Here is a 51,763-nt window from a genome sequence, read left to right as displayed (position 1 = left end):
GCGTGTGCTGCACCAGGATCGATCAGTTCTGCTGAAATTATGTCTATACGTCAAAATGAAAAGATGTTCTAGAATGAACTCTCCTGAACAAGCATCGAAGGGGACGCAATGAAGAAACATCTGCTCGCGATTGCCATTACGGCACTGGCCGCCACCTCGACCATGGCGCAGACTGGTGACACCCTTGCGAAGATCAAATCTTCGGGCAGCATCACGCTGGGCGTGCGTGAATCCTCCGGCCTGGCCTATACCCTGGGCGGCGGCAAGTATGTCGGCTTCCACACCGAAATGGCGGAGAACATCGTTCAGGATCTCCAGAAGGAACTGGGCCTGTCGAAGCTGAATGTCAAATATCAGCCCGTCACTTCGCAGAACCGCATTCCGCTGGTGGTCAATGGCACGGTAGATCTCGAATGCGGCTCCACCACCAATGACCTGAACCGCCAGAAGGAAGTCGATTTCGCCAACACCACGTATGTGGAGCAGGTGCGCATCGCGGTGAAGGCGGATTCCGACATCAACGACGTCAAGGATCTGGACGGCAAGACGGTGGCGACCACCACCGGTACCACCTCGGTGCAGCTGCTGCGCCAGAACAAGCGCGCGTCGGGCATCAAGTTCAAGGACATCAATGGCAAGGACCACGCCGACAGCTTCCTGCTGCTGGAAACCGGCCGCGCGGATGCCTTCGTGATGGACGCCTCGATTCTGGCTGCCAACATCTCCAAGTCCAAGAACCCGAAGGACTTCAAGATCGTCGGCGAGCCGCTGTCGACCGAACCCATCGCCTGCATGCTGCGCAAGAACGATCCGGCTTTCCTGAAGGCGGTGAATGATTCGATCGCCCGCCAGGTCCAGGACGGTACGCTCGAGAAGCTGTGGGACAAATGGTTCCTGCAGCCGATTCCGCCGACCAACACCGCGGTGGGCCTGCCGCTGTCCGACGCTACCCGCGAGGCCTGGAACAATCCCAACAACAAGCCCAAGGAAGCCTACAACGAGTAAGCTCCGATCCTGAAAACACCCTTTCCCGCCCGGATGGCCGGCGGGAAAGGGTTTTTCAATGGGTGGCCCCTGCTGCAAGCCGCCGTTTCTGTACCTGGAAGGAAATCCTATGGCCTGGGATTGGCAGATGTTTTGCGAGGATACCCTGGACCGTACGGTCCGTGAGGGCTGTTTCGGTACCGGCGGGGACATCACCTACCTCGACTGGATGCTGTCCGCATGGGGCTGGACCGTCTCCGTATCGCTGCTGGCGCTGCTGCTGGCGCTGGTCACGGGGGTGGTGATCGGCACCTTGCGCACCTTGCCCGACAGCAAGTGGATCGTGCGCTTCGGCAACGGCTGGGTGGAGATCTTCCGCAACATTCCGCTGCTGGTACAGATCTTCCTGTGGTATCACGTGGTGCCGGCCGTCTTCCCGGCGATGAAATCGATGTCGGGCTTCACGCTGGTGGTGCTGGCGCTCGGCTTCTTCACTTCGGCGCGCATCGCCGAGCAGGTGCGCTCGGGTATCCAGGCCCTGCCGCGCGGCCAGCGCTATGCCGGCATGGCGGTGGGCTTCACGACCTGGCAGACCTACCGCTACGTGCTGCTGCCCAATGCCTTCCGCATCATCATTCCGCCGCTGACCAGCGAGACGATGAACATCTTCAAGAACTCGTCCGTGGCCTTTGCGGTGTCGGTGACCGAATTGACGATGTTCGCGATGCAGGCACAGGAAGAAACCGGCCGCGGCATCGAGGTCTATATGGCGGTGACGGGCCTGTACATCGTCTCCGCGTTCACCATCAACCGCATCATGACCTTCATCGAGAAGCGTGTGCGGGTGCCCGGGCTGGTGGCGCCGGGTGCAGCGGGAGGGCACTGAACATGAACCTCTCGTTCGATTTTTCCTTCTACAACTGGGATCTCATCTCCAACTTCATTCTGAAGGGCTTGTATTTCAGCGTGATGTTGACCGTGGTCGCCACCCTGGGCGGCATCTTCTTCGGCACGCTGCTGGCGATGATGCGGCTGTCGGGCCGCAAGTGGCTGGTGGTGCCGGCCACCATCTATGTGGACGGCATGCGCAGCATTCCGCTGGTGATGGTGATCCTGTGGTTCTTCCTGCTGGTACCGATGATCATCGGCCAGCCCATCGGCGCCGAGATGTCGGCGGTCATCACTTTCATTGCCTTCGAGGCGACCTACTTCTCCGAGATCATGCGCGCCGGCATCCAGTCCGTGCCGCGCGGGCAGATGTCCGCAGGCCAGGCGCTGGGCATGACCTACGGCCAGAACATGCGCCTGATCGTGCTGCCGCAGGCTTTCCGAAACATGCTGCCGGTATTGCTGACGCAGACCATCATCCTGTTCCAGGACACCTCGCTGGTCTATGCCATCGGCGCCTACGACATGCTCAAGGGCTTCGAGGTGGCGGGCAAGAACTATGGCCGGCCGATCGAAGCCTTCGTCGCCGCTGCAGTCGTGTATTTCGTGATCTGCTATACGCTGTCGCATCTGGTGAAGCGGCTGCACAAGAGGATCGCGATCATCCATTGAGCGGACCGTGCAACAAAAGGCTGTCGCGTCGATTGCGAAGCTGCATGAGGATTTATTCATGATCGAACTCAAGAACGTCTCCAAGTGGTATGGCAGCTTCCAGGTGCTCGACGATTGCTCGACCCATATCGAAAAGGGCGAAGTCGTTGTCGTCTGCGGGCCTTCGGGTTCGGGCAAATCCACGCTGATCAAGACCATCAATGCACTGGAGCCCATCCAGAAAGGCGAGATCTGGGTCAATGGCACGCCGGTGCATGACCCCAAGACCAACCTGCCCAAGCTGCGCAGCAAGGTCGGCATGGTGTTCCAGCATTTCGAGCTGTTCCCTCATCTGACGGTGACGCAGAACCTGACCATCGCCCAGGTCAAGGTGCTCGGGCGCAGCCAGGACGAGGCCAGGAAGCGTGGCCTGAAGATGCTCGACCGCGTCGGCCTGATGGCGCACAAGGACAAGTTCCCGGGCCAGTTGTCGGGCGGCCAGCAGCAGCGGGTGGCGATCGCTCGCGCATTGTCGATGGACCCGATCGTGATGCTGTTCGACGAACCCACTTCGGCGCTCGACCCCGAGATGGTCGGCGAGGTGCTGGACGTGATGGTCAGCCTCGCCAACGAGGGCATGACCATGATGTGCGTGACCCACGAGATGGGTTTTGCCCGCAAGGTGGCGAGCCGCGTCATCTTCATGGATGTCGGCGGCAAGATCCTGGAGGACTGCACGAAGGACGACTTCTTCGGCAATCCCGACGCCCGCCAGTCGCGTACCAAGGATTTCCTGGGCAAGATCCTGCAGCACTGAGCTTGCCGCAGCCGCACAACGAAACGTGGCCTCACGCTCCCCTGCTGCGTGAAGTCGCTGCCCCCCAGGAAGGCGGCCCGGCGATGAAAAACCCGGCTCGCGAAGCCGGGTTTTTCGTTTGTTGTAGCGGGAGGGTCAGACGACCGCGACCGGGATCTTGCCGATCTTCGCCTGCCATTCCTTCGGGCCGGTGTTATGCACGCTGGTGCCGTTGGCGTCCACCGCGACCGTCACCGGCATGTCCTGCACGGTGAACTCGTAGATCGCTTCCATGCCGAGATCGGCGAAGCCGACGACCTTCGCCTCCTTGATCGCCTTCGACACCAGGTAGGCCGAGCCGCCGACCGCCATCAGGTAGGCGGACTTGTTGTCCTTGATCGCCTCGATCGCGACCGGGCCGCGCTCGGACTTGCCGATCATCGAGATGAGGCCGGTCTTTTCCAGCATCATGCGGGTGAACTTGTCCATGCGGGTGGCGGTGGTGGGGCCGGCGGGGCCGACGACTTCGTCGCGCACCGGGTCGACCGGGCCGACGTAGTAGATCACGCGGTTGGTGAAATCGACCGGCAGCTTCTCGCCCTTTTCGAGCATGTCGGCGATGCGCTTGTGCGCGGCGTCGCGGCCGGTGAGCATCTTGCCGTTGAGCAGCAGGATCTGGCCAGGTTTCCAGGAGGCGACTTCTTCCTTGGTCAGGGTGTCGAGATTGACGCGGGTGGCGACGTTGGTGTCGGCGGTCCAGGTGACCTGCGGCCAGTCTTCCAGCTTCGGCGTCTCCAGCTTTGCCGGGCCGGAGCCGTCGAGGTGGAAGTGGACGTGGCGGGTCGCCGCACAGTTCGGGATCATCGCCACCGGCAGCGAGGCGGCGTGCGTCGGATAGTCCATGATCTTGACGTCGAGCACGGTGGTCAGGCCGCCCAGGCCCTGGGCGCCGATGCCCAGCGCGTTGACCTTGTCCATCAGCTCGAGGCGCAGTTCCTCGACGCGCGTGAGCGGGGCGCCGGAAGCGGCTTTTTCGCGCAGTTCGTGGATGTTGACCGGCTCCATCAGCGATTCCTTGGCCAGCAGCATCGCCTTTTCCGGCGTGCCGCCGATGCCGATGCCGAGGATGCCCGGCGGACACCAGCCGGCGCCCATGGTCGGCACGGTCTTGATCACCCAGTCGACGATCGAGTCGGACGGGTTCAGCATCACCATCTTCGACTTGTTCTCCGAGCCGCCGCCCTTGGCCGCACAGATGATCTCGACGTGATCGCCGGGGACGATCTCGTAATGCACCACCGCCGGCGTGTTGTCCTTGCTGTTCTGGCGCTTGCCGGCGGGGTCGAGCAGCACCGAGGCGCGCAGCTTGTTGTCCGGGTGGTTGTAGGCGCGGCGCACGCCTTCGTTGATCATTTCCTGCACGCTCAGCTTCGAATCCCATTGCACGTTCATGCCCACTTTCATGAACACGACGGCGATGCCGGTATCCTGGCAGATCGGGCGGTGGCCTTCGGCGCACATGCGCGAGTTGGTCAGGATCTGCGCGATGGCGTCCTTCGCCGCCGGGCTTTGTTCACGTTCGTAGGCTTCGCCAAGCGCCTTGATGTAGTCGAGCGGGTGGTAGTAGCTGATGTACTGGAACGCATCCGCAATCGACTGAATGAGGTCTTCTTCGCGAATAATCGTCATGGCGCTTGGTCTCCGGGATGGCGTGGGGGCAGAATGCCGAGATTGGATCGGACTTCGATCGACCGGCGAATTTTAGCATCGCCGTGCGCCGGCCATGTCGTCGATGCAGGGCAGGGGCTTGTGTAAGTCCTGTGTAAGATACATATTCTTAAATGTGCCGAATTCGGCGCTAGCCGGCGGGAGCGTGGCTGCCGCAACCATTTCAAGGCCGGAACCAACCGGTCGACGACCCGCAAGGGGTCAGCTTCAACCATTTGATCAGTTGAGGAGAGGTGAGCATGTCCAATGAGCAGCAAGTCCGCATTTACAACCCCTCGGAAGAGATGGTGAAAAACGCTGCGGTATCCGGCATGGACGGGTACCGTGCGTTGTGCAAGGAAGCAGAAGACGACTACGAAGGTTTCTGGGCGCGCCACGCCAAGGAACTGCTCGACTGGAAAGTGCCCTTCACCCAGGTGCTCGACGAAAGCGACGCCCCCTTCTTCAAATGGTTCGCCGACGGCAAGCTGAACGTCTCCTACAACTGTCTCGACCGCAACGTCGAAAACGGCTTGGGCGACAAGGTCGCGCTGATCTTCGAAGCCGACAGCGGCGACGTCACCAAGGTCACCTACAAGGATCTGCTGGCCCGCGTCGGCAAGTTCGCCAACGCGCTGCGCGGCATGGGCGTCAAGAAGGGCGACCGTGTCGTCATCTACATGCCGATGTCGATCGAAGGCGTCGTCGCGATGCAGGCCTGCGCCCGCATCGGCGCCACCCATTCGATCGTCTTCGGCGGCTTCTCTGCCCAGGCGTTGCGCGACCGCATCGAGGATGCCGGCGCCGTGGCGCTGATCACCTCCGACGGCCAGCACCGCGGCGGCAAGGCGCTGCCGCTGAAGCCGATCGCCGACGAGGCGCTGTCGCTGGGCGGCTGCGACACGATCAAGAACGTCATCGTGGTCAAGCGCACCGGCGGCGACTGCAACATCGTCGCCGGCCGCGATACCTGGTTCCACGACGCCTGCGAAGGCCAGTCCGAAGTCTGCGAACCGGAATGGGTCGAAGCCGAGCACCCGCTGTTCATCCTCTACACCTCGGGTTCCACCGGCAAGCCGAAGGGCGTGCAACACTCGACGGGCGGCTACCTGCTGCAGGCCGTGCTGTCGATGAAGTACAGCTTCGACATCAAGCCGGAAGACATCTTCTGGTGCACCGCCGACATCGGCTGGGTCACCGGCCACACCTACATCGCCTACGGCCCGCTTGCCTGCGGCGCGACCGAGATCGTCTTCGAAGGCGTGCCGACCTATCCGGACGCCGGCCGTTTCTGGAAGATGATCCAGGACCACAAGGTCACCATCTTCTACACCGCGCCGACCGCGATCCGCTCGCTGATCAAGGCCGCCGACAACAACCCGGCGGTGCATCCGACCAAGTACGACCTGTCCAGCCTGCGTCTGCTCGGCTCGGTCGGCGAGCCGATCAACCCGGCGGCCTGGCAGTGGTACTACGACAACGTCGGCGGCGGCCGCTGCCCGATCGTCGATACCTTCTGGCAGACCGAAACCGGTGCGCACGTGATCACGCCGATGCCGGGCGCGACGCCGATGGTGCCGGGTTCGTGCACGCTGCCCTTCCCGGGCATCCAGGCTGCGGTGGTCGATGAGACCGGCACCGAAGTGCCGTGGGGCCAGGGCGGCATCCTGGTGATCAAGCGTCCGTGGCCGTCGATGATCCGTACCATCTGGGGCGATCCGGAGCGCTTCAAGAAGTCCTACTACCCGGACGACTTCAAGGGCAAGCTCTACCTGGCCGGCGACGGCGCCATCCGTGACGCCGAGACGGGCTACTTCACCATCACCGGCCGTATCGACGACGTGCTGAACGTGTCCGGCCACCGCATGGGCACGATGGAAATCGAATCGGCGCTGGTCGCGCACGAGAAGGTCGCCGAAGCGGCCGTGGTGGGCCGTCCGGACGACGTCACCGGCGAGGCGATCGTGGCCTTCGTAGTGCTGAAGGGGCCGCGCCCGACCGGCGAAGAGGCCGCCGCGGTGGTCAAGGAACTGCAGACCTGGGTGGGCCACGAGATCGGGCCGATCGCCAAGCCGAAGGACATCCGCTTCGGCGAGAATCTGCCGAAGACGCGCTCGGGCAAGATCATGCGCCGCCTGCTGCGTCAACTGGCCAAGGGCGAAGACGTCACCCAGGACACCTCGACGCTCGAGAACCCGCAGATCCTCGAGCAGCTCAAGGGCTGAGGCAGTTCGGCCGAGCCGGGCCGCAAGAGCCCGGCCGGCACAGGAACAAGGGAAGGTCCGGCCATGAAGCCGGGCGGGGGAGAGGGAGCGGCGTGCTCGATGCCGCCGCCCGTACGTGCGATGCGCCCAACCTGCCGCAAGAGCGGGGGGCGCATTCGTTTTTTGCCGGAGCGGTCATCATGGGAGGGGCATGATGCGCAAGGGACTTGCCGGGCAACGGCTGGTCGCGATGTTCATCGCGGGCGTCCTGTTGCTCAATTTTCCGTTGCTGTCGCTGTTCGACCGGCCCGTGACCTTGTTCGGGCTGCCGCTGCTGCATGTGTACCTGTTCACGGTCTGGGGCGGACTGATCGCCGCCGTGGGCTGGATCGTCGAGCGCGGCGCGCGCTGAGGGCAGGCGGATGCTTCCGGGCTGGCTCATCATCGGCACTTCCTTCGCCTATCTGCTGACGCTTTTCGCGGTGGCCTATTTCGGCGACCGCCGCGCCGACCAGGGGCGCTCGGTCATCGACAACGCCTGGACTTACGGCCTGTCGCTGGCCGTCTACTGTACGGCCTGGACCTATTTCGGCAGTGTCGGCCGCGCCGCTTCGGGCGGCATCTGGTTCCTGCCGACCTATCTCGGCCCCACGCTGGGCATGGCCCTGGCGTGGCTGGTGGTGCTGAAGATGATCCGCATCGCGCGCAGCCACCGGATCACCTCGATCGCCGACTTCATCGCTTCGCGCTACGGCAAGAGCCACATGCTGGGCGGGCTCGTCACGGTCATTGCCGTCGTCGGCATCGTTCCCTACATCGCGCTGCAGCTCAAGGCCATTTCCAGCGCCTATGCGCTGCTGGCCGAAGATGCTGCCAGCCCGCTGCCGGTCGGCGAGTCGGTGGCGTGGTGGATGGACAGCACGCTCTACATCGCCCTGACGCTGGCGGCCTTCACTGTGCTGTTTGGCACCCGCCACCTCGATACCACCGAGCGGCACGAGGGCATGGTCGCGGCGATCGCCTTCGAGTCGGTGGTGAAGCTGCTGGCCTTCCTGGCGGTGGGGGTCTATGTCACCTACGGGCTGTACGACGGCTTCGGCGATCTCTACGCACGGGCTGCGGCGCATCCGGATCTTGCCAGCCTGCTCGTTTTCGATAGCACCGGGAAGATCGGCTACGGCGGCTGGTTCGCACACGTGTTGCTGGCGATGCTGTCGGTCATCTTCCTGCCGCGCCAGTTCCAGATCGCGGTGGTGGAGAACGTCAATGAGCAGCATCTGCGGCGCGCGACCTGGCTGTTTCCGGCCTATCTGCTGGCGATCAATATCTTCGTGATCCCGATCGCGCTCGGCGGCCTGCTGCATTTCGGCCAGGGCACGGTCGATCCGGATACTTTCGTGCTGACGCTGCCGCTGGCGCACGACAACGCCGCGCTGGCGCTGTTCGTGTTCATCGGCGGCCTGTCGGCAGCCACCGGCATGGTCATCGTCGAAGCCATCGCGCTGTCGACGATGGTGTGCAACGACCTGGTGATGCCGATCCTGCTGCGCAGCCGCCGGCTGGGGCTGTCGGCGCAGCGCGACCTGACCCGGCTGCTGCTCGGCATCCGCCGCGGCGCGATCGTCGGCGTGCTGCTGCTCGGCTACCTGTACTTCCGCCTCGCCGGCGAAGCCTATGCGCTGGTCAGCATCGGCCTGATCAGCTTCGCCGCCGTCGCCCAGTTCGCGCCGGCGATGCTGGGCGGCATGTACTGGCGCAACGGTACGCGCGACGGGGCGTTCGCCGGCTTGCTCGCGGGTTTCCTGGTGTGGGCCTACACCTTGCTGTTGCCGTCCTTCGCCAAGTCCGGCTGGCTGGATCCGGCCTTCCTCGACGACGGGCTGTTCGGCCTGGCCTGGCTGCGGCCGGAACAGCTGTTCGGCCTTGCCGGGCTCGACAACATCAGCCATGCGCTGTTCTGGAGCCTGTTCGCCAACATCGGCTGCTACGTGTTCGTGTCGCTGCTGCGCGTCCCGACCACGGCCGAAGCCGGGCAGGGCGCCTTGTTCGTCAATGTCTTCCGCCGCGGCGACAGCCCGCCGGCGGGCTTCTGGCGCGGCCGTGCGGAAGTCGCCGACCTGATTCCGCTGGTCGCCCGCTTCCTGGGGCAGCGCCGCACCGAGGAGGCTTTCCGTACCTACGCCCGCAGCCGCGGCGTGGACGGCATGGACAAGCTGAAGGCGGACCCCGACCTGGTCCACTTCGCCGAGTCGCTGCTTGCCGGCGCGATCGGCAGCGCCTCGGCCCGCGTCATGGTGTCGACCGTGGTGCAGGAAGAGCCGCTCGGCCTGGGCGAGGTCATGGACATCCTCGACGAAGCTTCGCAGGTGAGGGCCTACTCGCACCAGCTCGAGGAGAAGTCGCGCGAGCTCGAAGCGGCCACGGCCGAACTGCGCGCGGCCAACGACAAGCTGAAGGAGCTCGACCGGCTGAAGGACGACTTCATGTCTTCGGTCACGCACGAGCTGCGCACGCCGCTGACTTCGATCCGGGCGCTGTCCGAGATGATGCTCGACGACCCGGACATCGACGTCGACGACCGCCAGCGCTTTCTCGGCATCATCGTGTCCGAGACGGTACGCCTGACGCGCCTGGTCAACCAGGTGCTCGATCTGGCCAAGATCGAAGCCGGCCATGCGGAGTGGCACAACACCGACATCGACATGCGCGAACTGGTGACGCATGCCATCGAGGCGACACGGCAGCTGTTCCGGGATCGCGATGCCGAGATCGGGCTCGAGCTGCCCGACGCGGTGCCGATGCTGCGCGCCGATCACGACCGCCTGTTGCAGGTGATGCTCAACCTGCTGTCGAATGCGGCCAAGTTCGTGCCGGCGCAGGGTGGGCGCGTCGATGTGCGGTTGACTGCCGACGAGGGCCGGATCAGGGTCGATGTGCGTGACAACGGGCCGGGCATTGCGCCCGAGCTCGAAGCGGTGATCTTCCAGAAGTTCAGGCAGGGTGGGGACGAGCGCTCGCGCCCGCAGGGCACCGGGCTGGGCTTGCCGATCAGTCGCCAGATCGTCGAGCATTTCGGCGGCCGCTTGTGGCTGGAGTCGATACCCGGAGACGGCGCGACTTTCTCGTTCGAGCTTCCCTTGCCGCCTGCCGCGGACGGCGAATGACATAGAATGGCGCAGGAGGGAGGAGAAGAGCATGACCAAGAAGATCCTGATCGCAGACGACGAACAAAACATCGTCATATCCCTGGAGTTCCTCATGAAGCGCGAGGGTTTCGAGGTGCTGGTGGCGAACGATGGCGAAGAGGCGGCACGGCGGATCCGCAGCGATCATCCGGACCTCGTCCTGCTGGACGTGATGATGCCGAAGAAGAGCGGTTTCGAGGTCTGTCAGGAAATCAAGGCCGATCCGGCCATGGCGGCGGTCCGCATCCTGATGCTGACCGCCAAGGGGCGCGACACCGAGGTGGCGAAAGGGCTGGCGCTCGGCGCCGATGCCTACATGACCAAGCCGTTCTCGACCAAGGAGCTGGTGGAGAAGGTCCGCAGCCTGCTGGGAGGCTGAACGATGATGTCGGCCCGCACGCGCTTTGCCCTCGCGGTCGTCGTTCTCGGCCTGTTGATGACCGGCCCGTTCGTTCTCACTGCCCTGATCGTCTGGCTCGAGACGCATGACGAAGGCCGGCAGCAGTTGACCGAGGTCCTGCTGCCCCATCTCGGTATCGGCACGATGCTGACCATCGTGGGTTTCGCCGCCGGCGTCGGTGTGCTGCGCATCCTGTTTCGCCAGTACGTGCAAGGCCTGCTGCGGATGGCGGAGAACCTGCGCCTGATGCTCGGCGCCAACCGCGGTTTCCGCGTCCAGCCCGAAGGGCCGCCCGAAGTGCGGATGCTGGCGAGCGCGGCGAACGAGCTGGCAAGCCAGCGCGACGAGATCCTTGCCGACGTCGAGGCGCAGATCGCCCGGGCCAAGGATTCGGTCGAGCAGGAGAAGAACCGCCTCGCCGCGCTGATGTCCGAGCTGACCCAGAGCGTGGTGGTGTGCAACCTGGACGGCCGCATCCTGCTTTACAACAACCGCGCGCGCATGCAGTTCCGTGCCTTGTCCGACGCGCCGGGCGTGGCCGGCGGCGGCGAACTGATCGGCCTCGGCCGTTCGATCTACGCGGTGTTCGAGCGCAACCTGATCGCCCATGCGCTCGAAACCATCCAGCAGCGCCTCAGGCGCGGTGCCGCCCAGCCGCAGGCCAACTTCGTCACCACCACGCGTGCGGGGCAACTGCTGCGGGTGCAGATGGCGCCGGTGCTGTCGGTGGCGAAGCCGCAGGGGGAAGGTGAAGGCGCGGGCGGGGAGGAGGCCGAGCGCACGCAGACCGGCTTCATCCTGATGCTCGACAACATCACCCGCAACTTCGAGACCGAGTCGCGCCGCGACCAGATGCTGCACAACCTGACCGAAGGCAACCGCGCCGCGCTGGCGAACGTGCGGGCGGCGGCGGAAATGCTCGAGTACGGCGACCTGCCCGACGACATGCGCGACCGCTTCCGCCGCGTGATCCGCGACGAGGTGCAAGGCATGAGCCAGCGTCTCAACGAGACCGCCGAGGCCTTCGCCGATTCGCTGAAGGCGCGCTGGCCGCTGGAGGAAATGCTCGGCGCCGACCTGGTCGCGGCCGTCCAGCGCCGCATCGAGCAGCGCATCGAGTTGCGCACCAAGCTCGAGGAGATCGATGAAAACCTGTGGGTGAAGGTCGATAGCTTCTCGCTGATCCAGGCCCTGACCTATCTGGCGAGCCGCCTGTCCGACGAGTTCGAGGTACGCGAAGTCCGCTTCCGCCTCACCGCGGCCGGGCGCCTGGTGCACCTCGACCTGATCTGGTCGGGCCAGGCGATGAGCACCGAGACGGTGATGAGCTGGGAGCTCGAGCCGATGCGGATCGAGGACGAAAGCAGCCCGCTGACGGTGCGCGACGTCATCGATCGCCACGACGGCGAAATGTGGCTGGAGCGCGAGAAAGTCCGCCACCGCGCCTTCTTCCGCGTGCTGCTGCCCGCCGCCGTGCCGCAGGAGCAGGCCGAGGCCGAGCTGTTCCTGCGCGGCGAGAGCCGGCCGGAATACTACGATTTCGACCTTTTCGCCTGGTCGGAGAAATCGCACGGGATCGAGGACCGTCCGCTGACCGAGCTGGTGTTCACGGTATTCGATACCGAAACCACCGGGCTCAACCCTTCGCAGGGCGACGAGATCATCCAGATCGGCGCCACCCGCATCCTCAACGGCAAGCTGCTGCGCAACGAATCCTTCGAGCAGCTGATCGACCCGCGCAGGCCGCTTGCGGCGGCGTCGGCGGAGATCCACGGCATCACCGAGGAGATGCTGAAGGGACAGCCCGCGATCGACACGGTATTGCCGGCTTTCCATGCCTTTGCCGCCGATACCGTGCTGATCGCCCACAATGCCGCTTTCGACATGCGCTTCCTGCAGCTCAAGGAAGAAGCGACCGGCTTGCGCTTCGACCAGCCGGTGCTCGATACTCTGCTGCTGTCGGCGGTGGTGCATCCGAACCAGGAGTCGCACCGCCTGGAGGCGATCGCCGAGCGGCTCGGCCTGACGATCGTCGGCCGGCATACCGCGCTCGGCGACGCCATCGTCACCGCCGAGGTCTTCCTGAAACTCGTTCCGCTGCTGGCGGACAAGGGCATCCGGACCCTGCGCGAGGCGCGCGAAGCCGCGGAGCAGACCTACTACGCACGGATCAAGTATTAATGCATCGCACCCCAGCCGGCGCCTTCGGGCGGGATAGACCGTGAGCGCCCAATCCGCTTTCACCAGCCGGCTCAAGCGTTACTACGCCTGGTACACAGGCATCTTCCTGCTGTTCGTCGTCGGGCTCGCCATCGGCGAATACCTGGGCCTGCCGCAAGGCGTGATCGGCCACACCTTCCTGTTCGTCACCATCGCGATCTACGCCGGCATCGGCGTCATGAGCCGGACCTCGAACGTGTCGGAGTACTACGTCGCCGGCCGGCGCGTTCCCGCGCTGTTCAACGGCATGGCCACTGCGGCCGACTGGATGAGCGCGGCATCCTTCATCGGCCTGGCGGGCACGCTGTACTTCTCCGGCTTCGAAGGGCTGGCCTTCGTCACCGGTTGGACCGGCGGCTTCGTGCTGGTGGCGCTGCTGATCGCGCCCTATCTGCGCAAGTTCGGCCAATACACCATTCCGGACTTTCTCGGCGAGCGCTATCAGGGCAACGTCGCGCGCGTGGTCGGGCTGGTGGCGACGGTGCTCGCCAGTTTCGTGTACCTGGTGGCGCAGATCTACGGTGTGGGCCTGGTGACCAGCCGCTTCATCAGCATCGAGTTCGAGATCGGTCTGTTCATCGGCCTCGCCGGCATTCTGCTGTGCTCCTTCCTGGGCGGCATGCGGGCGGTGACCTGGACCCAGGTCGCGCAGTACGTGATCCTGGTCATCGCCTACCTGGTGCCGGTGGTGATCCTGTCGTACAAGCTCACCGACGTGCCGATTCCGCAGGCGGTCTATGGTGCGGTGCTGCAGCAGATCAGCGCGCGCGAGGAAGTCTTGTTCGACGCCCCCGACGAAGTCGAGGTGCGCGGGCTGTACCGCCAGCGCGCCGAAAGCTATGCCGACCGGATAGCGCGGCTGCCGGAGTCGCTCGAGCTCGAGCGCCGCGCCATGATCGAACGTCTCAATGCGCTGCGCCTGGGCAATGCCTCGGCACGCGAGATCGCGCTGGCCGAACGTGCGCTACGCGATTTGCCGCGCACGCCTGGTGACGCGAAACTGGTGTGGGAGAAGGCGCGTGCCGAAGCACTCGAACGAGCCCGGCCGCCGCCGCGCCATGCGGAGGCCCATCCCGGCGAAACGCCGGAGGAATCCCGCATCGCGCGCAACAACTTCCTGGCGCTGATGTTCGTGCTGATGCTCGGCACTGCGGGCCTGCCCCACATCCTGATGCGCTACTACACCACGCCGGGTGTGGTCGATGCGCGCAAGTCGGTGCTGTGGTCGATGTTCTTCATCTTCGTGCTCTACGTCACCGCGCCGGCCTATGCGGTGTTCGCCAAGTGGGAGGTCTATCACAACCTCGTCGGCTCCAGCCTCGACATCCTGCCCGACTGGGTGATGTCTTGGGGCAAGGTCGGGCTGGTGAAGATCGAGGACCTGAACGGCGACGGCATCCTGCAGCTTGCCGAGCTGAGCCTGAACACCGACGTCATCGTGCTTGCCACGCCGGAGATCGCCGGCTTGCCCTACGTGGTGTCCGGGCTGGTGGCGGCGGGCGGCCTGGCGGCGGCGCTGTCCACCGCCGACGGGTTGCTGCTGACGATTTCCAACGCCTTCTCGCACGACCTGTACTACAAGGTGCTGCGGCCGACGGCCTCGGCCCATCGGCGCCTGGTGATCTCCAAGTCGCAGTTGCTGGTGGTCGCCGTGGTGGCAGCCTGGGTCGCCTCGCTGCGCCCGGACAACATCCTGTTCACGGTCGGGCTGGCGTTCTCGATCGGCGCCTCGGCGCTGTTTCCGGCCCTGGTGCTCGGCATCTTCTGGAAGCGGGCCAACCGGCCCGGGGCGGTCGCCGGCATGCTGGCCGGGCTGACGGTCACGGTCTTCTACATGGTGCGCACGCACGGCTTCTTCGGCGGTTCGATGGGCAACGCCTGGTTCGACATCAGTCCGATTTCGGCCGGGGTATTCGGCGTGCCGCTGGGTTTCCTGACCATCGTCGTCGTTAGCCTGCTGACCAGGCCTCCACCGCAGGAAATCCAGGACCTCGTGGACTATGTGCGCTATCCGCAACTGCCGTCGGACGTGCAAAGGTCGAATTGAGCCGATAGCATCCCACTTGAAGCGCGGGCAATGCACCCCACATAGGGTTCAGTTCAACGAATCCCGAGGATGGCTTCCATGCGCTTCGACAAGCTCACGACCAAATTCCAGCAGGCCCTCGCCGATGCGCAGAGCATCGCCGTGGGCAACGACCAGCAATTCATCGAGCCGCTGCACGTGCTGCAGGCGCTGCTCGAACAGGACGACGGCGGCAGCGTGTCGCTGCTGCAGCGCGCCGGCGTCAACGTTCCGCCGCTGAAGAACGCGCTCGGCAAGGCCATCGGCCGCCTGCCCAGGGTCGAAGGCCATGGCGGCGAAGTCAGCATCGGCCGCGACCTCAACAACCTGCTCAACGTCACCGACCGCGAAGCGCAGAAGCGCGGCGACCAGTTCATCGCCAGCGAGATGTTCCTGCTCGCGCTCGCGGACGACAAGGGCGAAGCCGGCCGCCTGTTGAAGGAGCACGGCCTGTCGCGCAAGGCGCTGGAAGCCGCGATCGAGGCGGTGCGCGGCGGCGCGAGCGTCGGCAGTCAGGACGCCGAAGGCCAGCGCGAATCGCTGAACAAGTACTGCCTGGACCTTACCGAGCGCGCCCGCAGCGGCAAGCTCGACCCGGTGATCGGCCGCGACGACGAGATCCGCCGCGCGATCCAGATCCTGCAGCGCCGCACCAAGAACAACCCGGTGCTGATCGGCGAGCCCGGCGTCGGCAAGACCGCCATCGTCGAAGGCCTGGCGCAGCGCATCGTCAATGACGAAGTGCCGGAGACGCTGAAAGGCAAGCGCGTGCTGTCGCTCGACATGGCGGCATTGCTGGCCGGCGCCAAGTACCGCGGCGAGTTCGAGGAGCGGCTGAAGGCGGTGCTGAAGGAGATCGCCCAGGAAGAAGGGCAGATCATCCTGTTCATCGACGAAATCCACACCATGGTCGGCGCCGGCAAGGCCGAAGGCGCGATGGACGCCGGCAACATGCTGAAGCCTGCGCTGGCGCGCGGCGAACTGCACTGCATCGGCGCCACCACGCTGGACGAATACCGCAAGTACATCGAGAAGGACGCCGCGCTGGAGCGCCGCTTCCAGAAGGTGCTGGTGGAAGAGCCGACGGTGGAAGCCACCATCGCCATCCTGCGCGGCCTGCAGGAGAAGTACGAGATCCACCACGGCGTCGACATCACCGACCCGGCCATCGTCGCCGCCGCCGAGCTCTCCCATCGCTACATCACCGACCGCTTCCTGCCGGACAAGGCGATCGACCTCATCGACGAGGCCGCGGCACGGATCAAGATGGAGATCGACTCCAAGCCCGAGGTCATGGACAAGCTCGACCGCCGCATGATCCAGCTCAAGATCGAGCGCGAGGCGGTGAAGAAGGAAAAGGACGAAGCTTCGCAGAAGCGCCTGCAACTGATCGAGGAAGAACTCGAGAAGCTGCAGCGCGAGTACAACGACCTCGAGGAAATCTGGAAGGCGGAGAAGGCCAAGGTTGCCGGCTCGGCCCACATCAAGGAAGAGATCGACGCGCTGCGTGCGCAGATGGCGGAATTCCAGCGCAAGGGCCAGCTCGACAAGGTCGCCGAGCTGCAGTACGGCAAGCTGCCCCAGCTCGAAGCGCAGTTGAAGGTGGCGGAGCAGGCCGGTGACGGTGGCGCGCCGAACAAGCTGCTGCGCACCCAGGTCGGCACCGAGGAAATCGCCGAGGTGGTGTCGCGCGCCACCGGCATTCCGGTCAGCAAGATGATGCAGGGCGAGCGCGAGAAGCTGCTGCACATGGAAGACAAGCTGCACGAGCGCGTGGTCGGCCAGGACGAGGCGGTGCGCCTGGTGGCGGATGCCATCCGCCGCTCGCGCGCCGGCCTGGCGGACGAGAACCGGCCTTATGGCTCCTTCCTGTTCCTCGGCCCGACCGGCGTGGGCAAGACCGAGCTGTGCAAGACGCTGGCGAGCTTCCTGTTCGATTCGGAAGAGCACCTGATCCGCATCGACATGAGCGAGTTCATGGAGAAGCACTCGGTCGCCCGCCTGATCGGCGCGCCGCCGGGCTACGTCGGCTACGAGGAGGGCGGCTACCTGACCGAGCAGGTGCGGCGCAAGCCCTACAGCGTGATCCTGTTCGACGAGGTCGAGAAGGCCCACCCGGACGTCTTCAACGTGCTGCTGCAGGTGCTCGACGACGGCCGCATGACCGACGGCCAGGGCCGCACGGTGGACTTCAAGAACACCGTGATCGTGATGACCTCGAACCTCGGCAGCCAGATGATCCAGGCCATGGCCGGCGACGACTACGGCGTGATCAAGCTCGCGGTGATGGCCGAGGTGAAGACCTACTTCCGCCCCGAGTTCATCAACCGGATCGATGAAGTCGTGGTGTTCCACGCCCTCGACGAGAAGCACATCGCCGGCATCGCGAAAATTCAGCTGCAGTACCTGCAGCGGCGCCTGGCGCGGCTGGACATGGCGCTGGAGGTCACGGATGCCGCACTGGCCGAACTGGCGGAAGCAGGCTTCGATCCGGTGTTCGGCGCACGGCCGCTGAAGCGGGCGATCCAGGAGCGCATCGAGAATCCGCTGGCAAAGGCGATTCTCGAAGGGCGCTTCGCCGCCAAGGATCGCGTCAAGGTCGATGCCAGGGACGGCAAGCTGCAGTTCGAGCAAGCCTGATCGTAGCAGCAGAATGCGATAAACTGCCGTCTTGGCAGATGAACCCGGCAGGGGCCTCACAGCCCCTGCCGGGTTTTCTTCATGCCTCATGCAAGAAATTCCCCACGGCTTTCCACGGAAAACGAGATGTTCGAGGCTGTACGCAACAACAAGCGCATTGCGCAAATCATTCTGGCCATCCTCATCGTGCCGTTCGCATTCTTCGGCATGGATGCTTATTTCAGCGATGCGCCGGGCGGGAATGAAGTCGCGGTCGTGGCGGGCACGCCGATCGGTGCGCTCGAGTTCGAACAGGCGCTGCGCGACCAGCAGGACCGTCTGCGCGCCGCCGCCGGCGGCGAAGTCGACCGCGCCCTGCTCGAATCGGATGCGCTGCGCCGCTCGGTGCTGGACAACGTCATCAACCGTCGCGTGTTGGCCCTCTACGCCGCCGACAACCGCTTCAGCGTCACCCCGCAGGAATTGCAGGAAACGATCGCCGCCGTGCCTTCATTCCAGGAAGACGGCCGCTTTTCCCTCGAGCGCTATGAGATGCTGCTGCGCGCCCAGGGCATGACGCCGGCGATGTTCGAATCCCGCCTGGCGCAGGATGTCCGCATCCAGCATGTCTCGCTGGCCGTGGGCGATGCCGGCTTCGCGCCGTTGCCGTCGGCCCGCCGTTTCCTCGAGGCGCAGCTCGAAGAGCGCACCGTCAGCGAGTTGCGCCTGTCGGGCGCCGAACTGGCTGCCGACCTCCAGGTCGGCGACGACGAGATCAACGCCTGGTATGCCGCCAACGCCGCACGCTTCCAGCGCCCGGCGCGCCTGCAGGCGGAATACGTGGTGTTCGACCGTGAAGCCGTGGAGAAGCAGGTCAGCGTCAGCGAAGACGAGATCAGGGCTTTCTACGACGGAAATCCCGGCCGCTTCGGTGTGGCCGAGGAGCGCCAGGCACGCCACATCCTGCTCGAACTCGCGGCCGATGCCGATGCCGCCGAAGTCGAGCGGGTGATGGGCGAGGCGCGGGCGATCGCCGAGCAACTGCGCAAGGATCCGTCGGCCTTCGCCGAAGTCGCGAAGGAAAAGTCGAAGGACAGCGGTTCCGCCTCGCGCGGCGGCGATCTGGGCTTCTTCGGCCGCGGAGCGATGGTCCCGTCCTTCGAGGAGGCGGCGTTCTCGCAGCAGAAGGACGAGATCGGCGAGCCGGTGCGCAGCGACTTCGGCGTCCATGTCATCCAGGTCACTGCCATCAAGCCGGCGTCCATCCGTCCGTTCGACAAAGTCCGCGGCGAAATCGAAGCCGAACTGCGCAGCCAGGCCGCGAGCAGGCTGTTTGCCGAACAGGCAGAGCAGTTCGCCAACATGGTCTACGAACAGCCGGACAGCCTGGCGCCGGTCGCCGAGGCACTGAAGCTCGAAATCCGCACTACCGACTGGGTGTCGCGCAACGGCGGCAAGGTCGGCGGCTACAGCAACGAGCGCCTGCTCGATGCGCTGTTCGCCGACGACGCAGTGTCGAATGCACGCAACACCGAGGCAATCGAAGTGGCGCCGAACACGCTGGTCGCCGCACGGGTGAAGGCCTTCGAAGCCGCAGTGCAACCGCCGCTCGACGAGGTGCGCGACCAGGTCGTGGCCGAACTGCGCCGCGAGGCGGGTGCAAAACGCGCCCAGGAACAGGGCAGTGCGATGCTGGCCGCGCTCGACAAGGGCGAGGCGGTCGAGGGCAACTTCGGTGCCGTGCGCAAGCTGCAGCGTGCGGCGCCGGGCCTGCCCGGCGAAGCGATGCAGGCGGTGTTTTCGGCGCCGACGGCCAAGCTGCCGGCCCATGTCGGCCTGGCCCTGCCGGATGGTGACTATGTGATTTACCGCATCGAAGCAGTCGACCGTCCGCAGATCACCGATGGCGACGAGCGGGTCAAGGCGGTGGCCGAGCAATACGGCCAGTTGCTGGCGGAGCGCGATTTCGCCGCTTTCATCGCCGAACTGCGCAAGCGTTACGAAGTCCAGGTCAAACTGGCGCCGCAACAGGCCCGGTAGTGGCCTTCGGAGGAAGCCCGCCATGGGCTTCCTCCCCCGGTAACCGCCCGGTCTGGACGGCGCCTGGCAAACCGGATTCGACCAGCCGAAAAGGCCTGGCTCCTGCGTTGCATGGAGGCCAGGCCTTTTTGCTTATGGCTATTTCGGCGGCGGGCTGAATGCCAGCGTGGTACTCCTTGAAACGCAACGGCCCCGGCGGATCTTTCGCCGGGGCCGCAGGAAGGGGCCGGGAGGCCGGCCTTCAGCGTGCGGCGAGGCGCTGGGCCATGCGCTCAGCACGCGCCCCCGGTGCCGGATGGCTGGAGAACACGCTACGGTCGTTGCCGAACATCGTTTCGAGCTTGCGCAGCGCCGTCACGGCCCCGTCGGCCTTCAAACCGTTCTTGCGCAGGAAATCCACCGCGTAATCGTCGGCTTCGTTTTCCTGTTTCTGGGAGAACTGGGCATTCACGAAGGCTTCACCGATCGCACCGAGCTCCGATGCAGAAATGGCCGCGACCGCGTTGTTGTTACTGGCAGCGGCGGCTTCGCGCACCGCCGAGGCCGCGTAGGCGGTTCTCAGTTGGCTCTTCGAGTGGCCGAGCATGACGTGGCCGATTTCATGCGCGATGACATAGCGCACTTCGTCGTCGTTGAACTTCTCCAGCAGCCCGGCATGGACGCGGATGGCGCCATTGGGGACAGCGAAGGCGTTGACCTCGGACGTGAGATAGACCTTGTAATTGAGCTTCATGCCATCGACGGTCTGCCACTTGGACGCCAGCTTCGCCAGCCGCTTGGCGTGCTTGTTGCCCGCTGGCGCGACCGGGGTCTTCTTGTCGTAGTGGGCGGAGGTCCGATTGCCGAGGGCACGAACTTCATCGTCCGACAGGGTGGCTGCGGTGGCAAGGTTCTGGCCGGCACTGACCATTTTGCTCAGGTCCATGCCGGTGGTCTTGCAACCCGACAGCACGAGCAGCGAGGCGGTCGCTGCGGCCGCGAGAGGGAGAAGTTTCATGGTGTATTCGTGGCTGGTTGGAAAATTTCCGCATGATGCCATAAAAATATACAGAATGAAACATTTGTTGACGCCATGTTATGTCAACGGATTTCTCGAGGGCGCTTCTCCATCCCTTGGCAGGTGCTTGCCAGCAATTGCTCAAGGCCCTTGTGAGGGGGCCGGGGTCGAGTTTTCATGGGCGCCAATGCCCGGGCGGATGGAACCCGGCCCGCTCGTGAGCGGGCTCGACTTTGATCGCGAAAGGAAGCTGCCCGGTCAGATGAATGGCTTGATTGAAGCAGGCCATGCGCACATGGCCTGCTCAGGATGCGAAAGGCAGTTCAACGAATTGCTGGATGCCTGCCTGGCCGAAGGGCCGCAAATGGTGACGGCGCGGCGCCGAAGCGGCAGTCCTGGTGCTCGTGCAAGGGTGGCGGCGTTTGCAGTCCGCTGCCCGTCCGTCGCTGAGGCAGTTGCCGCTGACCGACAGGGCGTGCACGGAAAGATCAGGCCATGGGCTCCGGATTGCCCAGGGCAGTGATGTTGAAGCCGCCGTCCACGTACATGATCTCGCCAGTGATGCCGCTGGCGAGGTCCGAGCAGAGGAAGGCGGCGGCGTTGCCGACTTCGTCGATGCTGATGCTGCGGCGCAGCGGGGCGTTGTGCTCGTTGAAGGCGAGCAGCTTGCCGAAGCTGCCGATGCCCGACGCCGCCAGCGTCTTGATCGGGCCGGCGGACACGGCATTGACCCGGGTGCCTTCCGGGCCGAGGGTGACGGCGAGGTAGCGCACCGAGGCTTCGAGGCTGGCCTTGGCCAGACCCATGATGTTGTAGTTGGGCATGGTGCGCTCGGCGCCGAGATAGGACAGCGTCAGCAGCGCGCCGTTGCGGCCCTTCATCAGCGGCCGGGCGGCCTTGGCCAGCGCCGGGAAGCTGTAGGCGCTGACTTCTTGGGAAAGCCGGAAGGCCTCGCGCGACAGGCCGTCGAGGAAATCGCCTTCGAGACTGTCGCTGGGCGCGTAGGCGATGGAATGGACCAGGCCATCGAGACCGTCCCAGTGCTGGCCGAGTTGTTCGAACAGGCCGGTGATCTGGGCGTCGTCCTGGACGTCGAGCGGGAACAGCAGGCTGCTGCCGAACTCGGCCGCCATCTTGGTCACGCGTTCCTGGAAGCGCTCATTCTGGTAGGTAAACGCGAGTTCTGCTCCTTCGCGGTGCATCGCCTTGGCGATGCCGTAGGCAATCGAACGGTTGCTGAGCAGACCGGTGATCAGGATTCGTTTGCCGGCAAGGAAAGCCATTGACCCTACTCCGAATGACAGGCGTTCGATTATAGCGAAAACCCTGATGGCGACAGAGATCTGTCGCGATGATGCCATTGGCGCAGGTGATGGCCGCAGTGAAAGCCATGCGCGCCGCCGCTATTGGCTGCAGGCGCTGCGATGGCCGGCAAAACCTGCCAGAATCGCGGCTGTCCTGATTCCTCCGTCTGCCTGTGCCCCGTCTTCCGGCTCCTTCCGTGTCGTCGCTCCTGTGCCGTCCGCCCGGCTTGTTCCGCCGTGCCTTCGCACGGAGTGCGGCGGCAGCTTGCGCGCTGGTGCTGCTGGGCTGTTCGGCGGGGCTGAACGATCCGTATCCGAGCGTCGAGCGCGGCGAGAACATCTTCTACACCGCCTTCACCGAGCGCCCCAAGCATCTCGATCCGGTGCAGTCCTACAGTGAGGACGAGGCCGCCTTCCTGTACCAGATCGTCGAGCCGCCGCTGCAGTACCACTATCTGAAGCGCCCGTATGTGCTGGAGCCTGCCACTGCCGCGGAGATGCCCGGTGTGCGGCGCTACGACCGCAACGGCCGGGAACTGCCGGCCACGGCGGATGCGGCGAACGTGGCGAAGACGGTGGTCGAGATCCGCATCGAGGAGGGCATCCTCTACCAGCCGCATCCGGCTTTTGCTTTGAACGAAGACGGTTCGCCGCGTTATCTGGGCCTGACGGCGGACGATCTACGCGGCATTCGCGGCTTGGGCGACTTCGAGGAAACCGGTACGCGCGAACTGCTGGCGGCGGACTATGTGCACCAGATCAAGCGGCTGGCCCATCCGAGCCTGCATTCGCCGATCTTCGAACTGATGGCCGAGTACATTCCCGGCCTGAAGACCCTGCACGAGCAGTTGGTGGCCGCGCAGAAGGCCGCGGCGGAGCAGGGCGGTGGTGCGCTGGATCTGGAGCGTTTCGAGCTGCCGGGCGTCGAGGTGGTGGATCGCCATACTTACCGCATCACGCTGCAGGGCGTTTATCCACAGTTCATGTACTGGCTGACGATGCCTTTCTTCAGTCCGGTACCGCCGGAGGTCGACCGTTTCTTCGCCCAGCCCGGCATGGCCGAGCGCAACCTGACGCTGGACTGGTGGCCGGTCGGCACCGGCCCCTACATGCTGGTCGAGAACAACCCGAACGCGCGCATGGTGCTGGCGCGCAACCCGAATTTCCGCGGCGAGTCCTATCCTTGCGAGGGCGAGCCGGACGATGCGGCGGCCGGGCTGCTGGCCGACTGCGGCAAGACCATGCCTTTCATCGACCGCGTGGTGTTCTCGCGCGAACGCGAAGGCATTCCGTACTGGAACAAGTTCCTGCAGGGCTATTACGATGCCTCGGGCGTGTCGTCCGACAACTTCGACCAGGCGGTGACGATGACCAGCCAGGGCGACGTGGCCTTGTCGGACGAGATGGAGGACAGAGGCATCCGGCTGTTGACGTCGGTGGCGCCGTCGATCTTCTATCTCGGCTTCAACATGCTCGATCCCTTGGTCGGTGGCGGCAGCCGGGAAAAGGGGGTGGCCGGCTCGGGCGCCCCCGGCGGATCGCGGGAAAGCCGCGAACAGGCGCGCAAGCTGCGGCAGGCGATCTCGATCGCGCTCGACATGGAGGAGTTCGTCTCGATCTTCCTCAACGGCCGCGGTCTGCCGGGCATGAGTCCGATTCCGCCCGGCATCTTCGGCGCACGCGAGGGCCGCGAAGGCATCAATCCGGTCGTCTATGAATGGCAGGGCGACGATGTGAACGGCAGGCCGGTGCGCCGCGGCCTGGACGAAGCTCGCCGCCTGCTGGCCGAAGCGGGCTGGCCCAATGGCCGCAATGCACGCACCGGCGAGCCGTTGGTCGTCAACCTCGATACCACGCCGGGATCGTTCGGCGACAAGACGCGCTCGGATTGGCTGGCCAAGCAATTCCGCTCACTGGGCGTGCAGTTCGTCGTGCGCCCGACCGACTGGAACCGCTTCCAGGACAAGATCCGGCAAGGTAATGCCCAGCTTTTCTTCCTCGGCTGGAATGCCGACTACCCCGACCCGGAAAACCTGTTGTTCCTGCTGCATGGTCCGCAGGGCAAGGTCAGGTTCAGCGGCCAGAACGCGGCGAACTACGAGAACCCGGAATACGACGCCTTGTTCGAGCGCATGAAGGGAATGCCCGACGGCCCTGCGCGGCAACAGGTGATCGACCGCATGGTGGCGATGCTGCGGCACGACGCGCCCTGGGTGTTCGCCTTCCATCCCAAAACCTATTCGCTGCAGCACGGCTGGGTGTACAACCGCAAGACCGGCGCGATGGTGCGCAACAACATCAAGTACCTGCGTCTCGACGTCGAGCGCCGCGCCGCCGCCCGGGCGGAATGGAACGAGCCGGTGCTGTGGCCGCTGGTGCTGGTGGCGCTGCTGCTGCTTGCGATGGTCTCGCCGGCGGTGCTGCACTGGCGCCGGCGCGAAGTCGCCACCGCGGTACCGGACGAGGCAGGGGAGAAGCGCTGATGCTGGCCTATCTCGTCCGCCGCGTGCTGTATGCGATCCCGATCCTGATCGGTGTCAACCTGCTGACCTTCGTGCTGTTCTTCGTCGTCAACTCGCCGGACGACATGGCGCGCATGCACATCGGCGTCAAGCGCGCCACGCCGGAGGCGATCGAGCGCTGGAAGGCCGACCGCGGCTACGACAAGCCGATGTTCGTCAATGCCGATGCGGAAGGCAGCGCACGCTTCACCGACACGATCTTCTTCGACAAGTCGCTGCGCATGTTCGCACTCGAGTTCGGCCGCGCCGACGACGGCCGCGACATCGGCCAGGAGATCCGCGACCGCATGGGGCCGTCGCTGGCGATCGCGCTGCCGACCTTCGTGCTGAGCCTGTTCGCGTCGATCAGCCTGGCGCTGCTGCTGGTGTTCTTCCGCGCCACCTACCTGGATTTCTGGGGCGTGGTGATCTGCGTGGCGATGATGTCGATCTCCAGCCTGTTCTACATCATCGGCGGCCAGTGGCTGGTGTCCAAGCTGTGGGCGCTGGTGCCGATCTCGGGCTACGCGCCGGGGCTGGACGCGACGCGCTTCCTGATGCTGCCGGTGCTGATCAGCGTGCTGGCCGGCATCGGCTCCTCGGTGCGCTGGTACCGGACGATCTTCCTCGAAGAGATTTCGAAGGACTACGTGCGCACCGCGCGTGCCAAGGGCCTGTCCGAACTGGCGGTGCTGTTCCGCCACGTGCTGCGCAACGCGCTGATCCCGATCCTGACCGGCGTGGTGGTGGTGATTCCGCTGCTGTTCATGGGCAGCCTGCTGGTGGAGTCCTTCTTTGCCATTCCGGGCCTCGGCAGCTACACCATCGACGCGATCAACGCGCAGGACTTCGCCGTGGTGCGGGCGATGGTGTTCATCGGTTCGGTGCTCTACATCATCGGCCTGATCCTGACCGACATCTCCTATACGCTGGTCGATCCGCGGGTGAGGCTGGAATGAGCACGCCGATGAGCTTCCAGCCCGTATTGTTATGGACCGACCTGCTGCTGTTCGTGCTGCTGGCGGTGGCGCTGCTCGCGATCGTCCACGTGCGTGGCAATGAGCCGCTGCGTGCGGCCTGGCGCAAGGTCGGCAAGCGCCCGACCGGCATGGCGGCGGCGACGGTGCTGCTGGCCTTCGTCGTGGTCGGCGTGCTCGACAGCCTGCACTACCGGCCGCTGCTGCCGGCGGCGCAGGCCGAGACATCGGCTGCCGAGGCCGAGAACGGCACCGGGGCCGCAGTCGATGCCGAAGCGGCGACGGGAGCCGAATCTGCCACAGCAGGCGGGCAGCTTGGGCCGGTGTATTCCACCGAAGTGCTGTCGGTGTTGGATGCGCTGCTGGAACCGCTGCGCGCCCAGACCGAGAAAACCTATTCGGCGCCGTTCGCCTGGCAGCTCTACCAGCGCGAGGCGATGGAGCTGCCGGACGGCCGCCAGGTGCGCGGCTATCCGCGCCTGGTGCATGGCGCAGCCCATCTGCAGGAGCCGGAGGACGAACTCGCCGCCGACGTCGCGGCGCGTGTCGCCAGCGGTGCCGGACTGGCGGTGGCAGTCTGGCTGCTGTGCTTCGTCGTGCTCGCCACCATCGTGTGGCAGGGCAGCGGCCTGGGCTGGGGGCAGGTGGCGCTGGCGATGCTGGCCGGCCACACCGTGCTGGCCTGGCGGGCGGCGCTGGTGACGCTGGCGGTCATCCTGCTGATCGTCGGTCTGTGCCTCGAACTGGCGCCGCTGTACCACGTGCTGGGTACCGACAAGGTGGGCCAGGACGTGCTCTACCTGTCCTTGAAGAGCGTGCGCACCGCGTTGGTGATCGGCACGATCACGACGCTGGTGATGATGCCTTTCGCGGTGGCGCTGGGCATTGCCGCAGGCTATCTCGGCGGTTGGGTGGATGACGCGGTGCAGTATGTCTATACCGTGCTGAACGCGATTCCCGGCGTACTGCTGATCGCGGCGGCGGTGCTGATGATGCAGGTGGTCATCGACACCCATCCGCAGTGGTTCGACACCGCGGCCGAGCGTTCGGATGCGCGCCTGCTGGCGCTGTGCTTCATCCTCGGCATCACGAGCTGGACCGGGCTGGCGCGCCTGTTGCGCGGCGAGACGCTGAAATTGCGCGAGCTGGAGTACGTGCAGGCGGCACGGGCTTTCGGCGTCGGCACGCCGGCGATCCTGCGCCGTCACATCCTGCCGAACGTGATGCACATCGTGCTGATTTCGCTGGTGATGGATTTTTCCGGGCTGGTGCTGGCGGAGGCGGTGCTGTCCTATGTGGGCATCGGCGTTGATCCGACGACGATCAGTTTCGGCACCATGATCAATCTGGCGCGTGCCGAGCTGGCGCGCGAGCCGATGGTGTGGTGGTCGCTGGCGGCGGCGTTCGTGTTCATGTTCGTGCTGGTGCTGGCGGCGAACCTGTTTGCGGACGTGGTGCGGGATGCGTTCGATCCGCGGCGGGGCTGACGCCTTTAGCGGCCTGCGGGAACGAGTGACGCTGACAGTCGTGTGGGGTGTTCGAGGAAGCTGCGAGGACTGTAACTCGCCCTGCGGGCTCGGACAGTCCTCGGCTGCTTCAGGAACACCCCGCACTCCGGTCAGCGTTGGTGCTGGCTTGATGATCTGAAAACCCTGGGATGGATGACTTCATGCGAGAACTTCGTTTCGACAATCGCTTCGTGCGCGAACTGCCGGGCGATCCCGTGAGCGGGCGGCACGTGCGGCAGGTGCATGGCGCGTGCCATTCACGGGTGGAGCCGACGCCGGTGCGGGCGCCGCGGCTGCTGGCGTGGGCGCCGGAGGTGGCGGAACTGCTCGGGCTGGACGCGACGGACGTGCTCGATCCCCGTTTTGCCGAAGTGTTCGGCGGCAATGCCTTGCTGCCGGGCATGGAGCCTTATGCGGCCTGCTACGGCGGGCATCAGTTCGGCAACTGGGCGGGGCAGTTGGGCGATGGAAGGGCGATCACGCTGGGCGAGGCGCTCAACCCGCAGGGGCAGCGCTGGGAGCTGCAACTGAAAGGAGCCGGGCCGACGCCGTATTCGCGCATGGCGGACGGGCGGGCGGTGCTGCGTTCGTCGATCCGCGAATTCATCTGCAGCGAAGCGATGCACCACCTGGGTGTGCCGACGACGCGCGCGCTTTGCCTTGTGGCGACCGGCGAGCAGGTGGTGCGCGACATGTTCTATGACGGCCATCCGCGCCCCGAACCGGGTGCGGTGGTGTGCCGGGTGGCTCCGTCCTTCATTCGCTTCGGCAATTTCGAGATATTTGCGTCGCGCGGCGAGGAGGCTTTGCTGCAGCAGTTGATCGATTTCACCATCGACCGCGATTTTCCCGAACTGGTCGAGGCCGAAGCCGATCCGGTGGTGCGCCGGCTGCGCTGGTTCGAGGAAGTGTGCCGCCGGACGGCAGTGCTGATGGCGCACTGGATGCGGGTGGGCTTCGTCCACGGGGTGATGAACACCGACAACATGTCCATCCTGGGTATGACGATAGACTACGGTCCCTACGGCTGGATCGATGATTTCGACCCCGACTGGACGCCCAACACCACCGACGCCGGCGGGCGGCGCTATCGCTTCGGGCACCAGCCGCGCATCGCGCAGTGGAACCTGTGGCAACTGGCGAATGCGGTGTATCCGGTGATCCAGCAGGTCGAGCCGCTGGAGCGGGCGCTGGCGATGTATGCCGACGTCCACGAGGCGGAGAACCGCCGCATGACGCAGCAGAAGCTCGGTCTCGAAACCTGGCGCGAAGGGGAGGGCGGGGAGGAAGGCGAGGACGGGGCACTGGTGGCCGAACTCCATCGCATCCTGCAGGCCGGCGAGATGGACATGACGCTTTTCTTCCGCCGTCTGGCCGAACTGGATGTGGCGCAGCCCGATCCGGTGCACGTTGATGAACTGTTCGGCGAGGTGTTCTACGAAGAAGCCCGCCGGAACGAGGTCGCCGCGGCATTCCAGGCCTGGCTCGCGCGCTACGCAGCGCGGCTGCGTGAGGAAGGCGTGCCGGCGGTGTTGCGCAAGGCGCGCATGGATGCGGTGAATCCGCTCTACGTGCCGCGCAACTACCTGGCGCAGCAGGCCATCGACCGGGCCGAACAGGGTGATGCGAGCGGTGTCGTGGAGTTGCTCGAGGTGCTGCGCGGGCCGTATGCCGAGCAGCCGGGGCGGGAAGCCTTTGCAGCGAGGCGGCCGGACTGGGCGCGCCACAAGGCGGGCTGCTCGATGCTGTCCTGCAGCTCCTGAGGCTCGGAGCAGGATGGGTCGGCCCGACCCATCCTACATCTGGGTGCGCATCAGGCGCTGCTTCTCGCGGTCCCAGTCCTTCTTCTTCTCGTCCTCGCGCTTGTCGTGCAGCTTCTTGCCCTTGGCGAGACCGATTTCGAGCTTGATGCGGCCCTTGACGTAATGCAGGTCGAGCGGCACCAGGGTGAAGCCGGCGCGCTCGACCTTGCCGATCAGGCGGGCGATTTCCTTCTTGTGCAGCAGCAGCTTGCGGGTACGCACCGGGTCGTGGCGGACGTGGCTCGACGCGGTGCTGAGCGGTGCGATGTGCATGCCGAACAGGAAGATCTCCTCGTTGCGGATGATGACGTAGGATTCCTTGATGTTCGCCCGCCCGGCCCGGATCGCCTTCACTTCCCAGCCTTCGAGGACGATGCCGGCCTCGTGCCTTTCTTCGATGAAGAAATCGTGGAAGGCCTTGCGGTTTTCGATGATGCTCATTGCTCGATGATCCTTCGGCGGCGTCGCGCCGATGCGGTGCGCGGCCAACGGGCTGGTCCGCATACGGTAGAATCGCGCATTTTAACAGCACGGCGCTGTCCGTTTCGCACCGTGCACCGCTCCAGGTTGTTCATGGCCGACGTCAAGAAGCTCGTTCTGATCGAATTCACTCCCGCGCAGATGTTCGAACTCGTCGACCGGTGCGAAGACTACCCGCAGTTCCTGCCCTGGTGCGGCGGTGCCGACGTGCATCAGCGCACCGACACCGTCACCGCGGCGACGCTGCACATCAACTACCACGGCATCAAGGCGCACTTCAGCACCGAGAACACCAAGCGCTGGCCGAATGAAATGGACCTGCGCCTGACCGACGGCCCCTTCACCCACCTAGACGGGCATTGGCGCTTCACGCCGCTCGGCGACACCGCGTGCAAGGTCGAATTCAGCCTGCACTACCAGTTCTCCAGCAAGCTGCTGGAAAAGGTGCTGGGGCCGGTCTTCAATCACATCGCCAATACCTTCGTCGATTCCTTCGTGAAGCGCGCGGCGCAGGTTTACCCGCGGGCCTGAACATGGCGACGATCCGCGTCGAAGTGGCCTACGCGCTGCCGCAGCAGCAGGAATTGATCGAGCTGAGGCTGGAAGAGGGCGCCACCGCACGTGATGCGGTGGAGGCGTCGGGGCTGCTGGGCAAGCATCCCGACATCGATCTGGACGGACGCAACAAGCTCGGCATCTTTGGCAAGCTTGCCAAGGCCGATACGGTGCTGCGCGACCGTGACCGGGTCGAGATCTACCGGCCCCTGATCGCCGACCCCAAGGCGGTGCGCAAGAAGCGCGCGGAAGAGGGCAAGGTGATGAAGAAAGGCGGCGGCCCGGCGGAAGAGAAGCCCGAAGCTTCAGGCGCTTGAGTCGTCGAGCGCCGACACGCCGGGCGCCGAAACTCCGGCGCTTCCTTCAGTTGCAGTGCTGCTCGATCTGTTGGCGCAGGCGCGCCGATTCCGCCGCGCGCGCAGTGTCGTCGAGGAATTCGCGCTCACCCGCCGCGTTCATTCGTGCGATCCGCTGCCCGGAGTCGAGTGCCGTGAGCTGGTTGCGTGCGTCGGTACAGAAGCGCTGTTTTTCAGCTTCTTCGGCGGCGTCCCGTGCCGCCTTGGCGGCGGCCTCGGCTTCTTCCGCACGGCGTTGACGGAAGGCGGTGTCCGGGTCGACCGGTTGTTCAGCTTCCGGCTGCGCAGTCTCCTCGTTCGCAGCGTCATCGGAGGCTTCGCCTTCGGTCTGCGGGGCCGAGGCGGGGGGCGGGGTGCCGCGCAAAGTCTTGACCGGACCGCTGGGCGGCGGGATGTCGGAATAGTGGGTCCGCCCGTCCTTGTCCTTCCAGCTGTAGATTTCCGCGGCTGCGGGCAGCGCGGTCAGCAGTGCGAGAAGGAGAATTGCAGGACGAATCATTCGAGGACTCCGGAAGGCACGGCTTACATGCTGCGGGGGGGCTCTGTATAATACGGATTTGGTCGAAAGGATAAAAGCCATGCGAGTGATTCAGAAGGCGCTGACGTTCGACGACGTCCTTCTCGTTCCCGCCCACTCCACGGTCCTCCCGCGCGATGTGAGTCTGCAGAGCCAGATCACCCGGCGCATCCGTCTCAATATCCCGCTCGTGTCCGCCGCCATGGACACCGTCACCGAAAGTCGCCTGGCCATCGCGCTGGCGCAGGAAGGCGGCATCGGCGTCGTGCACAAGAATCTCACGCCGGCCGAGCAGGCGGCGGAAGTGCACAAGGTCAAGCGCCACGAGTCCGGCATTCTGAAGGATCCGATCACCATTCCGCCGACGATGACCGTCGGCGAGGTGGTCGCGCTGCAGCGGCAGAACCGTTTCTCCGGCGTGCCGGTCGTCGAAGGCGGCAAGGTCGTCGGTATCGTCACCAACCGCGATACGCGCTTCGAGACCAATCTCGATCAACTCGTGTCGGAAATCATGACCCCGCAGGACCGTCTGGTCACCGTGCGTGAAGGTGCCAGCCTGGAGGAAGCGCGCGAGCTGCTGCGCGTGCATCGCCTCGAACGCGTACTGGTGCTGAACGACGTCGGCGAGCTGTGCGGCCTCATCACGGTCAAGGACATGATGAAGGCCACCGAGCACCCGTTCGCAGCCAAGGATGAACACGGCCGCCTGCGGGTGGCGGCAGCGATCGGCGTCGGCGCAGGGACCGAGGAGCGTGCCGAACGCCTGGCCGAAGCCGGCGTGGACATGATCGTCGTCGATACCGCCCACGGCCATTCGCAAGGCGTGCTCGACCGCGTCAATTGGGTGAAGAAGACCTTCCCGCACATCGAAGTCGTCGGCGGCAACATCGCCACTGCCGATGCAGCGCGCGCGCTGGTCGATGCCGGCGCGGACGGCGTCAAGGTCGGCATCGGCCCCGGCTCGATCTGCACCACCCGCATCGTCGCCGGCGTCGGCGTACCGCAGATCACCGCAGTCGATAACGTCGCCAACGCGCTGGCCGGTACCGGCGTGCCGATGATCGCCGACGGCGGCATCCGCTTCTCGGGCGACATCGCCAAGGCGATCGCCGCCGGCGCCAACGTCGTGATGCTGGGCGGCCTGTTCGCTGGCACCGAAGAAGCACCGGGCGAGACGGTGTTGTTCCAGGGCCGTTCGTACAAGTCCTATCGCGGCATGGGTTCGCTCGGTGCGATGGAGAAGGGGGCGGCCGACCGCTACTTCCAGGACGAGAACTCCGGCAACATCGACAAGCTCGTGCCCGAAGGCATCGAAGGCCGCGTGCCCTACAAGGGCTCGGTCGGCGCCGTCATCCACCAGTTGATCGGTGGCCTGCGCGCCTCGATGGGTTATCTCGGCTGCGCCGATATCCCGGCCATGCACGAGCGTGCCCAGTTCGTGCAGATCAGTTCGGCCGGCATGCGTGAATCCCACGTCCATGACGTGCAGATCACCAAGGAAGCGCCGAATTACCAGATCAGCTGATCGATCCGTTTCCAATCTCCCAGGCGGCTGACAGGCCGCCTTTCCTTTTTCCGCCGTTCGACATTCCCGCGCCATGGCCCACCAGAAAATCCTCATCCTCGACTTCGGCTCCCAGGTCTCCCAGCTCATCGCCCGCCGCGTGCGGGAGCAGCAGGTGTACTGTGAGCTTCACCCCTTCGACGTGTCGGACGAGTTCGTGCGCAACTTCGGCGCCCAGGGTGTGATCCTGTCCGGCGGTCCCAATTCGGTGTATGAGGCCGAGGACTGGCGCGCGCCGCAGGCGGTGTTCGAGCTCGGCGTGCCGGTGCTCGGCATCTGCTACGGCATGCAGACCATGGCCAGCCAGCTCGGCGGCAAGGTCGAGAGCTCGAGCCATCGCGAGTTCGGCTACGCCGAAATGCGCGCGCGCGGCCATTCGAAGCTGTTCGAGGGCATCGAGGACCGGACCAACGCCGAAGGCCATGGCCTGCTCGACGTCTGGATGAGCCACGGCGACAAGGTCACCGAGCTGCCGCCGGGCTTCAAGGTGATCGGCAGCAACGAATCCACCCCGATCGCTGCGATGGCGGACGAGGCGCGCGGCTTCTACGGCGTGCAGTTCCACCCCGAAGTCACGCACACGATCAAGGGCAAGGAAATGATCGCCCGCTTCGTGCACGACATCTGCGGCTGCGGCCACGACTGGAACATGCCCGACTACATCGCCGAAGCGGTGCAGAAGATCCGCGAACAGGTCGGCGACGAGGAAGTCATCCTCGGCCTGTCGGGCGGCGTCGACTCCTCGGTGGCCGCGGCGCTGATCCACCGCGCCATTGGCGACCAGCTCACCTGCGTGTTCGTTGACCACGGCCTGCTGCGCCTCAACGAAGGCAAGCTGGTCATGGAAATGTTCGCCGGCCGCCTGCACGCCAAGGTCGTGCACGTCGATGCCACCGAACAGTTCATGGGCCACCTGAAGGGGGTCACCGACCCCGAGCAGAAGCGCAAGATCATCGGCCGCGAGTTCGTCGAGGTCTTCCAGGCCGAAGCGAAGAAACTGCCCAACGCCAAGTGGCTGGCGCAAGGCACCATCTACCCCGACGTGATCGAGTCCGGCGGCGCCAAGAACAAGAAGGCGCACACCATCAAGAGCCACCACAACGTCGGCGGCCTGCCCGAAACCCTCGGCCTGAAGCTGCTCGAACCGCTGCGCGACCTGTTCAAGGACGAAGTCCGCGAACTCGGCGTCGCCCTCGGCCTGCCGCACGACATGGTCTACCGCCATCCTTTCCCCGGCCCCGGCCTGGGCGTGCGCATCCTCGGCGAAGTCAAGCAGGAATACGCCGACCTGCTGCGCCGCGCCGACGCCATCTTCATCGACGAACTGCGCGCCGCCGACTGGTACGACAAGACCAGCCAGGCCTTCGCCGTCTTCCTGCCGGTCAAGAGCGTCGGCGTCATGGGCGACGGCCGCACCTACGAATACGTCGTCGCGCTGCGCGCGGTGCAGACGCAGGATTTCATGACCGCGCATTGGGCGGAACTGCCCCACAGTCTGCTGGGCAAGGTGAGCAACCGCATCATCAACGAGGTGCGTGGCATCAACCGGGTGGTGTACGACATCTCCGGTAAGCCGCCGGCGACGATCGAGTGGGAATAAATTATCTTCGTGTCAGGTCGTCCCATGTCGTCCGGTGTTCCGGAGAAAAGCAAGCCCTGACAACTGGTTAGCGTCTCATCTGGTCTCAACTCGCCTCACTAAAGCGCGCCCAAATTGGCGGTATTGGTGACGGTATCGAAGAGCCGGCCTTGAACGACCAAAGTTGATACCGTCAAATGCCCTGACGGTATCAGTTGACGGTATCGGTTCGGGGGATGAGATGCTCACTGACTTGAAGTTGAAGGCGCTGAAGCCCACGGGAAAGATCTACAAGGTTGCTGATCAGCAGGGGCTCTACGTCGCTGTCACGCGGACAGGAGTGGTCAGTTTCCGGTTTGACTACCGGGTGAATGGCCGCCGTGAAACCCTGGTGATCGGCCAGTACGATCCGAATCTCGGGGCCAAGAAGCCGCGTGATCTGGTGGAGCTGGACTACGGGATGTCCTTGAGCCTGGCGGAGGCGCGACTACTGCTGGCGCGGGCGCACCGATCTGTGGAGCAAGGCGAGAGCCCTTCGCGTACCAAGGTTGAAAAACGAGTCGAGGCTGCGGACGCGTTAACGTTTGGCAAGTGGGCGGAAAAGTACTTCGCTGAAGCTGACTTGGCTGAGTCCACCCGGTCTATGCGAAAGTCGGTCTATGACCGCAACTTGGCAGAGGAATTTGGCCGGCTGAAGTTGGAAGAAATCACGCCGGTGCGCCTTATGGCGAGGTGCGAGAAGATCAAGGAACGGGGGGCCGCAGCGCCAGCGGTTCAAGCGCGCGAAATCGTGCAGCAGGTTTTTCGATTCATCCAGGCGCGCGGACTGAAGATCGAAAACCCAGCGGAGGCGATTCGACCCAGCGCCATCGCCACGTTCAAAGCTCGAGACAGGGCCCTGTCACCGGCCGAGATCCATACATTTTTCAATGCGCTCGACCAGACCGCGACCATGTCCACACTGCGTCTGGCGGTCAAGTTCATGCTGCTCACGCTGGTGCGCAAATCGGAATTCATCGAGGCGACATGGAACGAGGTGAACTTCGAGACGGCAATATGGACGATCCCGAAGGAGCGCATGAAGGCGGGGCGCCCTCACAATGTGTACCTGAGCCAGCAGGCGTTGGATATCCTGGTCGCTTTCAAGACCTGTTTCAGTGCCAGTTCGTATTTGCATCCCGGACGTTACGAGACGGAGCTGCCGATCAGCGCGGCGACGTTGAACCGGGTCATCGATGTCACCGTGAAGTTGATCCGTGACCGCGGTGAAGACTTCGAGCCCTTCACCGTGCATGACTTGCGCCGCACGGCCAGTACATTGCTCCATGAAGCCGGCTTCAACAGCGATTGGATCGAGAAGTGCCTAGCTCATGAGCAGCGCGGTGTGCGTGCGGTCTACAACAAGGCCGAGTACGCCGAACAGCGAAGAGCGATGCTTCAAACCTGGGCCGATATGCTGGATGGTTGGATCAAGAGTGGCGCCAATGTGGTGCCCATCCGACGAGGTGTCGGCATCGCTTGATGATGCGCGTGCTTACGCCGTCTGTATGGTAACGCCGGGAAAAACTATGCTCCTGACGCGTTGGATGGGCGTAAGTCGGCCCTGTAGCGTTGATCTTGCCGCTGTGCGCGACGCTGTCTGTGGCCCTCGGATTCGTCGTTGAGTGCCGGGCGGCTGGAAGGTGGCTGTCCGCAGACGTCCGAAAAATATCTACAAATTTCGGACATCGATTCTTGCCGATTGTCCGAAAAAGCTGTACAAATATCGGACAAGGTGCCCCTATGTCCGATCTCAAATCCGCCATCTCCTCGCAGATCACCGCCGCCGGTGCCGGCCATGTCTGGGTGCCGACCGACTTCGCACACCTCGGCAACCGTGATGCAATCGACAAGACGCTTCAACGCATGGTGCTGGCGGGCGACCTGCGTCGTATCGACCGTGGGTTGTACGACAAACCCACCATTAACCGTCTGACCCAGCGTCCCACCACCCCGGACTATCGCGCAATCGTCGAGGCCATTGCTCGGCGCGACCAACTGCGTCTGTTGGTGGATGGCATGACGGCGGCGAACGATCTCGGCTTGACGGACGCCGTCCCGGCCCGCGTCACCATACACACCGATGCACGCCGCCGGGCGATCAAACTCGACAAGCTGACCATCGACTTCAAGCAGACCGCGCCCAGTCGTCTCTACTGGGCCGGTCGTCCTGCCATGCGGGTCGTACAAGCGCTGCACTGGCTGAAAGACACGTTGGTCTCCGACCGCGACCGCATCCTGAACCGCCTGAGCCAGCTGCTGGCCGATCCGACCCATGGCATGGCACTCCGCCAGGATCTGCTTGACGGGTTCAATACCTTGCCAGCGTGGATGCAAAGCCTGATCCGTGAGCTGCCCGAATGCGACCCGCTGGTCGCCGTGGCCAAGAAGACTCCGCAACCGCTAAGCAGCGTGAAGCGATCGGCGAGTCCCGGTTCCCTTGGAAGCGCAGGGAGGGCCAGTTGAACCCATCCTTCCGTGAGGTGATCACCGCCGCCGACGCCGACCGGCTCGATCTATTTCTGGGCGCTGCTGCCCGTCTCGGCACGGCGGTCCAGAACGTCGAAAAGGACTTCTGGGTCTGCTGGACCCTGGACGTGTTGTTCAACGGCGTGGCGGCGGGCGGGCCCCGGCTTCTGTTCAAAGGGGGCACTTCCCTGTCCAAGGCGTTCGGCCTGATCTCCCGTTTTTCCGAGGACATCGATATCACGGTCTTCCGGGACGACTTGGGGCAAGCGGCCGACGTGGCGGAACTGGAAGCCTTGAGCGGGAAGAAACGTCGTGCGCGTCTTGAATCCATCCGCACGGCGTGCCAAGCGTACATCGCCGGCCCTTTGACGAACCAATTCACCCAAGTCGCCGCCGCCGTCATCCCGCAAGGGCGTTTCCGGTTGGAACTCGACCCAGACGACAAGGACGGCCAGAGCCTGCTGTTCTGGTATCCCGCCGTCACGCCCGCGGCCGACAGCTACATCCGCTCAGCCGTCAAGATCGAATCCGGTGCGAAGTCGGCGCTGGACCCGCATATCGCAGCTTCGGTCGTACCGTACGTCGCACAAGATCTGCCCGGGTTGCATCTGGCAGTGGGTAACGTCACCACCGTGAAGCCAGAGCGCACCTTCTGGGACAAGGTCATCATCCTCCACGGCCTGCGACAGTGGCATGACCGCCGCGGCGAACTCCGGCACGGCGGACAGCGCGTCTCGCGCCACTACTACGATGTGCACCGCCTGATGCAGGCATCGGCATCGTCCGAGTGGCAAGCCGATCATGCGCTTGCCATCGACTGCGCCCAGCACGCGAGGCTGTTCTTCGGCAGTGCCGACCTGGGGCTGGATGCCGCTCAACCCGGCACATTCACGCTCGTACCCAGTCCGGCGATGGGTGAAGCGCTCGCCAAAGACTACGCAGCGATGGCTGGCATGGTCTTCGGCGACGTTCCGCAGCTTGACGTGGTACTTGCCAGCATTGAGCGCTTCGAACAGATCGTCAATGGGGCAGCGGTTGCCGCATCGCTCGCGCCGAAGGACTGAGCTCCGTGAACGACTACTTCAGCGACCGGGAGAATGGGCCGCGGGCACGAACCGAGCAGGTGATTTCACCCGCCGTCTGGGCAGGCTTGGAAGCCCTTGGCGGTGGAAATGCGAATGGGGTAGTGTTCGTGGGCTTGAAGCCTGCACCGTCCGATGTAGGCTGACACCGAGGAGGCCGAAATGAGAAAACTCGTTGTCATCGGATTCGTTATAGCAGGGGCGGCCATTGGCTTGTTGTCGTCGCTTGGCGAGACATTGGCCCTCAAAGTGTTCATGATGGGGCTTGGCGCCCTTATCGGCGCAATCGCTGGCGCGGCCCCGTCGCGAATCGGTCGCGGTCGCCCGACGCCTCGTCGCGACGACGCCCTCCGCGGGCTCGGTACCTCCTCGCAAGACCTCATGGAAAACTACTGGCGCGACGAGGGCCATCCGCAGTTCATGAAGCCGCCGTCCCCGGACAGCAAACAGTTCGGCGGAACTGGCGGAATGGCCGATTGATCACTCGTCCTTTCGAAGCAGATCTTTCACCACTTCCTGCGCGTTCTCGATCGATGCTGCGCCATCATCGACCACCTGCTTGCCCGATTGCTTGAGCAGGGATTTCTTGGTGGCCAAGGTGCCATCTGCCGTGTCGACGATCTCTGCCTTTCGGTCAAAGGTGGATCTGGCCGAAGCGGTTTCATTCCTGATGGCCATGCCCTCAGTCTGTACGTCGTTTCGCAGCGAAGGCGGGCTCGTGTCCGAGTGAGCGCTCGGGGCGGGTCGGTTGGAGTGCGCAACTGTTGCGCGGTGCTGTTGATCCGAGGCCGAGAGATCGGGCGACAGGGCCGGGTCCGAGGTGTGCCGATCGTGCAGGACGCGCACGTCTTCGAACGAAGTGGGTAGAGCGGTGCCATCGGAAAACACCCGGTTTGGCCTGAGGCCTTGGCGAGCGAGTTCTGCCTCAAACATGGAGAGCGCCGAGGCGCTGTCGCCGCCATACTGCTCGGCGTAGCGCAGGAACATCTCCAGGTTGTGCGGGTCCTGGGCGATATCAATGGAAAGGGATTCTCCGCGGTCCCTGGCCAGTGAGAGACGCTCTGCAAAGGCCGTTCTTTCGGCGAAAGTGGCATCGGCCCGCTCGGCTCGAGACATGGCGCTGGCGAGCCGCGACGACATGTCCTGGGCCTCGCGGGAGTCCTTGGCGAAACTGTTGATGAGGCTCGAATCCCTCGACACCCGATCGCCAAACTGCTTGAACTCCGCAATCTGCTCTTGTGTGAGGCTGTTGAGCACCTTCTGCTGGGCAGCCGATAGACCCGACATGTAGTTCTTCCCGGCGCGGGCCTGAAGTTCCGCGCCCGCTACGGGGGTATTGATCCCCAGGTGGCCGGCAGCGCCAAAGGCTATCTGCGCCACTTGGCTCTGGGTCAATCCGGTGCTGTCTGCCACGTTTTTCGAGATCTGATCCAGCCGGTTGAGGGTCTCGCCCGTTTGCTCGAAGCTGCTTGAGACCGTACCACTACTGCTACGTAGGGATCGGAGTTTTGCCAGGCCTCGTGTAAAGGTCTCGGTGAGCGCCGCTGATCGCTCGGTATTTGCTGAGATTGCTTCGCCGCGCGCGGCATCGGCTTGCCGACTGGCCTGCACCACATCCTGCTCGGACACACGCATCGAGACCATCCGCGACGCAAAGCCCTGGTTGCGCAGCAGGCTGACGGCCGTCCGTCCGGTCAGGGCATTCGACGAGAAGGTGTTCCCGCTCAGGTCGTTCTGCCAGCTGTGCATGAAGGCCGAGGTGCGGTTGGGCGCCAGGTGCATCTGGTCCATCCCCACGTTCCCCATGGAGACGTTGCCGACGGTCGAGGCCGAGGTGCCACCCGCGATCATCGCCTGCAGGCCCGACAGGCCGCCGACCAGCGCCGTCCCGAAGTTTTCCATACGCTTCAAGGCCGCCCAGGCGATGAAGGGGATACTCATCGCCAAGTAGCCGACGACGGCCTCGCCCGAGATCGCACGCGAATAGATCGTCGAGGCGGTCTGCAGGGCCAGCGCCTTGGTGCCCGTGCCAAGGTCCGCCGCGGCCGCCAGATCGTAGGCCGCGTAGATCGAGGCCATGTAGTTGAGGATGGCGTAGAGCGGGGGCCATAACTGGATCCAGATCAGCACCGCCGCGTAGCCCTTGAAGGCGATCATCGTCTCGCGGCCGCTGGTGAGCAGGAGGAGCAGGACGAAGAGCGGGAACATCGCAAAGGTCACCGCCTCGACCACGTTGCGGAACACCGGCAGGGCCTGCTCGGCCACCTTGCCGTAGTTGAGCCAGGTCGCGTTCTGCTGAGCGACCGCCTGGGCGCGACCGACCGCCAGCACCATGGCCGCCGGATCGTTGACCTTCTGGCCGACGATCTTGCTGGTGTCCTCGATCGCATTGAGCATGGCGTTCTGCCGGATGAGGTCGGCGGCGGTGGCCGCGGCAGTAGCGATGCTGTTCTTGAGATAGGCCTGCTGGATCTGCCCGGCGATGGCCGCTGCCGCCGCGGCGCCCGGCAAGGTTGGGTTGAGCTGGAAGGCGAGCCGCCCCTCAATACGAGTGATCTGGGCCGGCAGTCGCCCGTTGAGGCTCTGATAGACGTTGGGGCAGGTATCGACGCCGACACTGCCGCCCGCGCCGGTGAGAGTGCTGAAGCGCGCAGGGTTGGGCGAGGCCATCAGCGGCCAGACATCGTCCGACGTGGAGAATGCGGCCGGATCGAGGGTGCCGTCGATCAGGTCGTAGGTCGTGCAGTTGTGGATGAAGTTGATGAGGTCTGTGCGGAACGCCGGGTCCTGGAACACCACGTTGCCGGTCTCGCGGATCAGGCGGTTGCCGAACATCAGTCCGTTCTGCTGGTAGGCGAGTTCGGCCGGCAGCGCGCCGATGCCGGGGATGACCTGGAACGCCGTCTCGAAGAGCCCGGTCAGCGTGTGGCCGATGGTGCTCGTGAGGCTACCCAGCAAGGCCACGCCGAAGGGCACGTTGTCGACCACCTTAACGGCGGAGCCGCCCGTCTTGTCCACGATGCCGACGGTGACCTTGGGCACGATCAGCACCGAGAACACCAGCACTACGGTGGCCAGCCACTTCCAGCCCTGCAATTTTTCGGGGGCGAAGGCGTAGGCGATGAGTGCCGTGACGAAGCCGCAGAAGGCGACAGCCGCCACCGCCGCCGCGTAGTCGCCCGACGCGTGGATGGCCGCTGCCGCGTTGAAGACGCCGAACAGGCTGTCGGCATTCTGGTAGGCGTAGATCTCCCACATGGCCGTCCTTCTCCTCGCGCGATCCCGTCGGCGCTACTGCGACAGATAGGCGGCCTGCTGGCCGAGCATGTCCATGACGTGCTGCGGCATGCTGGAACGCAGCTGGCGTTCGAGCTGTTCCAGGTGGCTGGCTACCGCCCGGAAGGAACCCACCTTCTGGTACAGCAGGTTCTTCTCCTGCGAGATTTGCAGGAGCATCGCCTGGGCGCGCTGGCGGACCTGGTTGGCCTGCTCGCGTTGCGTCTGCTGCAGCGTGTAGTTCTTGTCCAGGGCGGCCATGCCCAGACGCAGGTTGCGTTCGAGGAAGACGTAGGCGTAGTCGGCGGCGATGACATCGCGGTACTGGGCGATCAGGCTGTCGGACAGCCCCGACCCCGGGATGCTGGTGCCGATGGACAGCATCTTGTAGACCGGTTCGGTGGTCTGGTTCACGAAGCCGACCTCGGCCGAGTTGTTGGGGATGGCGGTGCGCGAGGCGATCTTCTCCGCGATGGAGCGCATCATCGTCTCGACCTTGGCGGTGAAGGGCGTGTGCGTGTAGGTGGTGTTCAGGCTGACCTTGTCGCAGTTGGTGTAGTCGTTGCACTTCAGCATGTGCTGGATGACATCCGTGCCGCTCGCTGCGCTCTGGCCGTAGAGCAACTGGCTGATCGACGTGAGCGTGGGTGCGATCGGCTCGGGGTCACGGGCCGATTCCTCCGGGTAGTAGATGATCGTGCCGACCATGCTCATGATCAGCTCGCGCTCCTGATCGTCGAGATAGGAACCGGTGTACTGCAGCGCCTTCCACGTGAGGTTGCCGACGAAAGGGGCCTTGTTCTTCACGTTCGGATCGCTGGAGGCCCGCGCCGAGGACAGGATGCTGGGCCGGTCGGTGGCGCAGCGCCGGCGCGCCGCATCGCGGTCGCTCTCCAGACCCATCTCGATGGCGAGGTCGGCGCAGGTTTCCTGCGAGCTGTAGCCGAGCGACTCGGCGGCGGTGCTGACGATAGCCTTGGCGGTCTCGCACGAGTTGATGCGGGCGTTGTTGATCCAGGTTTCCAGACCCTTGGCCCACTTGGTGAGGCCGCCCAGCAGCGGCGAGACCGCTTCGAGCGCCAACTGGAAGGCGATGCCGGGCAGGGCCGCGGTGATGTTTCTCAGCATGTTCTTGAATTCCTCGGCCGAGATGTGGCTGAAGCTGCCGCCGAAGACGTCGATGCCACCGCAGCCCGCCTTGGCGCTGGGGAACTGGATGGCTGCGAGCTGATAAACCTTGTTGGGCGAGCGCATCATCAGGTTGCCGCCGGCATAGGTGTTGAAGGTCTGGCCGCGGAAGGCGCCGGGCGCGGTGTAATTGCCGATGGCGCCGAGGTTATTGAACATGTCGTTAACCTCCGCGTTGAGGTCGCCGGCGTGCAGGGGGGCGGAGGCGGCAAGCAGCAGGGCGGCCAGCGCGAACGCGGCCGTCCGGCGCGTGAGGGAAGGGAACGTTGGGCGCGGCAGGGGGGGCATGTTGGTGGACTCCTATCGAAGGTTGATCTGCCGCGTCGCGCTGGGCAGCATCGCCTCGCCCTGCGGAGTCGAGACGACGGCGAGACGCTCCAGCAACTGGGATTCGGAGAGCACGCCGAAGCCGATGGGCGTGATCCTTCCGGTGAAGGGTTGGGCCAGGAAGATGGCGGGCACCTGGGTGACCTTCAGGGTGGTGGCGATGCCGTTGTCCGGGCGCGCCTCGGGGAAGCCTGGCATCGGACCGCCGTCCATGCTGACGGCGACGACCTGGATGCCATGGCGCGCCTGAAAGGCAGCCAGGGTCGGCGCGAAGGCATGGCAGTAGGGGCAATCGGAGCGATAGAAAAAGAACAGGACATGGTCCGCGCCCAGGTCTGCGATCGCGCGCGAACGCCCAGCCTGCTGGGTCTGCTCGAACACCTCCAGCGCCTTGGCGTTGACTGGCCGACCCTGCAGGGTTGGATCGAGCTCGGGCGTCGCCCAGGCCACCCGCTGGGCGACGTCGGCGAAATAGGAGGCACGGGCGACGACCTGGGACTCGAGTTCCATGTAGCGCCGCACGTTCGCCTCGGTCGGTCGCATGATGGCGATGTTGCGGGTGTCTTCGAGGGTCTTCTGCAGACGTTCGAACTCGACCAGTTCCGGCGCTTTCAAGGGCGGAGCCGAGGGCATGGCCTGGCCCGGCAAAGTCGGCCGTGCTCGTTCCTCCTCGGTGGGATCCTCATAGAAATGCCAGCCGCGCCAACTGTCGGACCAGTAGCGCGCCGCGGCATCCTGGGCCGGCGCGGCGCCGGCGCCCAGCAGCCAGGCCAGAGCCAGCGGCAAGCGGATGGACGTGGGGAACGCGGAACGTTTCATGCCGAACGGCTACTTCAGGGATTGCGGCGGCCGGCCGTCGAGGCAGTAGTCGATGCCGAAGTCCATCGTCTGCCGGCGTGGGGTCGTGGCGCCGGGCAGGAGGACACCGTCCTGCCAGAACGTGACCTTCAGGCGGCTGCACCCGGCCTGGGCATAGCGCTTCTCGGTCATTACATCGATGTAGATCGGCGAGGTGGCGCCGAAGCGCTTGGTGATTGCGTCGGCCATCTCCCCGGTGAGGATCCCATGGGCCTGCCCGTCGGTCGCCTGGAGGGCGGCCAGCATCACCGGGCGCGCATCGGGTACTGGCGTGCGGGATACGTCGTCGGCAAGGGCGGGCGACGCGAGCACGGCCAGCGCTGCCGCATAGATAAGCTTCATTGGCATTTCCCCTGTCCGTAGTAGCAGGTGGTGAGGCGCGCAGCATTGTTGCCCTGGATCGTTCCGACATCGGGGAGCGTTGGGACGATGGAGGCATAGAATTCCGTGAGGTCCATCGCCGCGAAGTCCAGGCGCTGGAGCTGGGCGATGGTGAAGCCCGAGCAGACGGGGTTCTTGCCGGAGCCCCAGCCCTTGCCCACCTGCACACGGCCCTGTTCGTTGACGATGCGCGCGAGCTTGCTGTTGAAGCAGCATTTGCCGGTGGTGTGCTCGATGCAGGCGACGCATTTGCCGAAAACGCGGATGCAGGAGGAGCACCACGTGCCGACCTTGTGGCAGAGCCCGGCCCCTTCCTTCATCGCGAGCTTGCCTTCCTCCTCGTTGCAGGACGACATGGACATGACGATGTAGATGACCACGGCGATGGCGAGCGACCACGGGTCGAAGGCGATCACCAGGCTGTCGCCCGCATAAAGGACCGCCGAGCCGGCGGGCAGCGCAGCGCCATTGACGGCGACGGTGACGCCGTAGGTGGTGAAGGTGCCGCTGAAGCCGCCGCCGAGCAGCAGCGCCTGCATGCCCTGATACAGGAACTCCCGGTTGTCGGCGTTCATCAGCACGTCGTAGACGAGGCGCGAGCCGGTGCCGAACAGGCTCTGGTTGGTCATGCCGGCACCGGCCGAGTCGGAATAGCAGCAGTTCTTGAACAACCGGTCGCGGCAGCGGTTGCCCTCACCCTTGAAGACCTGCATGTTGTCGGTGTCGAGGTACACGCCCGCTTCGCGTGCGGCCTCCATCAGCGACATCGAACGGGCGAAGTCGGCGTCGTTGGTGTAGCTGGTGTTGAAGCAGTTTCCGGCGACGCAGAAGACGTTCGCAGGGCAGTTCGTTGCCGTGACGGTGGTGCCCGGCGGCACCGGGCAGGTGTAGGTGTTCTCGGTGATCTCGCAGACACCGGTGGCCGCGTTCATCTGCCGGCAGACGGTGCCTGCGGGTGTACAACCGGCCGCAATCAGAGGTGCGCACTCGTCGGTCGCGGCGGCTTGCGCGCAGGCGAGTGTCGTCTCGTACTGCCAGCAGGCACGCGATACGGACGCGCCGTTCACCACCTTGGTGGCGGGGCCATCGATGCAGCGTGCGGCTCCTGCCACCGTGCAGCGGCCACCGGTGGTCAGGGCGGGGCACTGGTCGTCCCATCGATCGGTTTCGGTCACCGTCGTGTGGGGCCGTTCGTAATTTAGGACCATCTGCGGGATCGACCCATAGGCCGGATTGACCCGCCAGCCGACCACGGGACGTTGCGCGTCCTCGGTCCAGAAGTAGCCGGGCACGGTGCCCGTCACGTCAAAGCCGATGAGTCCGGACGCCGTCGCGGACGGCGCGTAGCAGGTGGATGCCTCGAAGGCCGAGACTGGGTCGCCGCCCCAGCCCCAACCCCACCAGGGCAGGATGTTGTCGCCACTCTGGGTCCCGGACGGGCAGGCTCCATAGACTTCGAGGAAGGGGCGCTCCAGCACGCAGTCCCCGAGACCCGAGTCGCCACCACCGTCGGCGCAGACACGCCGGTATTCGTGGGCGACCATGGCGGTCAGCCGACAACTGTCGCCGGCGCACTGGTTGTCGGCGACCCACAGGCCGTTCTGGCCGCTGCCCCACCACCACCATGAGCCGCTGCCGGGGAGCGTCGCGACCATGCGGGGAAACGTCAGTGGCGTGGTCATATCGAGGTCGAAGTACGTCAGTGGCGTACCCCGGTCGGTAACCCGGAAATGCTGTTGGCTGGCAGGCTTGTCCGGTATGCACTGCACATCCAGGCCGGTGCGGCCCGAAGCGGCGTGGGCGAACCAGTTGCCCGGTGTGCAACTGCTGGTGCGCGACACCGATACGCTCAAGGAGCGCGTGCAGGCGTACGGGGAGGTGCCGCTGTACTGGCGGCAGACGCGGTTTTCGGTGGCAGGTGTGGCGACGCTATCCACTTGGCAGCCGCTGTAATAGGTGGCGATGTCTTCCAGGATCGTCGCGGGGTTGGCGGCGACGGCTCGGGCGGCGCTCACTGCAGGGTCGTAAGGAGAGATGGCCTCGCGCGGCGTGTTGGCCGACGTCATCGCCCCGCGCTGAGCCTCGCAGATGGGATCGCCGGTAGCGGTGGCGCAGGCGGTCAGGCGGGCATTCGCCGACCCCGCCAAGTTGGGCTGCCCATAATACGTGGTTTCCGGCGGCGTGCTGGTATAACCCGGGACGGCGCTCGAGGCGCTCGGCGCATTGACCGTCCCGCGGATCACCGGGTTGGCCGCCTGGCCGGCAGTGGTGCCTTCCTCGAACGGGCCGGCCACGGCCGCGGTCTGCGTCGTGACGAAGCAGAAGAGCGTGATCCAGATGACCCAGCGACGCATCCGGCCTCCGCCGAGCCGCCTCAAGGAGGCTGGTGCCCCCTCGGGGGGCAGCGAACGAACGTGGGAGTAGGGGCCGTTCATCTCTGCCTCCTATCCCCGAATCCGCTTCAGGAAGATGTCGGCTGCCGGGGCGAACCCGGGTGCCGACCGCTGCATGTATTCCAGCGCGTAGTCCAAGCTCACGTCGCCGGAGGTCCGCAGGAAGATCTCGGACGGCGCGCAGCTGCCACCGGCGCAGGGGACCGGTCGGGCGCCATCGCGCACCAGCACGAAGGTCGGGACCCGGGTGACGGCATAGCGGTCGAAGGCCTGCGGATCGATTTGCACCGCCACTTGCCGGTCGCCGATGAGGCGCTGCACCCAGGCGACGGTGGTGCGCAGCGACCCGTCGGCGAAGCCCCGGAGGACGATCGAAGCCTGGGCGCGTGCGGCCTGGTCGATGAGGCGCTGCAGCGTGGGCTGCGGTATGGAGAGGCTGACGAACACCAGGAGTCCCGGCCCGGACGCCAGTCCCTCTGCTCGGCTCATCTCCTGCGCTTGCGATGCATAGCCCCGCGCCAGCGCATCGAGGTCGATCGCGGCAGGGGCCGCCGGTGTCGGCAGGGCGTCGAGGTTGGGCCGGGCCGGCACCGGCGCGGCTTCCAGTTCGGCGTCGCTCGGCATGCGGTGTCGCTGCCGCGCCCGCTCGATGTCTTGATCGGAGATCGCGGGCTGTTCGCGGCGGGCTCGTTCGATGTCCGCATCGGTGATCAGCGGCGGGTCCTCTGCCAGGGCCTGGGCGCTCGCTACAAGCGCCGCAGCGAAGGCGAGGGCGGGAAGGGCGAGATTAGAAGCCGACACAGCAGTTCCTTTTGCGAAACAACATGAAGGCGAAGTCCTCGCCGCGCACGGGGTATTCCTTGCCGGCACCCCAGAGCACGGTGGTACGGCCGAAGGGCTGGCAGCAGCGGCCGGCGTCCTTCGCGGTGTTGGGGATCGGGTAGGTGAGCTGGGTCTTGTAGGCGGTCTTGTCCATGACTGGCTCGAAGTACGGTCCGCACAGGCCGGGCGTCCCGTGCCAGCCCCAGGCGATCAGTTCGCGGTGCATCTTCGCGGTCAGGCGCTGGGCCATCAGCGCGGCCGTGCGCACGCCCCCCAGGTGGTAGGGCACGTGGCCGTCGAGCGGGTAGATGCCCCCCTGGCAGCCGGCGCACCAGAAGAGCTCCCTGAGGCCGAAGCCCACCGAGGCCGCGACGCAGTCGGCCGCGCAAGCGGCGATGGCGACCGGATTGGCGAAGAGCACGGCGTCCGGGTTGAGGATCAGGGTGAGCTCGTCGTCGTTCCACAGCGGATCGACCTCGGTGAGGTAGGCGAGGTCGAACGAGCCCCTTTCCAGGCAGGGGAAGTCGGTCACCACCTCCAGCCAGTACATCACCGGGTTCACGTAGAAGTGCGCCTGGTAGAAGCTGCCGCCGTCGCCGTCGCCTTCCGGGCGGGTGAAGCGCGCGGCCTCCGGTGCCGGGATGCCCGGGTCGAGATCGACGCCGCCCAGGGAGACGAGGCAGAAGGGCTTCCGCACCGCTTCGACGTGCCGTGCGGGCTCCCAGAAGCCGATTGAGAGCCCGATGGCCGGATTGACGCCGCAACTGCAGACCGGGCTGGCCGGGTTGTCCGTGTCTTCCTGGTCGCCGAAATTGGCGACGCGGGCGCTGCCGATGCTGATGGGCAGGATGCAAGACCAGCAGATGTCGGTGATGGGATTGGGGAACTTGCCGACGCAGGTGGCCGCGCCGGCGGCCCGGGCCGGCAGGGTGGCGAGGCCGAGGAGCAGCGCCAGCACGAAGGGTAGTAGGAGCAAACGTTGCCGGGTCATCGCGCAAGCTCCAGTTCATCGACCCGTAGCCGCAGCCCCTCCTGGGAGACCAGGGCCGGCACCTGGGCGATGCCCAGGCGACGCGTGAGCAGGCCGTGCTGGTCGTAGTAGAGGGGGATGCGCCAGGACTTCATCAGCTCCAGATAGGAACCGCCCACCAGGATCGGCTTGACGCGTCCCCGGTACGACGCCATCAGCTGCCGCGCCCGGCCGACTTGACGCGGGTCGCGGGCGTCGAAGAACAGCAGGTGCCGGGACAGCGACACCACCTCCAGCGGGTTCTTGCGCGTCCCGGCGGCAAACAGCAGTTCGCCCTGGGGGCCGAGGATGTTGCGATCGAGGGTGAAGCTCGGATCGACGTAGTAGGTCCGCGCGGTCTCGGTGGGGTGCAGGCCTGCCACTGGCGGAGGGTGTTTTACGGACTCGATGCCGCGGACCCGGGCTTGCTCTTCCAGGCGCTTGAGATCGCCGCTGCGTTCCATGTCCCGCAAGCGCCGCTCGATCATCTGCAGCAGGTGGGGTTCGCTGATCTCGTAGGTCGGGCCGATGACGCCCAACTCCATGGCGAACGCGGTGGGCGCAAGGAGGCTCAGACCTGCCGCGACGACGAGCATCTTGAGTGCGGTCATGGCGTGCTCCCGCCCGGGCAGCGCACCTGCCGCGCCCATTCGGCTTCTCCCGCCGCATCCCGCAGGTGGCTGGCGCGGATCAGCCCCAGCAGGACCGGATCGCCGTCGCCCTGGGAAAAGGCGCGGCGCAACTCGCTGGTATGCATGGGGCGGCCGCAGCGCCGCTGGAATGCCGCGAGGTAAGCCCGGGCACCGGCTTCGGCGGCGGGGGCGATCCGCTGCAGGAGGCCCAGGTAGTCGTCGAGCGGCATCTCGTCGGCGTAGGCATCCGATTTCGGCAGCGCGCCGTGCGCCGGACTGGTTTGTCCCCACACCGGCAGAGCGGCGGAGGTGGCGACCAGGACGACGGCGGTGAGCCGGGGGGCGAGCCGCGACATCAGTGCGGTGCGATGCTTCATGCCCGCCTCCGTTAGAACAGCGGCACCGCGCGGCCGATCATTTGATCGGCGCGAACCAGCCCGCTCGCTGCGTAGCGCGAATCGAAGGAGTCGGGGCTGGTGCCTTGCACGTAGAAGTAGCCGGGCGGAATGACCGTGGGCGCGATCGGTGCCAGAGGGCGCCGGTCGTGGGCGTGGGTCTTGGCGACCCCGACTGGCATCCCGTTGATGGCGACGATCCGGCCGCGCACCGTGACCGTATCCCCAGGCAGCCCACGGACGATCTTGAAGAAAGGCTGGCCGCGCAAGCCGGGGTAGTCGGCCTGCGCTGCGCCCGCGAAGGCGAACACCACGTAGTCGCCGCGATGTAGCTCACCGGCATCCTCGACCAGCAGCGCGACCCGGTAGGGCAGGCTGGGCGTCCAGTTGAACAGTACGGGCAGGCGCGGCGTCGCATCGATGAAGAGCCGCACATAGGCGAGGCCCCAGATCGCGAAGACCGGCAGATAGAGGTACCAGCGCCGGCGCACGTGGCGCAGGAAGTCGGCGAAGTGGTCGACGGCGCGCCACCCGAGGGAGCGGGCCGGGACGCGAGGTGCCAACGGCAGGGTCGGTTCTTTCATGGGGCTTCCACCATTCTGCGCAGTCGGGCTGTCAGGTCGACGGTGTTCGGCGTCGGTCCGGCGACGGCGGTCTTGAGGAGTACCAGGCAGCCGCATTCCCGCGGCAGCTCATCAAGGGCGGCCGGCAGGCGCTGGGCGAAGGCACGCGCCATGGAGAGCGCCTTCTGCCGGTCTTCCTCCGAGGAGGGCTGACTGAGCGTCTGGGTGAGGATCTGGGTGAACTCGGCTTCCTTGGCGCGGTACACCTCAGCGACATCGACCACGCCGATGACCAGGGCCGGCCGCAGCACCCAGCGGTCGTAGGCTGCGAGCGATGCGGCCACCACGAACAGCGTCACCAAGCCATGGGCGAGCCAGTGGAGAACGCTCGCTTTCATACCGCGTGCCCCCGGCGCCGCAACAGTTCGCTGATCGCCTCATCGATCGACAGGCCCTGGGCGCGCAATTCGTCGATGGGCGCGTTGTCCTCGAGCTTGTTGGAGAACAGCAGGTGGGTGGCCGGATCGAGGATGGCGCGGGCCACGCCTTCGCCCACCGGCGAGGAGATGTAGAGCTCGGAGAACACGCCGGCCTCGGTGCGCAGCGAGTTCAAGAGGCGCTTTTTCGGCTCGTCCATGGTGAGCCGGCCCTTGCGGTCGAGCATCTCGATGGACTCGGGCTTCTGGCGCAGCAGGAAGACCCAGTCGGAACAGTTGAAAGCAGCTTCCATCTGCGCCGAGCCGTAAAAGTCGTCGGCACTTTGTGTCGCCGTGCCCAAGGCGCCGCCGTACTTGCGGGCGCGTCGGGCCGCCTCCTCGATCACGGCTGCCTTGACGGGATCGTCGGCGCCGATGTCCCCCAGCTGTTGCTTCAGCTCGTCGACGAACAGCACCTTGCGCCGGTTGCGGGTGAGGTACATCTCGCCGGTGATCCGGTGCAGCAGCAGGATATTGACCACCGCATGGAGGTCGGGCCGGCGCTTCAGCTCCTCGTTCTCAATGACGATGAAGTCGTTGGAGAAATCGACGTTGTTTCGGCCCTCGAAGAAGCGCTCGTACTGCCCGCCGCGCGCATAGGGGTTGAGCATGATGGCGAGGTCCTTGATGCGCTGATCATTGACCACGCCGAGTTCCTCGATGGTCCCGCCCTTGAAGGCATCGCGCAGTCCCGTGATGCGCAGCCCGTTCCCGTATTCGCGCCAGAGCTTCAAGACCATCGCCGAGATCGCCTTGTACTGGACCTCTTCGAGCGCGTGCTGCATCGAGCACATCTTCGCGATGCCGGGCACCAGCATGTCGATGTCTTCATTGATGTCGACGATGTGGGTGAACGGGTCGAGGCAGATGCCGACGTCCGGGCGGAACTCGATGTAGGTGCCCTGGGCCTTGCGGCACAGCTTCTCGAAGGAGCGCCCGAGGTCGAGCATCCAGACCTTGGCGCCGATGGCACGGTAGGACCACGCCATCTCGTTCATCAGCACCGACTTGCCGGAGCCGGGCGCGCCGATGATGGCGAAGTTGTAGTTGCCCAGGTCGTTGTCGAAGATGTCCAGCGTCATCAACTGGCCACGCCGGCCGCCGAAGACCAGGGCCGGGGTGCGCGTGCCGCGCCACTCCGCGATCAGCGGCGCCATGTGGATGGCGTTGGCCATGGTCTTGCGCGTGACCCGGCGCATCTTCACCAGGTCCTTGTGGAACTTCTCGGTCAGCGTCATGGGGAGGCTCGCCAGCAGCGCCTGGCGGTGCATGTAGGCGTCGGCGTTCAACTGAAAGCCGCGGCCGCGCCAGATCGCGTTGGCGGCTTCGTGGGCGGCGACCGCTTTCCCGGGGGCGGTGAAGAGCGCCAACTGGTGGTAGAGGCTCACCAGGCTGCCGCCGGTGTCGACGGCGTCCGCTGCGGCGGTCCAGTCGTCCAGTTTCTTCTTCACGTCGGGCATGACGTCGGCCATCTTGGACTTGGCGTTCTGCGTCGCCCGCACGTGGTTGGCGGTCACCACCGACTTGGTGACGTTGGGGTCGAGCACATGCACGCCCAGGGTCAGCAGGAAGGGCGCGCTGTACTGCAGCGCCGGCTGCATCAGGTCGCCGATGAGGGAACCCATCTGCCACAGCGCGAAGCGTTCCGGGAAGCTCTTGATCGAGTAGAAGCGCGCTTCCAGCACATCGGGGCTCGCTTCCTTCCACAAGGTGAGGCCGCCCGGGTGCGGGTCCTGGATGGTGTCGAAGTCGACGATCTGGTCGCGCAGCTCGCGCCCGTCGTCGTAGTGCAGGTCCGGGGCGTCGGTCTGCGAAATGCGATCGGGGTTGGTGAAGAGGGCGCACCAGTTGATCAGGTCCGCTGCGTCGCAGACACGGTTCGGGAGGGAGGCCGAGCGCAGCGTCGAGGACATCGAGTCGCGCAGCGCCATCAATTCGTCGCGCCGGTTGAGGT

General features: G+C 65.2%; 41 protein-coding genes (1 of these 41 only partly in view). 24 read left to right on the top strand and 17 right to left on the bottom strand.

Annotated elements, in window-relative coordinates:
- Window positions 1-108 precede the first annotated feature (108 nt).
- From TBU01S_RS04750 to TBU01S_RS04735, 4 genes are all read left to right on the top strand, one after another.
- Window positions 109-1,005: an amino acid ABC transporter substrate-binding protein gene (locus TBU01S_RS04750; protein WP_068635484.1), complete on the top strand. Its 897-nt coding sequence runs from the start codon at window positions 109-111 to the stop codon at window positions 1,003-1,005.
- A 109-nt stretch (window positions 1,006-1,114) separates the two neighbouring features.
- On the top strand, window positions 1,115-1,870 hold the full coding sequence (locus tag TBU01S_RS04745) for an amino acid ABC transporter permease (protein WP_068635483.1): 756 nt from the start codon (window positions 1,115-1,117) through the stop codon (window positions 1,868-1,870).
- A gap of 2 nt (window positions 1,871-1,872) precedes the next feature.
- Window positions 1,873-2,544, top strand: a complete 672-nt coding sequence (locus TBU01S_RS04740; RefSeq protein ID WP_068635482.1) for an amino acid ABC transporter permease — start codon at window positions 1,873-1,875, stop codon at window positions 2,542-2,544.
- Window positions 2,545-2,602: 58 nt separating this feature from the next.
- Window positions 2,603-3,340 carry an amino acid ABC transporter ATP-binding protein gene (locus TBU01S_RS04735; RefSeq protein WP_068635481.1) on the top strand — a complete coding sequence of 246 codons (738 nt, stop codon included), beginning with the start codon at window positions 2,603-2,605 and terminating at the stop codon, window positions 3,338-3,340.
- Window positions 3,341-3,475: 135 nt separating this feature from the next.
- Here the strand turns inward: TBU01S_RS04735 and TBU01S_RS04730 are convergent, their stop codons facing one another.
- Window positions 3,476-5,008 carry a fumarate hydratase gene (locus tag TBU01S_RS04730; protein WP_068635480.1) on the bottom strand — a complete coding sequence of 511 codons (1,533 nt, stop codon included), beginning with the start codon at window positions 5,006-5,008 and terminating at the stop codon, window positions 3,476-3,478.
- Between the two features lie 278 nt (window positions 5,009-5,286).
- Between TBU01S_RS04730 and acs the strand changes: the two genes are divergently transcribed.
- The 8 genes from acs to TBU01S_RS04690 all read left to right on the top strand — a co-directional run bounded on the left by acs (window position 5,287) and on the right by TBU01S_RS04690 (window position 19,759).
- On the top strand, window positions 5,287-7,251 hold the full coding sequence (gene acs, locus TBU01S_RS04725; RefSeq protein WP_068635479.1) for an acetate--CoA ligase: 1,965 nt from the start codon (window positions 5,287-5,289) through the stop codon (window positions 7,249-7,251).
- Window positions 7,252-7,444: 193 nt separating this feature from the next.
- Window positions 7,445-7,642 carry a hypothetical protein gene (locus TBU01S_RS04720; protein ID WP_418648912.1) on the top strand — a complete coding sequence of 66 codons (198 nt, stop codon included), beginning with the start codon at window positions 7,445-7,447 and terminating at the stop codon, window positions 7,640-7,642.
- 10 nt (window positions 7,643-7,652) lie between these two features.
- Window positions 7,653-10,394 (top strand): sensor histidine kinase, encoded by a 2,742-nt coding sequence (locus TBU01S_RS04715; protein WP_068635477.1) that lies wholly within the window; start codon window positions 7,653-7,655, stop codon window positions 10,392-10,394.
- A 31-nt stretch (window positions 10,395-10,425) separates the two neighbouring features.
- Complete coding sequence (locus TBU01S_RS04710; RefSeq protein ID WP_068635476.1) at window positions 10,426-10,794, top strand: response regulator transcription factor; 369 nt, start codon at window positions 10,426-10,428, stop codon at window positions 10,792-10,794.
- Window positions 10,795-10,800: 6 nt separating this feature from the next.
- Complete coding sequence (locus TBU01S_RS04705) at window positions 10,801-12,996, top strand: 3'-5' exonuclease (protein WP_068635496.1); 2,196 nt, start codon at window positions 10,801-10,803, stop codon at window positions 12,994-12,996.
- 40 nt (window positions 12,997-13,036) lie between these two features.
- Window positions 13,037-15,082 (top strand): sodium:solute symporter family protein, encoded by a 2,046-nt coding sequence (locus TBU01S_RS04700; RefSeq protein ID WP_068635475.1) that lies wholly within the window; start codon window positions 13,037-13,039, stop codon window positions 15,080-15,082.
- Between the two features lie 78 nt (window positions 15,083-15,160).
- Window positions 15,161-17,740, top strand: coding sequence for an ATP-dependent chaperone ClpB (gene clpB, locus TBU01S_RS04695; protein ID WP_068635495.1), 2,580 nt, complete (start codon window positions 15,161-15,163; stop codon window positions 17,738-17,740).
- A 126-nt stretch (window positions 17,741-17,866) separates the two neighbouring features.
- Window positions 17,867-19,759: a SurA N-terminal domain-containing protein gene (locus TBU01S_RS04690; protein WP_068635474.1), complete on the top strand. Its 1,893-nt coding sequence runs from the start codon at window positions 17,867-17,869 to the stop codon at window positions 19,757-19,759.
- Between the two features lie 241 nt (window positions 19,760-20,000).
- On the opposite strand, the gene TBU01S_RS04685 is transcribed toward TBU01S_RS04690, so the two are convergent.
- Window positions 20,001-20,756 (bottom strand): M48 family metalloprotease, encoded by a 756-nt coding sequence (locus tag TBU01S_RS04685; RefSeq protein WP_068635473.1) that lies wholly within the window; start codon window positions 20,754-20,756, stop codon window positions 20,001-20,003.
- Between the two features lie 488 nt (window positions 20,757-21,244).
- Window positions 21,245-22,039: an enoyl-ACP reductase FabI gene (locus tag TBU01S_RS04680; RefSeq protein ID WP_068635472.1), complete on the bottom strand. Its 795-nt coding sequence runs from the start codon at window positions 22,037-22,039 to the stop codon at window positions 21,245-21,247.
- Window positions 22,040-22,269: 230 nt separating this feature from the next.
- On the opposite strand from TBU01S_RS04680, the gene TBU01S_RS04675 reads away from it, so the two are divergent.
- The 4 genes from TBU01S_RS04675 (at window position 22,270) to TBU01S_RS04660 (ending at window position 28,809) form a co-directional block, all read left to right on the top strand.
- On the top strand, window positions 22,270-24,543 hold the full coding sequence (locus TBU01S_RS04675) for an ABC transporter substrate-binding protein (RefSeq protein WP_439654543.1): 2,274 nt from the start codon (window positions 22,270-22,272) through the stop codon (window positions 24,541-24,543).
- Window positions 24,543-25,520 carry an ABC transporter permease gene (locus TBU01S_RS04670; RefSeq protein WP_068635471.1) on the top strand — a complete coding sequence of 326 codons (978 nt, stop codon included), beginning with the start codon at window positions 24,543-24,545 and terminating at the stop codon, window positions 25,518-25,520. The genes TBU01S_RS04675 and TBU01S_RS04670 overlap by 1 nt, the downstream gene beginning before the upstream one ends.
- Before the next feature lie 8 nt (window positions 25,521-25,528).
- Window positions 25,529-27,025: an ABC transporter permease gene (locus TBU01S_RS04665; protein ID WP_068635470.1), complete on the top strand. Its 1,497-nt coding sequence runs from the start codon at window positions 25,529-25,531 to the stop codon at window positions 27,023-27,025.
- Window positions 27,026-27,207: 182 nt separating this feature from the next.
- Entirely contained in the window at window positions 27,208-28,809 is a 1,602-nt protein-coding gene (locus TBU01S_RS04660; protein ID WP_068635493.1) for a protein adenylyltransferase SelO, read from the top strand.
- 33 nt (window positions 28,810-28,842) lie between these two features.
- Here TBU01S_RS04660 and smpB read toward each other — a convergent pair whose 3' ends face one another.
- On the bottom strand, window positions 28,843-29,352 hold the full coding sequence (gene smpB, locus TBU01S_RS04655; RefSeq protein ID WP_281178404.1) for an SsrA-binding protein SmpB: 510 nt from the start codon (window positions 29,350-29,352) through the stop codon (window positions 28,843-28,845).
- Between the two features lie 69 nt (window positions 29,353-29,421).
- On the opposite strand from smpB, the gene TBU01S_RS04650 reads away from it, so the two are divergent.
- The gene (locus tag TBU01S_RS04650) at window positions 29,422-29,859 is read left to right on the top strand and encodes a type II toxin-antitoxin system RatA family toxin (protein WP_068635468.1); all 438 of its coding nucleotides are present in this window, start codon (window positions 29,422-29,424) and stop codon (window positions 29,857-29,859) included.
- Window positions 29,860-29,861: 2 nt separating this feature from the next.
- Complete coding sequence (locus TBU01S_RS04645) at window positions 29,862-30,200, top strand: RnfH family protein (protein WP_068635467.1); 339 nt, start codon at window positions 29,862-29,864, stop codon at window positions 30,198-30,200.
- 46 nt (window positions 30,201-30,246) lie between these two features.
- Here the strand turns inward: TBU01S_RS04645 and TBU01S_RS04640 are convergent, their stop codons facing one another.
- Entirely contained in the window at window positions 30,247-30,738 is a 492-nt protein-coding gene (locus TBU01S_RS04640; RefSeq protein WP_068635466.1) for a DUF4124 domain-containing protein, read from the bottom strand.
- Window positions 30,739-30,817: 79 nt separating this feature from the next.
- On the opposite strand from TBU01S_RS04640, the gene guaB reads away from it, so the two are divergent.
- From guaB to TBU01S_RS04610, 6 genes are all read left to right on the top strand, one after another.
- Window positions 30,818-32,281, top strand: coding sequence for an IMP dehydrogenase (guaB, locus tag TBU01S_RS04635; RefSeq protein WP_068635465.1), 1,464 nt, complete (start codon window positions 30,818-30,820; stop codon window positions 32,279-32,281).
- A gap of 73 nt (window positions 32,282-32,354) precedes the next feature.
- Window positions 32,355-33,920, top strand: a complete 1,566-nt coding sequence (guaA, locus tag TBU01S_RS04630) for a glutamine-hydrolyzing GMP synthase (RefSeq protein ID WP_068635464.1) — start codon at window positions 32,355-32,357, stop codon at window positions 33,918-33,920.
- 220 nt (window positions 33,921-34,140) lie between these two features.
- Window positions 34,141-35,421 carry a tyrosine-type recombinase/integrase gene (locus TBU01S_RS04625; protein ID WP_068635463.1) on the top strand — a complete coding sequence of 427 codons (1,281 nt, stop codon included), beginning with the start codon at window positions 34,141-34,143 and terminating at the stop codon, window positions 35,419-35,421.
- A gap of 260 nt (window positions 35,422-35,681) precedes the next feature.
- Window positions 35,682-36,404, top strand: a complete 723-nt coding sequence (locus TBU01S_RS04620) for a DUF6088 family protein (RefSeq protein ID WP_068635462.1) — start codon at window positions 35,682-35,684, stop codon at window positions 36,402-36,404.
- Window positions 36,401-37,471, top strand: a complete 1,071-nt coding sequence (locus tag TBU01S_RS04615) for a nucleotidyl transferase AbiEii/AbiGii toxin family protein (RefSeq protein WP_068635461.1) — start codon at window positions 36,401-36,403, stop codon at window positions 37,469-37,471. The genes TBU01S_RS04620 and TBU01S_RS04615 overlap by 4 nt, the downstream gene beginning before the upstream one ends.
- 180 nt (window positions 37,472-37,651) lie before the next feature.
- On the top strand, window positions 37,652-37,969 hold the full coding sequence (locus TBU01S_RS04610; protein ID WP_068635460.1) for a hypothetical protein: 318 nt from the start codon (window positions 37,652-37,654) through the stop codon (window positions 37,967-37,969).
- Here the strand turns inward: TBU01S_RS04610 and TBU01S_RS04605 are convergent, their stop codons facing one another.
- The 12 genes from TBU01S_RS04605 to traC all read right to left on the bottom strand — a co-directional run.
- Complete coding sequence (locus tag TBU01S_RS04605; RefSeq protein ID WP_068635459.1) at window positions 37,970-40,747, bottom strand: conjugal transfer protein TraG N-terminal domain-containing protein; 2,778 nt, start codon at window positions 40,745-40,747, stop codon at window positions 37,970-37,972.
- Window positions 40,748-40,780: 33 nt separating this feature from the next.
- Complete coding sequence (locus TBU01S_RS04600) at window positions 40,781-42,241, bottom strand: conjugal transfer protein TraH (protein ID WP_068635458.1); 1,461 nt, start codon at window positions 42,239-42,241, stop codon at window positions 40,781-40,783.
- A gap of 12 nt (window positions 42,242-42,253) precedes the next feature.
- Window positions 42,254-43,099 (bottom strand): conjugal transfer protein TraF, encoded by an 846-nt coding sequence (gene traF, locus TBU01S_RS04595; RefSeq protein WP_068635457.1) that lies wholly within the window; start codon window positions 43,097-43,099, stop codon window positions 42,254-42,256.
- 9 nt (window positions 43,100-43,108) lie between these two features.
- Complete coding sequence (locus tag TBU01S_RS04590; protein WP_068635456.1) at window positions 43,109-43,480, bottom strand: hypothetical protein; 372 nt, start codon at window positions 43,478-43,480, stop codon at window positions 43,109-43,111.
- Window positions 43,477-45,873, bottom strand: coding sequence for a type-F conjugative transfer system mating-pair stabilization protein TraN (gene traN / locus TBU01S_RS04585; protein ID WP_068635455.1), 2,397 nt, complete (start codon window positions 45,871-45,873; stop codon window positions 43,477-43,479). The genes TBU01S_RS04590 and traN overlap by 4 nt, the downstream gene beginning before the upstream one ends.
- A 90-nt stretch (window positions 45,874-45,963) precedes the next feature.
- The gene (gene trbC, locus TBU01S_RS04580; protein WP_068635454.1) at window positions 45,964-46,713 is read right to left on the bottom strand and encodes a type-F conjugative transfer system pilin assembly protein TrbC; all 750 of its coding nucleotides are present in this window, start codon (window positions 46,711-46,713) and stop codon (window positions 45,964-45,966) included.
- Entirely contained in the window at window positions 46,700-47,725 is a 1,026-nt protein-coding gene (gene traU / locus TBU01S_RS04575) for a conjugal transfer pilus assembly protein TraU (protein ID WP_068635453.1), read from the bottom strand. Before traU ends, trbC begins: the two co-directional genes overlap by 14 nt.
- A complete protein-coding gene (gene traW / locus TBU01S_RS04570) occupies window positions 47,722-48,354 on the bottom strand; it encodes a type-F conjugative transfer system protein TraW (protein ID WP_068635491.1) in 633 nt (210 codons plus the stop codon). The genes traU and traW overlap by 4 nt, the downstream gene beginning before the upstream one ends.
- A complete protein-coding gene (locus tag TBU01S_RS04565; RefSeq protein WP_083953464.1) occupies window positions 48,351-48,752 on the bottom strand; it encodes a hypothetical protein in 402 nt (133 codons plus the stop codon). The genes traW and TBU01S_RS04565 overlap by 4 nt, the downstream gene beginning before the upstream one ends.
- Window positions 48,753-48,763: 11 nt before the next feature.
- Window positions 48,764-49,354 (bottom strand): conjugative transfer signal peptidase TraF, encoded by a 591-nt coding sequence (gene traF / locus TBU01S_RS04560; RefSeq protein ID WP_068635452.1) that lies wholly within the window; start codon window positions 49,352-49,354, stop codon window positions 48,764-48,766.
- On the bottom strand, window positions 49,351-49,731 hold the full coding sequence (locus TBU01S_RS04555; protein ID WP_068635451.1) for a hypothetical protein: 381 nt from the start codon (window positions 49,729-49,731) through the stop codon (window positions 49,351-49,353). The genes traF (TBU01S_RS04560) and TBU01S_RS04555 overlap by 4 nt, the downstream gene beginning before the upstream one ends.
- Window positions 49,728-51,763 carry the 3' portion of a type IV secretion system protein TraC gene (gene traC, locus TBU01S_RS04550; protein ID WP_068635450.1) on the bottom strand. 526 nt of this gene lie beyond the right edge of the window, so only the last 2,036 of its 2,562 coding nucleotides appear in the window; its start codon lies off the right edge, out of view — the gene reads right to left on this strand; its stop codon occupies window positions 49,728-49,730. Before traC ends, TBU01S_RS04555 begins: the two co-directional genes overlap by 4 nt.

It is taken from the genome of Thauera butanivorans NBRC 103042 (assembly GCF_001591165.1).
GTDB lineage: Bacteria > Pseudomonadota > Gammaproteobacteria > Burkholderiales > Rhodocyclaceae > Thauera > Thauera butanivorans.
Note: the sequence above shows the minus strand (reverse complement) of the source record. Positions and strands in the feature narration are given on the sequence as shown.

Coding starts and splice junctions, on each gene's coding strand:
- TBU01S_RS04750 (WP_068635484.1), top strand. CDS start 109: ATGAAGAAACATCTGCTCGCGATTGCCATTACGGCACTGGCCGCCACC.
- TBU01S_RS04745 (WP_068635483.1), top strand. CDS start 1,115: ATGGCCTGGGATTGGCAGATGTTTTGCGAGGATACCCTGGACCGTACG.
- TBU01S_RS04740 (WP_068635482.1), top strand. CDS start 1,873: ATGAACCTCTCGTTCGATTTTTCCTTCTACAACTGGGATCTCATCTCC.
- TBU01S_RS04735 (WP_068635481.1), top strand. CDS start 2,603: ATGATCGAACTCAAGAACGTCTCCAAGTGGTATGGCAGCTTCCAGGTG.
- TBU01S_RS04730 (WP_068635480.1), bottom strand. CDS start 5,008: ATGACGATTATTCGCGAAGAAGACCTCATTCAGTCGATTGCGGATGCG.
- acs (WP_068635479.1), top strand. CDS start 5,287: ATGTCCAATGAGCAGCAAGTCCGCATTTACAACCCCTCGGAAGAGATG.
- TBU01S_RS04720 (WP_418648912.1), top strand. CDS start 7,445: ATGCGCAAGGGACTTGCCGGGCAACGGCTGGTCGCGATGTTCATCGCG.
- TBU01S_RS04715 (WP_068635477.1), top strand. CDS start 7,653: ATGCTTCCGGGCTGGCTCATCATCGGCACTTCCTTCGCCTATCTGCTG.
- TBU01S_RS04710 (WP_068635476.1), top strand. CDS start 10,426: ATGACCAAGAAGATCCTGATCGCAGACGACGAACAAAACATCGTCATA.
- TBU01S_RS04705 (WP_068635496.1), top strand. CDS start 10,801: ATGTCGGCCCGCACGCGCTTTGCCCTCGCGGTCGTCGTTCTCGGCCTG.
- clpB (WP_068635495.1), top strand. CDS start 15,161: ATGCGCTTCGACAAGCTCACGACCAAATTCCAGCAGGCCCTCGCCGAT.
- TBU01S_RS04690 (WP_068635474.1), top strand. CDS start 17,867: ATGTTCGAGGCTGTACGCAACAACAAGCGCATTGCGCAAATCATTCTG.
- TBU01S_RS04685 (WP_068635473.1), bottom strand. CDS start 20,756: ATGAAACTTCTCCCTCTCGCGGCCGCAGCGACCGCCTCGCTGCTCGTG.
- TBU01S_RS04680 (WP_068635472.1), bottom strand. CDS start 22,039: ATGGCTTTCCTTGCCGGCAAACGAATCCTGATCACCGGTCTGCTCAGC.
- TBU01S_RS04670 (WP_068635471.1), top strand. CDS start 24,543: ATGCTGGCCTATCTCGTCCGCCGCGTGCTGTATGCGATCCCGATCCTG.
- TBU01S_RS04665 (WP_068635470.1), top strand. CDS start 25,529: ATGAGCTTCCAGCCCGTATTGTTATGGACCGACCTGCTGCTGTTCGTG.
- TBU01S_RS04660 (WP_068635493.1), top strand. CDS start 27,208: ATGCGAGAACTTCGTTTCGACAATCGCTTCGTGCGCGAACTGCCGGGC.
- smpB (WP_281178404.1), bottom strand. CDS start 29,352: ATGCGGACCAGCCCGTTGGCCGCGCACCGCATCGGCGCGACGCCGCCG.
- TBU01S_RS04650 (WP_068635468.1), top strand. CDS start 29,422: ATGGCCGACGTCAAGAAGCTCGTTCTGATCGAATTCACTCCCGCGCAG.
- TBU01S_RS04645 (WP_068635467.1), top strand. CDS start 29,862: ATGGCGACGATCCGCGTCGAAGTGGCCTACGCGCTGCCGCAGCAGCAG.
- TBU01S_RS04640 (WP_068635466.1), bottom strand. CDS start 30,738: ATGATTCGTCCTGCAATTCTCCTTCTCGCACTGCTGACCGCGCTGCCC.
- guaB (WP_068635465.1), top strand. CDS start 30,818: ATGCGAGTGATTCAGAAGGCGCTGACGTTCGACGACGTCCTTCTCGTT.
- guaA (WP_068635464.1), top strand. CDS start 32,355: ATGGCCCACCAGAAAATCCTCATCCTCGACTTCGGCTCCCAGGTCTCC.
- TBU01S_RS04625 (WP_068635463.1), top strand. CDS start 34,141: ATGCTCACTGACTTGAAGTTGAAGGCGCTGAAGCCCACGGGAAAGATC.
- TBU01S_RS04620 (WP_068635462.1), top strand. CDS start 35,682: ATGTCCGATCTCAAATCCGCCATCTCCTCGCAGATCACCGCCGCCGGT.
- TBU01S_RS04610 (WP_068635460.1), top strand. CDS start 37,652: ATGAGAAAACTCGTTGTCATCGGATTCGTTATAGCAGGGGCGGCCATT.
- TBU01S_RS04605 (WP_068635459.1), bottom strand. CDS start 40,747: ATGTGGGAGATCTACGCCTACCAGAATGCCGACAGCCTGTTCGGCGTC.
- TBU01S_RS04600 (WP_068635458.1), bottom strand. CDS start 42,241: ATGCCCCCCCTGCCGCGCCCAACGTTCCCTTCCCTCACGCGCCGGACG.
- traF (WP_068635457.1), bottom strand. CDS start 43,099: ATGAAACGTTCCGCGTTCCCCACGTCCATCCGCTTGCCGCTGGCTCTG.
- TBU01S_RS04590 (WP_068635456.1), bottom strand. CDS start 43,480: ATGAAGCTTATCTATGCGGCAGCGCTGGCCGTGCTCGCGTCGCCCGCC.
- traN (WP_068635455.1), bottom strand. CDS start 45,873: ATGCGTCGCTGGGTCATCTGGATCACGCTCTTCTGCTTCGTCACGACG.
- traU (WP_068635453.1), bottom strand. CDS start 47,725: ATGACCCGGCAACGTTTGCTCCTACTACCCTTCGTGCTGGCGCTGCTC.
- traW (WP_068635491.1), bottom strand. CDS start 48,354: ATGACCGCACTCAAGATGCTCGTCGTCGCGGCAGGTCTGAGCCTCCTT.
- TBU01S_RS04565 (WP_083953464.1), bottom strand. CDS start 48,752: ATGAAGCATCGCACCGCACTGATGTCGCGGCTCGCCCCCCGGCTCACC.
- traF (WP_068635452.1), bottom strand. CDS start 49,354: ATGAAAGAACCGACCCTGCCGTTGGCACCTCGCGTCCCGGCCCGCTCC.
- TBU01S_RS04555 (WP_068635451.1), bottom strand. CDS start 49,731: ATGAAAGCGAGCGTTCTCCACTGGCTCGCCCATGGCTTGGTGACGCTG.